This window comes from candidate division KSB1 bacterium (assembly GCA_016214895.1).
Taxonomy (GTDB): domain Bacteria; phylum Electryoneota; class RPQS01; order RPQS01; family RPQS01; genus JACRMR01.
This window is the reverse complement of sequence record JACRMR010000013.1, coordinates 1-57,387: the sequence shown is the minus strand read 5'-3', so window position 1 is coordinate 57,387 and position 57,387 is coordinate 1. Positions and strand designations below refer to the sequence as shown.

The following is a 57,387-nucleotide window of genomic DNA, read 5'->3' as shown; positions in this document are numbered from 1 at the left end:
ATCTGGCGAACGATTTTGGGAATCTGCTCTCACGGATATCCAAGCTCGTGGTCGATCACTTCGACGGACTGATTCCGGTCGGCCCGGCCGTACCCGGAGCACTCGCGAGCCATTCCGCGCGATTGGTCGCTCAGATTCCCGAGCTGCTGGACCAACTCAAGTTCCATACGCTGGTCGAGGAGACGATGCAGCTCGTACGCGCGACGAACCGTTACTTTGAAGGCTCGGCGCCGTGGGCGTTGGCGAAAACCGACAAGATCCGTTGCGGCGAAGTGCTATACGAGTGTGCCGAGGCCTTGCGCATTGCCGCCGTGTTGTTGTCGCCGGTGATGCCCGAGCGCACGAGTGTCGTGTTTGCCCGGTTGGGTGTGCCGGTCGAGCGGTTCACGCTCGCCGAATCGGCGCGCTGGGGCGGTCTGCGTTCCGGTGCCAAACTTGTCCATGGCGAGCCGCTCTTTCCGCGGATCGAAGAGCGGGAGCTGCCGCGGCTGCTGCCCGAGTTCTTCCCCGATGTGTCGCCGTCGGCTGCGGCCGCTGTCGCGCCACCGCAACCGACGGTTGATTTAATCGAGATTGGCGATTTCAGCAAAGTACAATTGCGAGTGGCCCGGGTACTTTCGGCGGAACGCGTCGAGAAGGCCGACAAGCTGTTGAAACTGCAAATTGAGGTTGGCGTTGAACGGCGCCAGATCATCGCGGGCATCGCTCAGTTCTACTCGCCGGAGTCACTGATCGGCAGGTTGATCATCGTCGTGGCCAATCTCAAGCCGGCCCGGCTTCGCGGTGAGGAGTCGCAGGGGATGCTGCTGGCCGCCAAACAGAACGGGGAGTTGAGACTCTTGACCGTGGACGGAACTATCGAGAGTGGAGCGAGTGTTGGATAACCTCTGGATTCGTTGCGAACCGCTCGTGGAAGCGCTCGGCCGATTCAGCGGCCGCCGCGCGCTCATCGTCGAGAGCGAGCGAGATACGCTCGTTCCGATCGTCTCACGTCGGTTCGAGTCCGTGGAATGCGTGCGCGTTCAACCGGTACTCGCACCGCCGCCGCGCCCGGAAAGCGCGGTGCGGAACACGAATGTAACCATCTTGCCGGACACGTCGATTCTGCCCTTCGGCGACAACGAGTTCGATGTCGTGTATGTCGGCCGCGTTTGTTCGCGTGTACCTGATTGGCGCGCATTCCTCAAGGAGTGCACCCGCGTGTTGCACCAGCGCGCGAGTCTTGTCGTACTCGAGAGCAGCGGTCGGGTGCTGAACGAGCAGCAACTCAACCTGCTCGAGTTGGATCGCCTCCTGTTGGATCGCGACATGGCGATCACCGGCCTGACCTTGGTCGTGCCGACCGTCGATGAGATCCGCGCGGAATTGCGGATGCGCGACATCCACCATCTGCGTGTGGTGGACTACGGTCCGCAGGATTTCAGCGGGGACAACGCGGCGAAGTTCGGCTACAAGCGCGAGTGTCTGGACCGGCTCAAGACCGATCTGATCCCATCGCTGGGGCGCGTCGGGGCGCGCCGCGACGAGTTCGAGCATCGCCTAATCGACGTCAAGCGGCGCATCGAGATTGGCGGTGTTGAGCCTCCGAGTTTTGCGCTCTTGTTCGGGATGAAGAAGACCAGTTACGCGACCGCGGCGCCGGAGGGGTCCTTATTCGCCGCGGAGTCCTCCGCGCTGGCCGAAGTTGCGGTTGAGGAAGCGCAGATCGCGCGAACCAAGTTGCCCGAGCTGCCCCGGCCGGATGCACCCGAAATCGAGACCATGGTCACGGCGGACCTGCTCTCGCTGGTGATGTCCGCCGGCGAATCGACGCACCGCTTCAGCAAGCTGGCCCAGCGCGTGGTCAAAGAGTACGGCTCGCGCGCGGTCGCCGAGGAGCGTGACCCGGACCGGCTGAGTGAATCGCTGAAGATCAGCCGGCCGCGCGCCTTGCAGATCGTCGCGGCGTTTGAACTTGGCCGCCGCTTTTTCGCGCGCTCGGGTGAGGACTTTCCGATTCTGCGCGGGCCGGAGGACGTCTTTCGACATACCGCGGACATGATGAATTTGCGACGTGAGCAGTTTCGCGGGCTATATCTGAATTCGCGTCAGCGATTGGTCGCGGACGAAGTCATTTCCATCGGAACCCTGACCAGCGCGATCCTGCATCCGCGCGAAGTGTTTCGCCCGGCCGTCACGCACCGCGCGGTATCCGTTATCGTTGTTCACAACCACCCGAGCGGCGATCCCGAACCGTCGCCCGAGGACGTGGAGATGACCAAGCAACTGGCGGCGGCCGGGCAGATGCTGGGGATTGAGCTGATCGATCACTTGATCGTCGGCGGCGAATCGTGGTTCAGCATGAAAGAGGCCGGACTTTTTTAGCGAATCGACGCCGGAGGCTTGGCAATACACGAACGGCGCATCAGGGTGATGCGCCGCTTTCATTGGGCGACCGCTCGACTATGCCAGCGGAAAGGAAACGGTGAATGTGGACCCGCTGCCGAGGGCGGACTCTACCTGAATCTGTGCCTTGTAGGAATCAGCGATTCCCTTTGAGATGTAGAGTCCAAGGCCGGTTCCCGTACTCTTCCGGGTGAAGAATGGTTCGAAGATGTGCGGGATCACGTCCGGCGCCATTCCCGCACCGTCGTCGCTGATCAGGACTTCGACGGCGGTTTCCGATGCGCGCGACACGATCCGCAGTGCTCCACCGCCGGGCATCGCTTCGATGGCATTCAAAACCAGATTCAGCAGTAGTTGCTGAAGCTCGGCCGCGGCGGCGATGATCGTCGGGAGCTCCGGTTGCAAATCAGTATTGGCCGTAATCCCCGCTTCGTTAAGTTGCGGTCGCAATAACAGCAGGACGTTCTCGATCACGGAGTTCAGCGCAACGCTGGTGCGCGCGACTTCGCCGCCGCGATTCAACTCCAACATTCCCCGCAGGACCTGGCGGATTCGACTGATGGCTTCGCGGATTCGCTCCACTTGTTCGCCGGCCTGCGCCGGGTCCACCAGTTTTTGGAGCGAGTTCAGCTGGGACAAGATCGCCTGCAACGGGTTGTTTATTTCGTGCGCAACACCCGCGGCCAAGCGTCCGGTGGCGGCCAATCGCTCCGAAGTCAAGAGATGCTGAAACAACGCCCGTTCGTGGGTGACATCGCGCAACAGGTACTGGTCGCCGCGCGGGGTGCCGCCCTGCCTGACCGGCAAGCGCGTAAATTCGAAGGCGCGTCGCGCCGCGCCGGCGGTCTTGAGTTCGACCTGCGTCATGATCGCGTCATTCCCCGGGACTTCCAGGTTCCGCAGTGCTTCATCGATCGCACCGCGATCCAGCGCAAGTTCACGCAGGACGGACGGCAAGGGTCTGCCCAGAAAGTTCTCACGGGCAAATCCCAGCACGTCGCTGAACGCCTGATTCAAGTAGATCACGAGGTCGCGCTCGTCCGTAATCAGGATCACGTCCCGGCTGGTATTGATCAGACGCGAGAATTTCTCCTGCGCCAATCTGGCTTCCGCCATTCGCTCGTACAAGCGCTGTTCGACGTCTTCCGTCCGCGCCATCAGCCTGTCACGCGCCTGGGTCGCGTGGAGCTGCAATGAGCAGTGCTGGAGCAAGACCTCCAACAGTCGCACGTCGTCGCTCACGGGTCGCGCTCCGGCCCGTACCGCGATCGTGGTGAGAAACCCTGCGATGGCTCCGTCTTGACCCGGCATCGGTAGAGCCAGTTGATCTGCCTCCGCCCACTCGCCGATCGGGCATTCGTGGGCATCGACTTTCCCGGGGATCAACTGCGCCGCGCCGAGTTCGCTGTCGGCACGCACGAAATCGAACGGACGCAACGCGCGCCCTTCCAGCACGCGAACACGCGTGCGCAAGAACTCCACCGCGTCAGCCGTCGCCGCGTCGAAGCCGGCGTCGCGAATGCGGAACTTGTCGTCAGCGACCAATAGCACCGCGCCGCGAAACATGCCGGATCCGACGATTATCCGACAGACATGATTCACTATCTGATCGGCGGATTCGAGCAACCGCAGGCGCGCACTTCCCGCAAAGAAGTGGTCCAGCAGATCGCGATAGCGCTTGTCGGATGATTCAGCCAAGGTCGCCTTTCACCGGCTAAAATTCGTGATTCGAAATGCGTCGCGGCGAAAACGATATTGCCCCACCCGGCCTCCGCGGATCGTCAACGCCGAGGCACAACACGTCAAACCGCGGGTCACTTCTCGTTAGAAGTCGTCGCTCACATCCGGCGGCAGACCCTCAAACTCATGGAAAACCGGATGCAACGGCGCGGACCACGGCAGGGCATACCCCAACGAATCAAGATATAAAAAAAGACCGGCCAATACAACCGGTCTTTCGCGTTTCGTGCTGTCAGGCGATTCCGCTATGCCGTCGTCAAAACCGAATCCCGGGGCTTTTCAGTCGCTTCGTGAGTCATGTGGACGACCTGCCGGACGAGCTTCTCGATCCCGATTTCAACGTCCGCAATCCGCGCGCTGTACATATAGGCGGGTGTGGAGACGATCAGATTCTCATGATCGGCGACGCAGTCCGTGACCTCGCAGACAACATGCTTGGACCCGAACGCCTCGGCGGCGGCGGACGCACTCGACTGGGCGCCAAGCGTGAGCGACGCATGCACGTTGGTCCCCTTGAGCGCTCGGGCCAGGACGATCGGGGAAATGCAGATCACTCCGACGGGCTTGCGCGCCGCAACCATCGCGCGCATGAACGATTCCACCACCGGCTGAATCGAACAGGCCTCACCCTTGGTTGCAAAGTCACAGTAATTCTTGGCCGCGCCAAATCCGCCGGGGAGAATCACCGCATCGAGTTTGGCGACCCAACTGTTATCCAGCGCGGCGATCTTGCCGCGGGCGATGCGAGCCGCTTCGACCAGTACGCGACGGGACTCCCCCATCGCGTCGCCGCTCACGTGATTCACAACGTGCATCTGCGGCAGATCCGGCGCCAAACATTGATAAGCAACGCCGAGCCGATCCAAGCTGAGCAATGTGAGCACCGACTCGTAGATCTCGGCCCCGTCCAGGTAGCCGCAACCGGCGAGGACTACACCAACGGTCTTCATGATTCGGTCTCCTCAATTAAGTGGCGGGAAACTCGCAAGACCAATTCAAACCCGCAATTTCGGGTTAGACTTTCGTCGCTTGCAAGAGCGAGGTCACGGCATCGGCCGACTTGGCGAACATGGCCTTTTCATCGTCGTTGAAGGGGATCTCAAGGATCTTCTCGACGCCCTGCTTGCCGACGATCACAGGGACACCCATGTAGATGTCGCGATAGCCGTATTCGCCCTGCAGCCATGCAGCGCAGGGCAGCACGCGCTTCTGATCGTGCACGATGCTCTCGACCATTTCGACCGCGGCCGCCGCCGGTGCGTAAAACGCCGAGCCGGTCTTCAAGTACTTCACGATTTCAGCACCGCCGTCACGAGTGCGCTGCACGATCGCATCAATGCGCTCCTTGGGCAGCAGCGCCGTCAGCGGCACTCCGCCGACGGTAGTCAGCCGCGGCAGTGGAACCATCGTGTCGCCATGACCTCCGAGCACAACCGCCGCGACGTCCCGTACGGACACTTCCAGTTCCATCGCAATGAACGTCCGGTAACGAGCCGTGTCGAGAATCCCGGCCATTCCAAACACTTTTTTGTGCGGGAAGCCGGACAGCTTCAAAGCGGCGAAGCACATCGCATCCAGCGGATTCGAGACCATGATGATAAACGCGTTGGGCGAGACCTTGGCCGCCTGCGTAATCGCGTCCTTGATGATCACCACATTCGCGGCCAGCAAGTCATCCCGCGACATTCCGGGCTGACGCGGCTTACCGGCGGTCATGACGATAATATCGGAGTTGGCGGTGTCGGCGTACGCGTTAGTGCCGCGCACAACGGTGTCGTAAGCTCCAACGGGTGCGGCCTGGTACATATCCAGACCCTTGCCCTGCGGAATGCCGTCAAGAATATCGATGACGACGACTTCTCTGCAAATGTTCTTAGCGGCGAGAATGTACGCGCAGGTGGCTCCGACGTTGCCGGCGCCGATGACGGTGATTTTCATGAGAGGAGGTGTTTGGGGAGGGACATAGCTGAAATCGGAATGGTTTTGTCAACAAAAGAAAGCGCGGCGCTGAAGATCAGGCCGCGCAAAATGCTTGAAACGAAGCGCGGCGAGTGACAATCGGCCGCTAAATCAATTCGAGTCCGCTACGCCTCCACGGGCTCGATATGGACGGACTTCCGCAGTGCATTTGTGGAAGTCACGAACTTCACTTTGCCCTCGATCAGGGCAAACAGCGTATGATCGCGCCCGCAACCGACGTTTTCGCCCGGCTTGATTTTGGTCCCGCGCTGGCGCACGAGAATCTCTCCGGCACTGACATGCTGACCGGCAAAACGCTTGACGCCGAGCATCTTGGGCTGACTGTCGCGGCCGTTGCGCGAAGAGCCTTGACCTTTTTTGTGAGCCATGGGAGGGAAGCGGTTGGAATACTTTGAAACTGGAGCAGCGGCGGATTGACCGCTGACAAGACTCAGGCCTCGATCGAGTCGATGTGCAGCGTCGTGAAGTGCTGCTTGTGGCCGCGCTGCTTGTGATAGTCGATTCGCTTCTTCTTCTTGAAGACGACAACTTTGGGATTGCGCCCGTGTCCGACGACGGTGGCATGCACCTTGGCCTTGACGTAGGGAGCTCCGATCTTTGGCACGGCTCCGTCAGAAACCAGCAGCACCTCATCGAAGACCAGCTTCTGGCCTGCTTTGGCTTCTTCGAAATAATCGACCTTCACGGTACTGCCGGGGGCGGCTTTGACCTGACGGCCGGGGGTCACATTAAATACTGCGTACATGGTGGAAATTGGCCTTTCTCGTAAAGCCCTCTAAAATACGGCTTTCTGAGGAAATTGTCAAGCGGGCACGGAGCGGAAGTCATCGGTGACTTCTCGCTTCTGTTTCCAGCTGTAACACTTGAATTCATCTAACCTTAGGCTCGGCTCCGGCTCCAGCTTGATGTAGAGCATCGAATCCCACATGATCTGACGAAGATGAGATTTGTCTCCTTTTGTCACAAAATCAACGATTTCAGGATGTGCCTTCACAGTTAGTCCCATTTCACCGGACCGTGCCCGGAACCTCCGAATCCAGGATTGCAACTGGGTGACGACAGACTCCTTGACAACGACCATCCCGGAGCCTCCGCAGGTCGGGCAAGTCTCGTTGAAGGTATGCAGGAGCGAGTCCTTGGTCCGCTGCCTCGTCATCTCCATGATCCCGAACTGACTGATCGGCGCCAGGTCCCACTTCGCCCGATCATCTTTCAACGCCTGGCGCATGGCCTCGAAGAGCTTCTTGCGATTTCGTTCATCGATCATGTCGATGAAATCGATGATGATGATTCCGCCCAGATCGCGCAGTCTGAGCTGCCGCGCGATTTCCTGCACAGCTCTCAGATTGACGCGCAGATTGTTTTCGTCGTGGTGTTCCTTGCCGACGAAGCGTCCGGAGTTCACGTCGATCGTGACCACGGCTTCCGTTTGCTCGATGATCAAATAACTGCCGCCGCCGAACCACACACGCCGCGACAGGCTCTTATCAATCTCGGACTCAATCTTGAACGCGTCGAAGATCGGCTCTTCGCCGTCGAAATACTGGATCGAATCAAGCTGTTGCGGCGCCACGGAACGCACGTAGGCTCTAATCTCGCGGTAGAGCTTGCGGCTATCGACGATCACGCGCGTCGTCTCGGGTGAAAACAGGTCGCGGATGATGCTGGATGTGATCGGTGCTTCCTTGTGGACGCGAACCGGCGCGGGCGTTGACTCGATCCGTTTCTGGATCATCTGCCAGAGTCGCATCAGCGTACGCAGATCGCGCTTGACTTCGTCATCGCTCTTGCCTTCGCCAACCGTGCGACAGATCAGGCCGAAACCTTCGGGTTGCAGGGATTTGATGATCTGCTTGAGGCGCTTGCGCTCCTTGAAGTCGGGGATTCGTTTTGAGACGCCGACCAGATTATCCCCGGGCACCAGTACCAGGAATCGTCCGGGCAGCGAGACTTGCGACGTCAACCGGGGTCCCTTCTTGCTGATCGGCTCCTTGATGATCTGCACCAGCAATTCCTGTCCGGCCTTCAGTTCGGCGCGGGGCTTGTAGGCCCGCCGGAATCCCTGGCGCTTCTCGGGCAACGAGACATCTTCCATTTCCATGCCTTCCGCCATATCGACGGCGGATTGGAATAGGTCCGAGAAGTGAATAAAGCCGTCGATTTCCCAGCCGATATCGATGAACGCCGCCTGCATGCCGGGCATGACGCGGTGCACGATGCCTTTGTAAATGTCGCCGACGTTGCGTTCGTGCTCCGGACGCTCCACAAAAAGGTTGGCGAGTACGCCATCCTCCGTCAGCGCGAGCCGCGACTCGGTTGTCGTGGAGTTAATGATGAGTTCTTTTTTCAAGGGAAGAAGTGGTAAACGTTGTGACAGTGAGTGGCGCGCATCCGCCCCGCGGCGCACGCTCAGAAACTTGTGAACAATGAAAAATGTACTTTGCCGTTCAGCACGCGGTCGTCCTGACCGACGCCGTAATCGAAGCCCCAGGTGCCCAGCGTCGATTCGAGTCGCAGACCGACTCCGGTCGCCGGCCGAAACAGGGACGACGATGCTGGACCGCTGGCCGTCCGCACTTCGCGGTAGATCGCACCGGCATCCGCGAAGAGATAGAGTCGCGATGCCTCGCCGAGCAAGTACCTCAACTCGGCGGACGCCCAGCCCAGCCGCGAACCCTGAAACTGCTCCTCGCGATAGCCGCGCAGGGTTCGCGCTCCGCCCAGTCGATACATGTCCGAAACCGGGATTTCCGGTTCATCACTCTCCGTCCCGCGCGCGTGCAAGGCGAGACTGGCTACCCAGTAGGGGAGCGGCTCGGCGACGGCTTCGGCATCGGCACTCACGCGCCGCACCCCGAACCGGCCGGCATCCAACGAGTCATTCAGCCGTTCGCGGCGCTTTGTGCCGCTGCCCACGGTCGTCGCGAACCGGAATCCACGCCGTGGATTTGGCGGGAAATCGCGCGTGTCAATCGCCAGCCCGGTTTCGAACACCACGGTACTGCTGTTCGCCAACCCCAGACGGACCGCCGATGCCGAATCCACCAACACAGCCTCGAAGCGAACCGCTCCGGTGACGACGACATTCGATCCCAGCTCGGCGTCCGCCACCACGCCCATCTTGCGCGTGACATAGCTCGTATCATCGATCCGCTGCGAAAAATCGCCCGCCAGACTGAGCGGCGAATTCAACACCCACGGTTCGCGATAGGCGATCTCGACGCTCTGCGTTCGTGAATCGGGCCGCGCCCAGTGCACATGGCCCTTGCGTCCGCTTCCGAGCAGATTGATGAAATCGAGGTTGACAAGTCCGCTGACCGTCCCGTTCTTACCCTGCTCGCCGGGCAGATATCCGGCCACGGCATCAAGTCGTGTGGCGCGTGCCTCTTCGACCGGGAACTGCACACCGCTGCTCCCATCCTCTCGTACGACGATTCGCGGATCTCCGACTGACCGCAGAAAATCCAGTCGTGCCAGTCTTCGCTTTCCCCGCGCGACCGCGGCATCGCTGTAGGGAACCGGTACCCGAAATCTCAGGTACCGCCTCAAGAAGGCCTCGCTGGTCCCGCGCAATCCGCTGAACTCGACGAATTCGATCTCGGTGAACGGTCCGCTGGTGAGCTTCAGATAGAGATCAACGGTGTGATCGGTGGAGTCCGCGTCCACGCGTTCCAATTCGACACGCGCATACGGATAGCCCGCGGAGGTGAACTGGTCGAGGAGCCGATTCAAGTCGGCACGCAGACGACTCCATTGAAACGACGCGCCACGCGTCAGCAACAGGTCGGCATTCGCGTCAGCTACTCGTCCGGAATCGCCCGCCCAATGCAGTTCATCGACAACCGCCGTGGACCCTTCCGTAACAAAGACCGTTAACACCGTGCCGCGCTTGCCGCGCTCGCCGCGGATGCTGTCGGTTCGCGCAAACAGCAGGTCGCGGGCAATCAGCGAATCGACCAGCCGGCTGCCCGCGGCTTCCATCGCAACGGCGTCAAGCTGCTGTCCGCGCTCGACGCCGAGCATTCGCACCAACTCGGCATCGGAAAAGACCCGGTTTCCGGAGCACCGAATTCGCTCGACGGCTGCCGTCTCGGCGCTTGAATCGACGACACATCGCAGGAGGCAAAGCAGAATTATGCTCATTCTCATAGCGACGCCCGCGCCTCCACACGCCCCGTATGGATTACTCTCTCCCCCGCGTCACGCCTTCCGGTGTAGGAGATCGAAGCGGAAAAGTTCTGGCCGAAGGCGTACGTGCCTCTGACCGACCAGCGAAAATTTTCGCCGCGGTTGGCGCCGCGCGCGAGCTCAAACGGAATGCTCTCGCGATTGGCAGTGGCGTGAGACCAGGCGAACTCGGCATCCAGTCTGCCGCGACCGGCCATGGTCAGGGTCGCGCGCGGCTTGACGTCCCGCAAACTGGCCTGCGTCGATGTTTGTTCGTCGCGGATCTCCTGCGCGCCGAAATCCAATCCCAGTTCCCACAACCGCGTCAGGCTGAGCGAGTTGTTCTGAGTCAGTTCGAACCGGGCGATGTCCCGGTCCGGCAGGACTCCATTGTCGTAGCCGATCGTCTCGGTCGAAGTACCGATTTCGGTCTCACCGCGCAGGATCTCCGTGTACAGCATCCGCGTGCGCAGGGCCGCTTCCCGGAGCGACCGGCGTTGACCGCCGTTCAAATACTGATTCTGCAGCGACTCCGCATGCCGGTAGCGCAGGCGAAACGAACGCTTGCGGCTCAAGCGCAGGACGTGTAAGTCCTCGCGCAGCGAGAACGTGCCATAGAGCGTGGAGTCTCCGCGAAAGCGCGTTGGATCCAAGAGCACCATCCGCGCCGACAATGGCAGCCGTGTGCGTTCCTCGATCGTCAGTTCAGTCTCACTCGACAGCGCCCGGATCCAGGCGGCCGCTGCGGGTCCCAGCTCATCGGCGCGAATTGAAGCTTGCGCCGAAAGGTTTAGATCCGTGGCCGGCTGATAGGAACCGGTGTTTCGCGGAACGAGGATGTAGTCACCTTGATCATCGGGAACGTATTTGTCGCCCTCTTTCCGGTAACTTCCTGTTCCGGCGGGAACCTGAATCGCCACCAGAATCTGATCCGCTGACTGAGTTTTCGCCGCCTCGTAGATCAGGTTTCCTTCCACGACCCTGCGCCGCGGCGCGAATACCGTTTCGAGGCGTCCCACGTCTGTCACGATGTCGGCGGAATCCAGACCCGGAAAACTCTTCTCGCGGTGAGTATAACGCAGCGAGCCGCTGCCAAGTTCCGGCGGCTGCCATGACAGCAGGCCGCTCATATCATCGGCCCGGGACGACTTCTCAAACCGGTCCGCCGGTGTCAGCTCCTCGTCGTTCCGACGCGAGAACTGCGCGTCGGCGTTCAGCCGATATCCCAGATCCACTGCCGACCCGATTGCGTAGTCAACAAACCGAAAACCGCTCAAACCGCTGCGACGTTCGTCGCGCTTGCGCTCGCGATCGACGGAAACGCGCGGCGCGAATCTCGATATCGCCCCGTCCATCGCAGCGCGTTGCCGAATCCAATCGCTTTGCCGCGAGTTCGTCGAGTCGTCGGCGCGGATGTCGAGGTGACTCGCCGATGTCCGCCACCCGTTGGCAATCGTCCAGCCGGCGCTCAATTTCCGGCGCGCTGAAGTCTGCACATCCGGGCGAAGCAGATCACCATAGCTGGCGGCGAAACTCACCGCATGGATCGGCATCAACCGGAGTTCCGCCTCGCGGATCAACTCCTGTGTTCCCTGGTTGCGATTGGCGTCCCACTCGCGTTCGAACTCCGTTTCCAGTGCGCGGTTGATCTCGACGAAGTCCTCGTTCCGTCCGCGCATGCGGGTGAGCACGGACAGGCTGCGCGGACGAACTCCCAGAATGGACGGACGTTGCCGGGAATACTCCCCGCTCACCGAGAACGCCGTGCCGCCGTTGTCTTCATCGTCGCTGCTTGAAAACGTATTCAGATCATTGCGGCTTAACGCGCCCTCGAACGACAGGTCGAGGCCCGCCAGGGGTCGGGTGGACACGCGCAGGTCGCCGAAGTCGTATCGACGCGGCAACGGCAGTCGCCGATACGGCCGGTATCGACCGTTGCCGGGTCCGACCCAGTAGAAGTAGGTCAGCCCTCGCGAGTCCGCCGTGGCCTCATAGTCGCCCGCGCCGACGGCGAACTCGTCGAAATAGACTTGCCATTGTCCGGTCAGCGCGCCGGCGGTATCGCGCTCTGAGTAGCGAAAAATGGAATAGGATTCCGCGTTGGCCGCGGTGTCGATGCGCACATAGTCACCGCGACCGGGTCCCAGCGAATCCGCGGCGAACACGACCGCCGCATCCGCGCGATCACCGGCCAGCCGTAGTGCGTCGCGGTCCGCGTCGGTAAACGACGTTCCGACCGGTCGATCGCGGCTGTCGCTTTCGTTGATCAGCGTGATCGCCGTGGTGAGCACTCCGCGCTTGACACTAACCCCTGTACGGTGATTGACGAACGAGCGTTCAAAGTCCTCGTTCGAGTACTCAAAGTCGATTACCATCCGGCTTGCCGACGTAATGACTCGCTTGGCCGTGAACTTGATCTCGCCGCTGCTGTAATCGATGACATAATCGTTGCCTTCGCCGCGTCGCATCGGTTCGCCGTCGAGCCAGACATGCTCAGTTCCGGCCAGGACCAGAATTCCGCTGCTGCCGTTCTTGTCTCGCAAAGGGTACGGACCTTGATTGGCTTCCTGACCCGCGATTGAATTGGAAAAGAACTGTCCTTTGCTTGTCGCCGCGCTTACGGCAACCACTGCCACCGAGTCATGATACGCGGCGCTAAGCCCCGTGAGCTTGCGATGATAGTCGTCGTAGTCGCCGCCGGTCAGATCCAGGTTGAAGTCGCCTACCGTCGCGCTCATGCGCGGGCTCTTGACGGTGACGAAGACTTTCTCCAGTTCGTTCAGGGCTTCGGTGGTGCCATCCGGCTGGATTGGTGTGGACTGGTCTGTAAGCGCCGCGACGACATCGATGTTTTTTCCGACTCGTCCCTGCACCGTGAGATTGAGGGCTGACTCGAGTGCGAGGTCCTGGCCGCTGCCTACCTGCACACTGCGGATCAGCGAACCGGACTTGTTCAGGCGACTCCATCCCGACGTTTCGGAAAGACCCGAACGCGAACCGGGAAGGATCCGCAGGCTATCCGCTACTCCGATGCGGGAATGAGATACGGCGAGTTCGCTGAGGACATGTCGGCTGTAGAGACGATAGAGCGGGATCGAACGATAGATGAAGCGAACGGAAAGGGTGTCGCCTTGGGGTAAGGGGCGGAAGAGCCAGATGCGGTTGCCGGGTTCAATCAGCCGCCAGCGTTCAAACTCGGAAAGCGTCTGGCCGCGGGCCGTGACTTGAATGGAATCGATCTCAATCCATGGCACGCTGAGCGTGAGCAACGTGTCGGTAGCACCCGTGGACACGAATCTCGCCTGTCCGATTCGCGACGGAATCGCGCAGGCGGTCGGCGCGTTCAGTGCAATCAACAGCAGCGCCATCGCACAGCCGATGCCAAGGCTTGATGCCGGGTGTCTCACTCCGGAGGAATCAGGGCGATACGCGAACAACTCTTCCCGTGGTCCGGTCCAGCAGGTACAAGGTCCCGCTCGACGCCATCGCCAAGCTGGTGATTGTGCGAATTTCCTTGCCGATCACTGTCCGCGCATCAAAGAGCGTATCAGCGGGTCGCGCGCTGCTTTGCCACCGGATCACAAACCCGCGGGCGCCGGTCAGTAGTGAACTATCCGCGGCGGCCAGTGTGGTCTCACCGTATTCGGGCGGCAGTTCAATTGACGGCAGAGGATTCAGCATGGCATCGCAACGATACAGCGTATGGCCGCCGCGCTCGATCCAGCACAGGCCGTGTCCGCGAACAAACGCCATCGAGGCAACTTCGCCAACATAACCGCGAGCGCCGTCGAAGCTGGCCCGTGGAAAGAACCCCGGATCGTAGCGCAGCAAAGTCTGACCGTCGCGGTCATAGACGATAAGGTCGCCGTCGGGCGCCAGTGCAATCGCCGCGGGGCTGCGTCGGTCCTGGGTGTCATCGATCAGGACTTCGTACGTTGCCTGCCAGCTCAGCGAGCGGGAGAATCGCTGAATGCGGCGATTTCCATAGTCCAATACCCAGACACTGGTACCCCACTCCGCCGCGACGTCCTCCGGACTTTGGAACTGCCCGTTGCCATTCCCGAACCCACCGGCTTCCGCGATCAGCGTCCCGCTCGTATCTACGGCGACGACACGCTGATTGCCGGCATCGGCGACATAGAGCAAATCGTCCGGACCGATTGACAACGCTCGCGGATCCCGGAGCGTCACCGACTCACTCGGCAGGATGACCTTCCAGTCTCGCGCGTCGGAACTTACGCAGCTCCCCAGCAGCGCCAGCAGGCCGAGCGCGACCCTCAGGCCACGCGCGGCGGTTGAGAGAGGCATTCCTGATACAGTTGAAGATACTGCCTTGCCGACCGATCCCACGAGAAATCCTGACTCATCGCGTTACGCTGGATCCTCCGCCAGCGGTCGGCATCTTGATAGGCGGAAACCGCGCGTTCGACCGCGTGCATCAGCTCGCCGCTCGTATAGTCATAGAAACGGAAACCGGTTCCGTGCAACAAATCCGTGTCGGCGTCGATCACGGTATCGGCAAGTCCCCCGGTGACCCGCACAATCGGAATCGTGCCATAACGCATGCTCATCATTTGATTCAGTCCGCACGGTTCGAATTTGGACGGCATGAGGAACATGTCCGAACCGGCCTCGATCAAGTGCGCCAGATCTTCGTCGTAGGCCAGCTTCACCGCGAATCGGTCGGGATACACGCGCGCCAGTTCGTGGAACATGTGCTCGTAGTACGGGTCGCCGCTGCCGAGGATCACGAACTGCGCCGGCAAGCTCAGAATTTCCGTGATGAGCGGCGCGAGAATCTCGAAACCCTTCTGGCCCACAATCCGTGAAATCACCGCGAATACCGGGACGCCGGCGTTGAATTCAAACCCGGCCTTGGCGCACAATGCGCGCTTGTTCTCCACTTTCCAGGGCAGCGTACCGATGCCAAAGTTGGCGGCGATGCGCGGATCAGTCTCCGGATTCCAGACCTCGGTGTCGATCCCGTTGAGAATTCCTTGCAGCGGTCGCGGCGACCCCCGCAATACGGTTTCCAGTCCGAAGCCGAAATCATAGCTGCTCTGGATCTCGTGCGCGTAAGTGGGACTGACAGTGCTCAGCCCGTCGGCAAATTCGAGCCCGGCTTTCAGGAAATTGACCATCCCGTAGAATTCGATCGGTCCGCCCGGAAAATACAACGCTTCCGCGTCGCCGATGCGAGCGACAGTATCCGCCTTGAACCAACCGTGATAGGCCATGTTATGAACCGTCATCACCGCACGACTCTCCGCGAATTCTCCGCGCCGCCGCCGCTGCGACAGGTAGAGCGGAACCAGACCGGCCTGCCAGTCATTGCACTGCAGGACATCCGGCGTCCAGTGATCGCTCCGACACAGGTCGAATGCACACTTGGCGAGTGCGATAAACCGGTAGTCGTTGTCCACGTAGTCCTGATTACTGAAGGGATCGACGTAAATCCCCGGCCGGTCGTACAGCGCGTCACAGCGCAGGAAGCAGAAATCCGGTTCAGAGTCACGGCGGGGCGCGCGTGCAAATTCGGCGTGCAGCGCCCGGCCGTTAATAGTCAGAGAAGGTTGAGCGCCGTTTGCCGATACCGCCAGTGCGTGTCGCTCCCCGTCCACGCAGCCGTACAAGGGGGACAACACCCGCACGTCGCAGCCCAATCGACTCAGCGCCTTCGGCAGCGCGCCGCTGATATCGGCCAGGCCGCCGGTTTTGCTGAACGGCGTGACCTCCGACGTAACAAACAGGACTCGCGGAAACTCAGATCGCTTGCGATTCGACATTTGCTAACTTGACCAGGTTTCTTCCGTGTCGCTTCACCCAGTAGAGCGCGCGATCGGCGCCGGAGATGAGATCTTCCGGAGCCGCCGCATCGCGGTTGTCGGTGACTCCGCACGACACCGTGATTGCACCCATCGACTCGCCTTCCTCAGTCACCAGCGAACGGGCTTCGATCGCCTTGCGAATTTTGTCGGCCACAATCAATCCGTTCTCCGCAGTGATCTCGGGCAGAATCAGCGCGAACTCCTCGCCGCCGTAGCGGGCCACAAAGTCAATGTCGCGCACGGACGAGCGGATCGTCGCCGCCACCTCGGCCAACACCCGGTCTCCGGCCAGATGGCCATAAGTATCGTTGTAGGTCTTGAAGTCGTCGATATCAATCATGACGAACGTCATCATCTTCTTGTAGCGCTTCGCGCGCTGGAATTCCGTGCGCAGTTGTTCCCGCAAAAAGCGATGATTAAACAACTGCGTCAACCCGTCGATCGTGGCGAGTCGCTGTGTGCGCGAGAACTTGCTGCAGCAGTCGAAGACGGTTGAAAATTCGGCGCGGAACAGTTCCAGCGCATCGAGTTCGACCGGTAAAATGGTAAGCGGCGAGGCATACAGCAGCTTGAGCACACCGAGGCGGCGGTCGTTGCGCACCAGCGGCACCAACACGGCGAACACGTATCCCCGGTCGTGCAGCTCTTTTCCTCGCGTAAACTCCGCCGCGGTCGCACACTCATCGATGAGCGAGATCCGATTGCGGCGATAGAGCGCCAATTTGTGTCGTGGCACGAGCTCGGTTGCCGCCTCCTGCGGCAGATCTTTCGGCTCATGCCAGACCCACTCCCCGTCGCGCTCCGACCAGAAATCGGACGAGAGGTCCGGCTGAATCTCCAGATAGGTCGGGGCGAATAGATGCTGAACCATTTTGCTCAGCGATAGGAACAGCGGCTCGCCTTCGAGGTCCATCACATCGGCGAGTCTGACCGCACGCATCACCCTCGCTTCCAGCTCGGTCAGCGCCGTCCGTTCGGCCGCGTCGATCAGCGCGAGTTGCGCCCAGGCGTTGTCCGCGGCGTCCATCGGCGCCGACTCGACACTCAAGCCAAACCACGCCCGGCAGGAGTCCACCGCATCGCGTTGCGTCGTGAGTGCAATCGAATGTTGCAACGCCGCTTCGCGAAACGGTCCGGGAGACATGATCGCGGGTTCAGCGACGCAAGCGAATTCGTGCGGACCCGGCGCGGCGCTGACGTACCCTTCCAACGGATAGGGCAGCCGTGGCAGCGTCGGATTCGCTGATCGCGAACGGAGGTGGCTGTTCAGAATCTGCCAATCCTCCGTCGGCAATCGAAACCGCCGCCAGGCCTCGCGATGTTGCGAGCTATGAATCAGTGAATAGATGGAGTCCATTCTCGCTCGCCGAATCGTCCTCGTGGTTCGTGTCGCCTAACCATCGCTGCAACCAAATCGCGTTCGTTGCCGCCTGACCATGATAACAATTGTTAAACAGGACAAATGCCCGCTTGACAGAGTCCGGCAGGCCGAGCAACTTCTGCCCAACCGATACCAATTCGTCAACGCTGTAGTTGTAATCATACCGGTCGCCCGCCGTACGGTCGTTCCATGCCCGCGCATTCCGACCGTGCAACCGCACGTACGCATAGTCCCCCGTCACATGCAATGCGGGAGGCATCAGGCTTTCCAATTGCGGCTCGTCGGGGCTGACCCAGCTCACGCCCTCGTCACGCAGCGTGGCTCGAACGCCGTCGCAATCCCAACTGCGATGTCTGAACTCCACGTACAGTGACCGACTCGCGCACAAGTCGCGCACGCGCAGCAAGTAGTCGATGTTGGAATCTGATCGCTGGAATGCAGCGGGAAACTGCGCCAGCAATCCGAGCAATTTCCCGCGCTCCGTGAGCGGTGCGAGTCCGCCCAGCAATGCGCGCATCGATTCCGCGGGCTCGCTTCGGGAGTGCGTCACATCACCATGCACTTTCGCGAAGAGCCGAAACCCCGCCGGCGTCTTGCCCGCGATGCCCGCGTAAGTCGCGCGTCCCGCGATGCGATAGTACGTGCTGTTGATCTCGCCGACGGGAAACCGGGCGGCATAGAATTCGAGCCACTTCGACCGGGGGACCCGCAGCGGATAAAACGTCCCGGCCCAATCGTCGAATTTCCACCCCGACGTTCCGACACTAATATCTTGCCGTCGCATCGCGATCCTCCCACGCCAGTTCACCGCCGATAATAACGGTGAATGCGCGGAAATCGCCGAGATGATAGGACAGTGAATTCAGGTCCGGTGCCCGCCAGAGGCAGATGTCCGCCGCCTTGCCGGCCTCCAGCGACCCCACGTCGCTGTCGGCGCGCAGTGCCGCCGCCGCATCGAGGGTGACCGCCCACAACAACTCCGCCGGGTTCATTTTCGCATAGATCGCGGCGGCCGTCATGCAGAACGGCATCGATTCGGTCATGGCCGAGCCTGGATTCATGTCCGTGGCAATCGCAACCCGCGCACCCTGCTCAATCAACTTTCGCGCCGGCGGGTAGGGCAGCGTTCCCAGAAAGAACACACTCGCGGGCAACATGACCGCGCAGACGTTGGCCTTCGCCAGTGCCGTGATTTCCTGGTCGTTCAGGTACTCCAAGTGGTCCGCACTTCTGGCTCCGAGCTCCGCGGCCAGCAGCGCGCCGCCCGAGTGTCCGAATTGGTTGGCGTGCACCGCAACTTGAAGTCCATGGTCCAGTGCGGCGCGCAGCATCCTGCGCGATTCATCGACGGAGAATGCGCCCTGCTCGCAGAAGACATCGGCCGCCGAAGCGAGCTTCAGCTCGGCCACGCGCGGAATCATCTCGGCAGCAACCTCATCAAGAAAGCGCTCGCGTTGTCCCTCCATCGCTTCCGGAACCGCATGAATCAGAAACGTCTTGTGCATGCGCTGCGGAGTCTGCAGACTGATGAGTTCGAGCGCGCGCAGCAGCTTCGCCTCGCCGTCCCAGTCCAGTCCGTAGCCGGATTTTGCTTCGATGGTCGTTACGCCCGCGGCGAGCGACCGATCGAAACGCGGCAGCGATTCTTTCACAATCTGGTCCACCGCAGCCGCGCGCACTTTTCGCGCGGTTGCCTGAATTCCGCCGCCGGCTACGGCGATTTCCTGATACGACCGTCCCGCATTGCGCATGTGGAACTCGTCGGCGCGATTGCCCGTGAACACGGGGTGGGTGTGGCAGTCGATCAATCCGGGTGTGGCCAGGCATCCGTCAGCGTTGAATCGCGGACAGTCCGCCGGCATGCGCGACTCCAGCTCCCGCTCCGGGCCGATCTCGACTATTCTCCCCTCGCGCACGAGAATCGCGGCATTCCGCCGCTCCAGCACGAACCGCTCAGTCCGTTGACGATCGGCCATGAGCGGTGTTGCCAGCAGGCCGATATTATGTACGAATAAGTCGGGCACGGCTGCTCACCTGCCCGTGAATACGGCTTTGCGTTTCTCCAGGAATGCTGCGGTACCTTCATTCTTGTCTTCGGTCCCACAGCAGTACGCGAACCAGCTTTCCTCAACGCGCAACCCCATGTCCAGTCCCAACTGCAGTCCATTCTCGACGGCGTTCAAGATCGCTGCCGCCGCGCGTCGTGGCTTCGCCGCGAGCTCCTCCGCCAGCTTGCGTACGACGGTCATCAAGTCTGCCTGCGGGACGACCGAATTCACGAGGCCAATGTTCAAGGCCTCAGACGCGGGGATGACGCGGCCGGTCAAGAGCAGTTCAAGAGCCTTCCCCCGGCCAATCAACCGCGGGAGACGCTGAGTGCCGCCGTAACCCGGAATAATCCCCAAGTTGATCTCCGGTTGTCCGAACTTGGCGTTCTCCGCAGCGACGCGCAAATGACAGGCCATCGCTAATTCACAGCCTCCACCGAGCGCATAACCGTTAACAGCAGCAATTACAGGGATTTGGAATTTCTCAATCCGGGAGTATAGCTTGTTGCCACGATCAGCAAACTCCTTACCGGAAATCACATCAAGTTCACGGATTTCCTGAATATCAGCGCCGGATACGAACGATTTCTCACCGGCCCCGGTCATAATGATGGCACCGACAGCGTCGTTGTCGCCCAGTGATTGAAAGCAGTCATGCAGTTCGCGCACGGTCGCAATATTGAGCGCGTTCAGCGTTTTCGGTCGATTCACGGTCACGGTCGCGACCGCGCCGTCGATTTGCAGAATCAGATTTTCGTATGACATGGTCATTTAGAAATTCAGTCCGGGGATTAACACATTCTGAGTTTTTGCGGTTGCCGTCGCCCCGGCATAGCCCGCGTCGTGATGCCGGAAGACGCCCATCGCGGGATCGTTGGTCAGCACGCGTTCCAGCCGGGCCGCGGCCGCATCCGTGCCGTCGGCTACGATCACCTGACCCGCGTGCAGCGATGCGCCGATGCCAACACCTCCGCCGTGATGAAAGCTCACCCACGACGCTCCGCTGGCCGTACTGACCAGCGCATTCAGAATCGGCCAGTCAGCGATGGCATCGGAACCGTCTTTCATCGCTTCGGTTTCGCGATACGGCGAAGCCACCGAGCCGCAATCGAGATGATCGCGACCGATCACGATCGGCGCTTTCAACTTGCCTGTGCGCACCAGCTCATTGATCGCGAGCCCCATTTTCGCGCGCGCACCCTGCCCGAGCCAGCAAATTCGCGCCGGGAGTCCCTGAACGGGAATCCGGGGTGCCGCTTCACGGATCCACCGGGTGAGGCCCGCGTCATCTGGAAACAGGCGCAGCGCTGCTTCGTCAGTGGTACGGATGTCGGCGGCATCTCCCGAAAGTGCCGCCCAGCGGAACGGCCCCTTGCCCTCGCAGAACAGCGGTCGAATGTAGGCCGGAACGAAACCGGGATAGGCGAAGGCGTCGGCATATCCGGCTTGCAACGCCTTGCCGCGCAGGTTATTGCCGTAGTCGAAAGCCACCGCGCCGCGCCGCTGCATCGCGACAATCGCCTCGCAGTGTTCAGCCATCGACTTCATGCTCCGGCGGATGTAATCCCGCGGATCGCTCTTGCGCAATCCCAGTGCAAGCTGATACGAAATGCCGTTCGGAATATACCCATTCAACTCGTCATGCGCCGAAGTCTGGTCGGTCACCAGCTGCGGAAGCTCGTTTCGCTTGAGGAGTTCCGGCAACACATCGGCGCAGTTACCGAGCAGGCCAACGGACAGCGCGCGCCGTTCACGGACGGCAGTGTGCACCCATTCCATCGCTTCATCAAGCGTCGCCGTCCAGCGATCGCAGTAGCCGATTTCGACGCGGCGTTCGATGCGCTGTTGATCGACCTCAACGCACAAGGCCACACCGCCGTTCAGCGTGACCGCGAGGGGCTGTGCACCTCCCATCCCCCCGAGTCCGCCCGTGAGCGTCCAGGTCCCAGCCAACGTCCCGCCGAAATGCTTGCGCGCTGCGGCCGCGAAGGTCTCGTACGTTCCTTGCAGGATGCCCTGGGTGCCGATATAGATCCACGAACCGGCGGTCATTTGGCCGTACATGATCAGCCCTTTTGCCTCCAGCTCGTGGAAATAGTCCCACGTCGCCCACTGCCCCACGAGATTGGAGTTAGCAATCAGAACTCTCGGCGCTTCGGGATGCGTGCGGACCACGCCCACCGGCTTCCCCGATTGCACAAGCAAAGTCTGATCGTTTTCCAGTTTGAGTAAGCAGTTCAGGATCGCCGCGAGGGCTTCACGCGAACGAGCGGCTTTCCCGGTACCGCCATAGACGACGAGGCTCTCCCGGTCCTCGGCCACGGCAGGATCAAGGTTATTGAGCAGCATTCGCAAGGCTGCTTCCTGAGCCCAGCCCTTACAGGAGATCTGTGGCCCAGTTGGTGTCTTCGGGATTTCAATCATGATCGGATCCGATTCTTCGGGCATTCCCCGCAATCGCTACGATGGAGAGGTATTATCATTGAATGCACGGATGGTGGCGAGCCCCCACTTTCCCCCAATCTCAATATACCCACTTCGTCAGGGAAAATCAATTCCGCGGCGCAACAAAAAGGCCATGTCGCACGACATGGCCCTTGTAATAACAGTCAGATACAGACGCGGATTCTATTCGCCCCTGCCGCCGGCCTTGCCACTCTTGGCTGGAGCCTTTGTCGCGCGACGCGTGTGAGCGGCCCCGCCCTTGGCGCCCTTCACGGCTTTCGCCGCCTTGGCATCTCCGGCTCCTTGCCTGGCCTTGCCTGTCTTGGCCTTCGCAGCGGTCTTCTTTGCGCCCTTCGCGGCGTCGGATTCGCTAGCGGTTGACTTTGCGGCTAAGACTCCCTCAAACCCGACCAGTTCAATGATCGCCGTCGGGGCGTTGTCGCCATGTCGATTGCCAAGTTTGATGATCCGCGTGTAGCCGCCATTACGATCGGCGAATGTCAGTGCAATTTCATCGAACAGGCTCTTGATCACGGCCTTGCGCGTGAGGTACATAGCGACGCGGCGGCGAGCGGCCAGATCGGCCTTTTTCGCATGCGTCACCAAGCGCTCGGCAAATGGGCGCAACTCTTTGGCCTTGGTCAGCGTGGTATGAATCCGCTTATGCTGGAACAGCTCCTGCGCCAGATTGCAGAGCAGCGCCTTACGATGCGCGGGGGAGCGGCTGAGGCTGCGGCCTCTATCTTGATGTCTCATGGGAATTCAGTCGGAATTTACTTCTTGTCGTAATCGGTGCTGAGGTAGCGATCGACATCCATGCCGAAATGCAGCCCCTTACCCTTGAGGATTTCGGTCAACTCGACGAGCGACTTGCGGCCGAAGTTCTTGAATTTGAGCATTTCCGGCTCTTCGCGCCGGACCAGGTCGGCGATCGTGCGAATCCGCGCTTCCTTGAGGCAGTTCGCGCTGCGCACGGATAATTCCAGCTCCTCCACCGGCTTCCGCAAGAGTTTGCGGATTTGCAGCGTCTCTTCGTCGATATCCTCTTCCTCTTCCTTCTCCGGCTTGATATCGAAGTTAATAAAGAGCTGGATATGATCGCGCAACGTGCGCGCGGCGAAGGTCAGGGCGTCATCCGGGGTAATCGAACCGTCGGTCCAGATTTCGAGAATCAGCTTCTCATAGTCGGTACGCTGACCGACGCGCGTATTTTCGATGGTGTAGGTAACATTGCGGATCGGCGAGAACACGCTGTCCACCGGGATCGTGCCGATCGGCGCGTCGGCCGGGCGGTTTTCCTCCGCCGGTACATAGCCACGCCCCTTGCGGACCTGAATCTCCATTTTCACTTCAGCGTCGCGGTTCAGCGATGCGATGTGGTGGTCGGGATTCAGAACTTCGAACTCGTTGTTGCCGACCTGAATGTCCCGCGCCGTGAATTCCTTGGGTCCCTTCAGATGCAGGACGATCTTGTCCGGCTTCTTATTCAGTAATTTGAACCGCACCTGCTTCAGGTTCAAGACCATTTCGGTGAGGTCTTCCGAGACCCCGGGGATGGTCGAGAATTCGTGCAGCACGCCGTCGATCTTGATCGAGGCGATCGCGGCGCCCTGCAGCGAGGAGATCAGGACGCGCCGCAAGCTGTTTCCAATGGTCACTCCATAGCCGCGTTCGAGCGGCTGGATGACAAACTTACCATACGTATCCGTATGCGTAGATTCATCGATCTCTACCGCTTCGGGCATCTGGAAATTCGAACCGTTCATGGATCTCCTCGCGGAAGTGAGATTATCGGGAGTAAAGCTCAACAACAAGCTGCTCGTTGACGTCAAGCGGGATCTCATTGCGGTTGGGCCGCGCCGAGTAGATTCCCTCCATTTTCGCCTTATCGAGCTGCAAGTTCGGCATGAGCTTGCCGTCGCGAGACTTTTGCATCGCGTCGTGAATCACATTCAGCTTCTTCGACCGTTCGCGGACGCGAACGTGATCGCTGGGCTGAAGGACGTAGGACGGGATGTCCACGATGCGCCCGTTCACCATGAAATGGCGATGACGGACCAGCTGCCGGGCCTGGCGACGTGAACTGGCGAAGCCGATCCGATAGACGACATTGTCGAGACGGCTCTCGAGCATCGCCATCAGGTTTTCGCCGGTCACGCCCTTTTGGCGCTGCGCTTCCCGGAAGAAGCGATGGAACTGGCGTTCCAGCAGCCCGTAGGACTCGCGAATCTTCTGCTTCTCGCGAAGCTGTACTCCGTACTCGGAGACCTTGCCGCGCCGGGAACGACCGTGCTGTCCCGGGCCATACCCCTTCTTCTCAAAGGTGCATTTCGGACCGGAGCAACGGTCTCCCTTCAGGAAGAGCTTTCTTCCTTCGCGGCGACAGATTCGACAGACAGGATTGTGATTAAGAGCCATGGACCTTTATGATTCAGAAAACAAACTTAGACCGAACCGCGATTGCTCGCAACCCGAGCGGCCAACAAGCGGAATCAGACCCGGCGCCGTTTCGGCGGGCGGCAGCCATTGTGCGGCAGCGGCGTCACGTCGCGAATCGCGGAGATCTGCAGACCGGAGGCCGCCAGTGCGCGGATCGCGCCGTCGCGACCTCCGCCCGGTCCGCGAACTTCCACGGTCACCTTGCGCAGTCCCAGCGTCATCGCGGCTTTGGCGGCATTGTCGGCGGCCAGCTGCGCGGCAAATGGCGTGTTCTTGCGCGAGCCGCGCAAGCCCATTTTGCCGGCCGACGCCCACGAAATCGTGTTGCCGTAGTTGTCGGTAATCGTCACAATCGTGTTGTTGAACGACGACTTGATGTGCGCGACGCCGGACGCTTCGACGCGTTCTTTCTTTTTCTTAACTTCCTTTTTCGCCACTGCTGGTAGTTCTCCGGGTATTCACCCCCGCCTGGAGCGGGAGATTCAACGGGCCGTACGCCGGCGCGAGCCGGTGCCGATCAGCCCTTCTTCTTGACGAGCGTGCCTTTTTTCTTGCCTTTGCGGGTGCGCGCGTTATTCTTGGTATTCTGACCGCGCACGGGCAGACCGCGCCGGTGGCGCATGCCGCGATAGCACCCAATGTCCATCAGGCGCTTGATGTTCAATTGGATTTCCGAGCGCAACGGCCCCTCCACTTTGAGCTCGGCGACCAAGGCGCGAATCGCGTTGAGTTCCTGGTCGTTGAGCTGATGGGTGCGCTTGTTCCAATCGACACCGGCTTGGGTGAGGATTTTCTGAGCCGAAGGCCTGCCGATGCCGTAGACATAGGTCAGTGCAACTTCGATGCGCTTATCTCGCGGGATATCAATTCCGGCAATTCGGGCCATGGTCTGCTATGAATTCAAGGGAATCAGGCGGAGCAAATTCTGAAGGGTGGGGTCAGCCCTGGCGTTGTTTGTGCTTCTTGACGCGCGGGCAGATGACATAGATCCGACCGTGTCGGCGCACGATGCGGCAATGTTCACACATTTTCTTGACGGAGGTACGGACTTTCATGGTCGGTCTGGTTCGATCGGCGCATCCGGCAAGGATCCGGCATGCTTACTTGTAACGGTAGGTGATTCGTCCGCGATTGAGATCATAAGGCGACAGCTCGACAGTCACGCGATCGCCGGGGAGAATCTTGATGAAATGCATGCGCATCTTGCCGGAAATATGGGCCAGTACTTTGTGGCCGTTTTCGAGCACGACGCGGAAGGTCGCATTGGGCAGACACTCCTCGATGACGCCGTCAACCTTAATAGCCAGTTCTTTGGACGTATGCACCCTCCGCTTGGTTCATCACGGTGGACGAACATCGTCCACCGTCTATCCGCACCCCGGTGCGCCCGGCGGGCGGCCGCCGCAGCTGCACAGGCTCAGAGCGTAAGTATTTCAGCAGCCCCGTCGCGAATCACCACGGTGTGTTCGAAGTGCGCGGAAGGTTTGCGGTCGCGCGTGACGATCTGCCAATCGCCGATCATCTCGACCTCGTACGTGCCCATGTTGATCATCGGCTCGATGGCAATCGTCATGTTTCGACGCAGCACCGGACCGCGCTTCGGCGGGCCGTAGTTCGGCACTTGCGGGTCTTCATGCAGGCTCTTGCCGATTCCATGTCCGACAAGATCGCGAACGACGCTGAAACCTTGCGCCTCGACGTAGGACTGCACCGCATGCCCGATATTCGAGAGGTGGCCGCCTTCGCGCGCCTGTTCAATCCCCAATTCCAGAGCCTGTCGCGTAACATCCATCAGCCGCCGGCGTTCCGCGTCAACGTCACCAATGGCATAGGTCCGAGCGGCATCGGCGTAGTATCCGTTAAACATCACGCCGATATCCAACCCCGCAATCGTCCCCGCTTTCAGGGGTTGGCCGTTCGGGATGCCGTGCACGACTTCCGCCTCGATCGACAGGCACACCGAAGCCGGGAACGGAACCCCTTCGGCATTCGGGTAATTCTTGAAAGCGGGAATTGCGCCGCACGACCGGATGAAGTCATCGACGACTCGATCCACGTCAATCGCCGGAGTGCCGGGGACCATCAGCGGTGCCGCGACCTCAAACGCACCGGCGAGGATCCGACCCGCCTGGCGCATCAGGTCGAGCTCGGGGGCCGATTTGACAATGATCATGCGAGATCGGGATCCAGCGCGATGAGGACGCGCGCAAACACCTGGTCTTCGCTCCCGACGCCATCGACGATCCGCAGTTGATTCGACTTCTGGTAGTAATCGATCAGCGGCGCCGTCTTCTCTTCGTACACTCTCAACCGTTGCGCGATGGTGGCCGGCTGGTCGTCGTCGCGCTGAATCACATTCGCCTCGCCCTTGGGGCACTTGTGGTTCGTCTCGACGTCCGGTGTCGTATGGATGCTGAACGTCGCGCCGCACGTCGTACAGACCCGACGCGAACTCAATCGTTCGATAATCGCGTCTCGCGGCACGTCGATGGAAACGGTCCGCGGCGTCGGCAGGCCGACCTCCACCAGCAGCTTATCCAACGCTTGCGCTTGCGGAATGGTCCGGGGAAATCCGTCGAAGATCGCGCCGCGAACGGCGTCATCCTGCTGCAAGCGCTTCCGTACGATATCAATGATCAGATCGTCCGGAACCAGCTCCCCGCGATTCATGATTTCCTTCGCCTTGACCCCTAACTCGCTTCCCGCTTGCACTTCGGCCCGCAGGATATCCCCAGTCGATATTTGCGGCACCCGCAGGTAGTTAACCAGCCGTTGCGCCTGGGTCCCCTTCCCCACTCCGACGGCGCCCAGCATGATGACGGTATATCGGGCCATGGCGACGTTACAGCGGCTTTACATCCGGCGACGACCGCGAATGCGGCCGGACTTCATCAGGCCGTCATAGTGCCGCATCACGAGGTGAGATTCCACCTGCTGGAGCGTATCCAACAGCACACCGACGATAATCAGGATCGTAGTTCCGCCGAAGAACGAAGCGAAATTATACGTGACGTTGAACTGATTAACGATGATCGACGGAACCACCGCGATGGCACCCAGCGCCAACGCACCCGGCAACGTCACCCGCGACAGGATCGAATCGATGAACTCCGACGTCTGCTTTCCCGGACGAATACCCGGAATGAAGCCGCCGTTCTTCTTCATGTTATCGGCCAAATCGACCGGGTTCAGCACGATCGCCGTATAGAAATACGTGAAGAAGACGATCAGCAGGAACTCCATGATGAGGTAAGCCGCACCCTGTCCGCTGAAGGCATTGATCATCGCCTGCTGGAAGCCGCCCTCGGGCAGAAAGCTGGCGACCGAAGACGGGATGAAGAGAATCGACTGTGCGAAGATGATCGGCATCACGCCCGCGGAATTGACGCGCAGCGGAATATGCGTGGATTGACCACCATACGTCTTGCGGCCAACCGTGCGCTTGGCATACTGCACCGGAATTTTGCGCATCCCCTGGGTCAGCCCGACGACCGCCATCGTGATCGCGAACAGCATCACCACGAACAGCACGTCCACCATGATATGCCGTGTTCCGATCGCCACCTGTTGCGCCTCTTCCATGATCGCATACGGCAGACGGTCCACGATACCGAAGAAGATCAGTAATGAAATTCCGTTACCGATTCCGCGCTCGGTGATCTGTTCACCCAGCCACATGATCAGCGTTGTGCCCGCCGCAAGCGTGACCATCGTCAGGAAGCGGAAGCCGAATCCCGGATCAGGGACGACCGGCGCGCCGGAGGTCGCGATCAGCCGCTCCAGAAAGATCGAGACACCGCCGGCCTGCAGCGCCGCGATGATGACGGTACCGTAGCGGGTCAGCTGGGTGATCTTCTTGCGGCCCTCTTCGCCTTCCTTCTGCAACTTCTGGAAATACGGGACAACCGTTCCCATCAGCTGGAAGATGATCGAGGCGGAGATGTACGGCATGATACCGAGAGCAAAAATGGTGGCGCGCTGAAACGCTCCACCGACAAACATGTCGTACAGGCCGAACAACGTGTTTTGATTTTGTTGAAAGAATTCGGCCAGGGCCGAAGCGTCGATTCCGGCGACGGGCACGTGCCCGCCAATTCGGAAGACCAACAGAATCAATAAAGTGAATAGAATCCGATCCCGCAGTTCGGGGATTTTGAAAACGTTTTGAAACCGGTCAAGCATCAGTCAGTGTCCACCCTGCCGCCGGCTCCGGTAATCTTGGCAGCCGCTGAGGCGGAAAGTTTACAGCCCTTGACTTCGTACGGCCGTTTGGCGTCGCCATTGCCGAGGATCTTCACGGCCTGCTCCACGTAGCGGATCAGTCCGGCTTGCTTGAGCGAAGCGGCATCGACGGTCGTTCCGGTCAGCTTGTCGAGATCACGAATATTAACGATCTGCACCGGATCAGCCCACAAGTTCTTGAAGCCGAACTTGGGCAGGCGGCGATAGATCGGCATCTGACCGCCCTCGAAGCCTTTCTTGCGGACGGAACCCGCGCGCGCCAGGTAACCTTTTTCACCGCGTCCGGCGCTGCCGCCGCTCCCCGAGCTTGGGCCACGACCGATCCGCTTTTTCTTGTGCGTCGAACCCGCTGCGGGCTTGAGATTGCTTAAGCTCATGCCTGGCCTCCATCGACGACTTCCCACGTCACGAGATGACGCACCTGATCGATCATTCCGCGCATGGCCGGATTGTCGGGAAACAAGAGCGTTTCGTTCAGGCGGTGGAAACCCATCGCCGTGATCGTCAGCTTGTGCTTCTTGGGTCGCCGGATCGTGCTGCGAATCCAGGTAACTTTGAGCTTCTTATCCATGGTCTGAGATATCGTCGGGAAATGAAATGCTTGAAATTAGGCGTTGAACACTTCGCGCACGGTGATCCCGCGGCGTTCGGCGATCATGCGGACATCATGCAACTTGTCGAGCGCGGCGAACACGGCCTTAACGACGTTATGCGGGTTGTTGGTACCCATGACTTTGGTCAGGACGTCCCGCACGCCCACGCACTCCATGGCCATGCGCACGGAGCCGCCGGCGATCACGCCGGTGCCGGCCGAGGCGGGGCGTAGCAGAATCCGGCCCGCGCCGAACTTGCCGGAGGTGGTATGCGGCAGCGTCGCGCCGAGAATCGGGTAGCGCTTGAGCGAGCGCTTGGCCGCGAGCGTCGCTTTGGAAATCGCATCAACAACTTCGTTGGCCTTGCCCAGTCCGTAACCGGCACGGCCCTTGCCGTCGCCGACGATTACGACTGCATTGAACGAGAAATTGCGTCCACCCTTCACCACCTTGGCGACGCGGTTGAGGCACACGGTCTTCTCGATGAGCGATTCGCCGGAGTATTCTCCGTCGTTGTCTCGATCGCGGCCGCGGCCGCTGCGTTCAGGCTGATCCGTCATTCGTGGAATGGTCATCGGTTAGAATTGCAGGCCGCCCTTGCGCGCTCCGTCGGCCACTGCGCTCACACGGCCATGATACGGAAACCCGTTGCGGTCGAACACGACCTTGGAAATGCTCTGCTCCAGCGCCTTCTTCGCGCAGGCCTCGCCGACGAGCAGGCTGACTTCGTTCGGCTTCTTGCCCTTGGTCTGTTCACGCACGCCGGGAGTCAGCGACGAGACTCCCATTAACGTCTTGCCCGAGCGGTCATCGACCAGTTGGGCGTACACATGATTAAGCGAACGAAACACGACCAGCCGCGGACGCTCGGGCGTCCCCTGCACGATCTTGCGAATGTGCTTCTTGCGACGGGCGCGGGATTTGGCTTTCTTCTGCGTAAGAGTCGACACGGTTCTCAATGCTCCTCGCCACCATTTCCGACGGTGGCTGCTGTTCAGGTCCCGCGCGCTTGGCGCGAGGTTCAGGCAACGGAGGGTGTTGCCAGATGGGTCGCAGTTCGCGCGTGGGGCGCGACTCCGGGATTACTTCTTCGCGGTCTTGCCGGCCTTGCGCTTCACCTGTTCGTCGATGTAGCGAATGCCCTTGCCCTTGTACGGTTCCGGCTTGCGCACATCGCGGATTTCCGCGGCCACATGACCGACCAGTTCGGCATCGGCTCCGCTCACCACGATCGACGTCGGCTTCGGCACTTCGATCTTGACTCCCGGCGGAGTGACGATGAAGACGCCGTGCGTATAACCGACGTTGAGCAGCACACCTTTGCTCTTGATTTCGGCGCGAAATCCGACGCCGTTGATTTCGAGTTCTTTGCGGAAGCCTACCGTCACGCCCTTGACCATATTATTGATCAGCGCGCGCGTCAAGCCGTGCAGCGCGCGATGATTCTTGTTGTCGGTCGGACGCGTGACGGTGATCACGCCATCATCCTGCGCGACGGCCATATCGGGATGCAGACGTCGTTGCAACGTGCCGTTCGGACCCTTCACGGAGATGAAGTTGTCCTGCAGCGTTACCTGAACGCCTTTGGGGACGGAAATCGGGGCGCGGCCAATTCGTGACACTGAAACTATCTCCTGCGTTCTCGCGTGGCGCGATGCTTACCAGATTTCGGCGATCAGCTCGCCGCCCAGACCCAACTTCTTCGCCTGTCCGCCGGTCATCACGCCCCGGCTGGTCGTGACGATCGACATCCCCAAGCCGTTCAGCACGCGCGGAATCTTCGTGTGATCCACATAGCGGCGCAACCCGCACTTGGAAATCCGGCGCAGGCCTTGAATGGCCGAATCGCCGCGTGCGGTGTACTTGAGATAAAGCCGCAGGAATCCCTGCGGACCTTCATCGACATACACGTGATCATAGATGTAGCTCGCCTCGAACAGCACGCGGGCCAGTTCGGCCTTCATGCGCGAGTAGGGCACATCGACATAGGGCTTACGCACGCGCATACCGTTGCGCACACGATTCAGGAAATCAGCAATCGGATCGGTAGTAGGCATATCGCTTCGCTACGGGGATGGAAATTCTGGGGGGTTACCAGGACGCCTTGACGATACCGGGAATCTCGCCCATCAGGGCCAGTTCACGAAAACAAATTCGGCAGAGCGCGAACTTGCGCAGGAAGGCGCGGGGCCGGCCGCACCGGCGGCAACGATGATGCGCGCGAACCTTGAATTTCGGTTCCTTGATCGACTTGGCAATTAAGCAGGCCTTCGCCATATTCGTCTATCGACTCTGTGAATGGTTTGCAGATTAGGCCGCGCTGGCGGCTTTCACTTCGCGCTTGCGCATCGGTAGGCCCAGTTCGCGCAACAATTCGTAGGCTTCCTGATCGGTCTTCGCGGTCGTCACGAAGGTGATATCCATGCCCCGGATCTTATCGACGGCGTCGATATCGATCTCGGGAAAGATGATATGCTCCTTGAGGCCGACGGTATAATTGCCGCGCCCGTCGAAGCCCTTATCCGGCAGCCCGCGGAAATCCCGGATCCGCGGCGTAGCCATCGTGATCAGGCGGTCAACGAACTCCCACATCGTGGCCCGGCGCAGGGTAACATAGACTCCGATCGGCATGCCTTCGCGGAGTTTGAAATTCGAGATCGACTTGCGCGCCTTCGCCACGGCCGGACGCTGTCCCGAAATGGCGGCGATCTCGCGCACGACGCTGTCGATCAAGCGCGGGTTGGCCGCGGCGTCGCCCAACCCCATGTTGATCACGACCTTCGAGAGTCGCGGAATTCGCATGGCGTTGTCGTAGCTGAAGCGCTTGACCAGCGCCGGCACCACCTTGTCGGCATAGTGCTGCTGGAAGCGCGGCACGTAGCCCGCGGGCAGTTTGGGCCGCTCGCCAACAACGAATCCGGCCTTCTTGTCTTCTTTGGTGGCCTTCTTGGCCCCGGCCTGCGGCGGGGCCGCCTTCGCCGGCTTCTGCGGCTTCGCGTCTTTGGCCTTTTCAGCGCTCATCGCGGATCATCTCGTTGGAAGCTTTGGCATAGCGAACTCGCTGACGCTGTTCGCCCGTGCCGACGACTTTGCGACCGATGCGCGTCGGTTTGCCCGACTTCGGATCGATCAACATGATATTGGAAATATGAATCGAACCCTCGCGTGTCAGAATGCCGCCTTGCGGATTCTGCTGTGTGGGCCGTTGATGTTTCTTGACGAAGTTGACGCCCTCGACAATGACGCGCAGCTTGTCCGGGAACACCTTCAGCACTTTGCCTCGCTTGCCGCGGTCGTTTCCCGCGACCACGAGCACGAGGTCGTCCTTTTTGATTTTCAGATGGGTGGACATTATCTCTCTCCGCCGTCGTTAGACGACTTCCGGTGCCAGCGACACGATTTTCATGAACTGCTTCTCGCGTAACTCGCGGGCCACGGGGCCGAAGATACGGGTGCCGCGCGGTTCATTATCCTTGTCGATCAAGACCACGGCGTTTTCATCGAATCGAATGTAGGAACCGTCTTTGCGCCGGACTTCCTTCTTGGTGCGCACGATCACCGCGCGCGACTTCTCGCCTTTCTTGACCGTGCCGCTCGGAATGGCCGTTCGCACCGAGACCATAATAATATCGCCCACCGATGCCGTGCGGCGCAACGTGCCGCCATAGACCCGGAAGCAGCGGACTTTCTTGGCGCCGGTATTGTCGGCGACATTGAGAATCGTAAATTCCTGAATCATGGCCGCTTACTTTCTCTTCTCGACGATTTGCACCAGACGCCAGTTCTTATGCTTGGACATCGGTCGGGTTTCCATGATCCGGACGCGGTCGCCGATCTGACACTCGTTCTGCTCGTCATGCGCCATGAACTTGCGCGTACGCTTCACGTACTTCTGGTAGAGGGGATCCTTCACGCGGCGTTCCACGGCCACGACGATCGTCTTGTCCATCTTATTGGAAACGACCAGCCCGACGCGCGTTTTGCGCAGTCCGCGCCGTTCCTCGGATGCCGCGGCAGTTAACGTGGCGCTCACGCCTTGGCTCCTTTCGGCTTCCGCAGACCCAGTTCGATTTCGTGGGAGACGGTCTTCAGGCGGGCGATGTCGCGACGGATCTGACGCACCCGTGCGGTGTTGGGCAGTTGACCGGAGTCCAACTGGAAGCGCAACGCTTCGAGATTGTCCGCCGATTCGTGCAGGCGGTTGCCGAGTTCGACCTTGCTGAGTTCTTTCAGTTCGGTCATCTTCATCGGACGTGCGGAACCTTTTGCCATGAGATAGATAACAGGTCGACGGGTTAAGTGTGGCTGATTTCGCGCTCGACGAACTTCGTCTTGATCGGCAGCTTCTGCGCCGCCAGGCGCATCGCTTCGCGAGCCGTGGCGACATCCACGCCTTCGATTTCAAACAACACGCGGCCGGGGCGAATCACGGCCGCATAGAATTCCACGGGACCCTTGCCCTTGCCCTGCCGCGTCTCCAGCGGCTTCTTGCTGCACGGCTTATCGGGGAAGATGCGGATCCAGACTTTGCCGCCGCGCTTGATATGGCGCGTCAGGGCGACACGGGCGGCCTCGATCTGCCGCGACGTCATCCAGCACGCGGCCATCGCCTTCAATCCAAATTCGCCGAAAGCAACGGTGCTGCCCGCATAGTCGAATCCCATTCGCCGGCGGCGCTGCTGCTTGCGGAACTTCATTCGTTTCGGTGTCAACATAGCTCGTTATCTCCGACCGCCGGGATTGGGACCACGATCTCCACGCTGGTCCGGGCGATGGTCCGGACGTCGATCCGGACGGTCCCGGTGATCGCGGTGATCCGGACGATCGCTTCGTTCACCATGAGCTTCGCGTTCGCGGCTGCCGCGAATCTGCCCTTGCGCGAGCGCGTCCTTACCGATGACTTCGCCGCGGCAGATCCACACTTTGACGCCAATCGTGCCGTACGCGGTCTTCGCGACGGAAAGTGCGTAGTCGATATCCGCGCGCAGTGTGTGCAGCGGCACTCGCCCTTCACGATAGCCTTCGACTCGCGACATTTCGGCGCCGCCCAGACAGCCCGAGCACATGACCTTGATGCCTTCCGCGCCCATCCGCATCGTGGTCTGGATCGCTTTCTTCATCGCGCGGCGAAATGACACCCGGCCTTCGAGCTGACTGGCGATCATATCGGCCACCAGCTTCGCCTCAAGTTCGGGCCGCTTGATTTCGTAAATATTGACCTGAACGTCCCGGCTGGTGAGCTTCTTCAGCTCCGCCTTGAGTTTGTCCACTTCCGCGCCTTTGCGCCCGATCACGATTCCGGGCCGCGACGTGCGGATGGTCAGCGTCAGCTGCTTCGGCGTGCGCTCGATCTGGATCCCCGCCACGCTGGCCTGCTTCAGGCGCTGCGTCAGGTATTTTCTCAGATAGAGATCTTCGTGCAGCTTATCCGCGAAACTTCGTTCGTCAAACCACGCGCTGTTCCAGGTGCGGATACCACCCAAGCGCATGCCGACAGGTTGAACTTTTTGACCCACAGTGGATTCTCTTATGACTTCTTCGCTGGACTCTTCTTGACCGCCGGTTTGGCGGCGGATTTCTTTTCGGTCGTGGCCTTGACGACCGGCTTCGGCGCCGCTTTGACGCTTGGCTTGGGCGCCGCCTTCGGCTGTGCTTCGGCAACCGCGGCCGCCTCGATGTCATGCGCCGCTTCCGGTGTCGCCACGAACACGGTCAAATGGCTGCTGCGTTTCATGATCGGGGCGGCACGACCCATGGCCCGCGGCATGAACCGCTTCATGGTCGGCCCCTCGTCCACGAAGATCGTCTTGACGAACAGCTGTTCCGGATTCACGTCCCGGCCTTCGTCCGAGTTGACCAGATTGGCCACAGCGGACTGAATCGCCTTCAGCGTCGGCTGGGCGGCGGAGCGGGTGGTGAACTTGAGTAAATTGACGGCCTCGTGCACATTCTTACCGCGGACAAGATCGGCGACGAGCCGCATCTTGCGCGGGGTGACACGGACGTATCGGGTTACGCAGCGCGATTCCATGATTTACTTCTTCGCGACGGTCTTTTCGGCCTTCTTGGCCGTGTGGCCTTTGAAGGTCCGCGTCGGCGCAAACTCGCCGAGCTTGTGACCGACCATGTTTTCGGTGATGTAGATCGGAAGAAACTTCTTGCCGTTGTGCACGGCCAGCGTATGACCGACGAAATCCGGAGAAATCATCGAGCGCCGCGACCAGGTCTTCAGCACTTTCTTCTCGTTCCTCGAGTTCATTTCCTGAATGCGCGACTCGAGCCGCGTTTCAATGTACGGACCTTTTTTAAGCGAACGAGCCACGGCTTACCCTCGCGTCTGCACGTTACGGCGGCGAACAATCAGTTCGCTGGATTTCTTGCGCGGATTGCGCGTCTTATAGCCCTTGGTCGGCTTTCCCCACGGCGTACAGGGGTGACGGCCGCCGGACGAGCGGCCTTCGCCGCCGCCCATCGGATGATCGATTGGATTCTTGGCCACCGCGCGGGTATGCGGTCTGCGACCCAGCCAGCGAGTGCGCCCGGCCTTGCCCGACGTGACCTTTTCGTGATCGAGATTGCCGACCTGACCGACCGTAGCCAAACAGGCCGCCGGGATCTTCCGCATTTCGCCTGACGGCATTTTCAACAGGGCGTACTTGCCGTCGATCGCGGTCAATTGCGCGCCGGCGCCGGCGGAGCGGGCGATCTGACCGCCTTTGCCGACTTTCATTTCGATATTGTGGACGAATGAACCCATCGGAATCTTCTCGAGCGGCAACGCATTCCCCAGCCGCACGTCATTGCCCGTTCGCGATGAGACCACGCGATCACCGGCCTTTAGTCCGACGGGGGCGATAATGTACCGCTTTTCCCCGTCAGCGTAGAATAGCAGCGCGATATTCGCCGTGCGGTTCGGATCGTATTCCAGCCGGGCGACCGTCGCGGGGATGTCCAGCTTGTCGCGGCGGAAGTCGATGGTCCGGTAGCTCCGCTTATGGCCGCCGCCGGTATTGATGTTGGTGGCGCGTCCGCGGTTGTTGCGACCTCCCGACTTGGGCAGCGCGCCCAGCAGGCGGCGTTCCGGACCCTCTTTCGAGATCTCGGTACGCACTAGCACGGTGCGGAAGCGCTGTACGGGTGTCAGAGGTTTGAATTTCTTTACAGGCATAGTCGGGGTCGTTCGGCTCTTGGATCGCGAACTTACTTACACATTCTGCGCGAGTTCAATGCGCTCGCCGGCCTTGAGGGTGATGATCGCCTTCTTCCAGTCGGCGCGCTTGCCGGTAAACCGTCCCAGCCGCTTGACTTTGCCGCGCACGACCATCGTATTCACTTCGGTGACCTTAACCCCGTACTTCAGTTCGACGGCCCGCCGAATCTCGACCTTATTGGCCATCGGATCGACTTCAAACGCGTACTGGTTGCGAGTGTCCTGCAGACCGGCGATCTTTTCGGTCAGCAATGGCTTGCGGAGGACGGAGCGTTTATGCAGCATGGCCGAGCACCTTCAACAGTTTGGGCAGCGCGCTCTTCTGTAAGACGATCGTCGAGCAGTTCATCAGGTCCAGCGTTGACGCTGCTTCAGCCTTTTGCGCATGGGCCCTGGTAACATTGCGCACGCTCTTGGCCAGATTCAAATCGTATTCCGGAGTCAGTACGAGCACGCGTTCGGCGTCGAGTCCCAGCGCTTTGAACAGACCGGTCACGGATTTGGTCCGCGGCGCGCTCATCGTGAAATCTTCCACAATTCGGATCTTGTCGGCCTTTGCCTTATGCACCAGCGCGCTCAGCCGGGCGATCTTCTTCACCTTGTCGCCGACCCCGACATGGTACTTATGGGGTACCGGCCCGAAAATCGTACCGCCGCCAGGCATCAAGGGCGAGCGGCTCGTGCCCTGCCGGGCCACCCCACGGCCTTTCTGCTTGAACGGCTTCCGGCCGCCGCCGCGCACGTACTTGCGGATCTTGGTCTTCGCGGTACCCTGGCGCTGCGCGGCTTGCTCGCTGCGCACGGCCAGCCAGATCGCGTGATCGTTAGGCTCAACCTGCAGCATCGCATCCGGCAGTTCAACACTGTCGGCGGACTTGGAGCCGTCTTGTTTATAAACGGGAAGTTTCATGATGCTACTTACGAACCAGCACTAAGCCCTTGTTCGGTCCGGGAATCGCGCCCTTGACCATGATCAGGTTCGCGTCCACATCGACGCGAACCACTTTAAGATTCTTGACGGTCACGTTGTCGGCTCCCATGCGCCCCGCCATGCGCAACCCTTTCCACACTCGACCGGGGAATGTGTGCGCGCCGATCGCGCCGCCGTGACGGAAGAATTCATGCGTACCGTGACTGTCCACGACCGAGGAGAAATGATGCCGGCGAATGACACCCGCGAAGCCGCGGCCCTTGGAAACGCCGGACACCTTGACCCGGTCGCCGAGCTTGAACACGTCGCACTTCAGGGAGTCACCGATCCGCTTGCCCTCGGCGGGCATGTCGCGGACTTCGCGCTCGACTTTCGGCGCCGTCAGGCCCAGCTTCTTGTAGTGGCCCTTGAGCGGCTTCACCACGAGCTTGTCACGCTTCTGACCGAAGCCGAGACAGACCGCTTCGTAGCCGTGATCGGCCCGCGTACGGATATTGGTGATCTGGTTCGGCCCCAACTCAATGACGGTGACGGGCACTGCCGTGCCCTTCTCGTCGAAGATTTGGGTCATGCCGACCTTTTTCCCGAGCATTCCGATCATGTCTTGATCTCGATATCGACGCCGGCCGGCAATTCAATACGAATCAGCGCATCGATGGTCCGGGGCGTGGAATTGTGGATGTCGATCAGCCGCTTGTGCACCCGCGTCTCGAACTGTTCACGCGACTTCTTATCGACGTGCGGCGAGCGGTTCACGGTGACGACGGAGCGCCGCGTTGGCAACGGAATCGGCCCGGAGATGAGCGCGCCCGTGGTCTTGGCGGTTTGGATGATTTTCTCGGTTGATTTGTCGATCAGGTTATGATCGTAACTCTTCAACCGGATACGAATGTAGCCCTTTTTCAGCGTGTCCATCCGGGGTATTCAGCCGGCTAACGTGGGGGAAATAGTCAAAAAGTCAGCCCGCATCGATTGCCATGCGGCGAATCCGGCGGGCTGTGTGTGGAATCTACTTCTTCTCGAGGATGGCTTCGGCCACCGACTTCGGTACGTCCGCATAATGATCGAACACCATCGAGAAAATGGCTCGACCCTGAGTGTTGGAGCGCAGCGCAGTCGCGTAGCCGAACATTTCGGCGAGCGGAACCATAGCGGTCACAACCTGGCCGTCCGAGCGCGGGTGCATCTCGTTGATGCGGCCGCGCCGCGAATTCAAATCGCCAACCACACTACCCATATAGGTATCGGGAGTCACGACTTCGACCTTCATGATCGGCTCGCGCAACACCGGATCGGCCTTGCGGACCGCTTCCTTCATCGCCATCGATGCCGCAATCTTAAAGGCCATTTCGTTCGAGTCAACTTCGTGATAGGAGCCATCGACCAGCGAGACCTTGATGTCCAGCAGCGGGTAACCCGCCAGCACACCGGTTTTCATCGCCTCGTCGAGACCCTTATTGATCGCCGGGATGTATTCCTTTGGAATCGCGCCACCGACGATTTTATTGTCAAATATCAAGCCGCTGCCGGTTGGGGCGGGTTCAATGTCGATCACCACGTGACCGTACTGACCGCGACCGCCCGACTGCTTGGCGAACTTGTGGTTTTCGTGCGCGGTCTTGCGAATCCCTTCGCGATACGCGACCTGCGGCCGACCCACGACCGCATCGCATTTGAATTCGCGCAACAGCCGGTCCACGATAATCTCCAGGTGCAGCTCGCCCATGCCGGCGATCACCGTCTGCCCGGTTTCGTCGTTGAATCCGACCCGGAAGGTCGGGTCTTCCTCGGCCAACTTGGCCAGCGATTCGGAAATCCGATCCTGATCGCCTTTCGTCTTGGGCTCGATCGCGATCTCAATCACCGGCATTGGGAATTCCATCCGTTCCAGCACGATCTGGTGCGACTCAAAGCACAACGTATCCCCCGTGCGAACGGTCGATAGTCCCACCGCGGCTCCGATATCGCCTGCGATCATTTCCGTAACGTCTTCGCGCTTATTGGCATGCATGTGCAACAGGCGCGACACCCGTTCCTTCTTGCCGGTCTTCATGTTGAGCACCTGACTGCCCGCGTCCAGCTTGCCCGAATACACGCGGATGAAGGTCAGCTTGCCAACATAGGGATCCGTCGCGATCTTGAAGGCCAGGGCCGCGAACGGTGCATTGACATCCGGCTGGCGCTCCTCCTCCTCGTCGGTCTTGGGATTGATTCCGACCACCGATCCCTTGTCCAACGGTGACGGCAGGTAGTCCACCACGCCATCCAGCAACATCTGCACGCCCTTATTCTTGAAGGACGCGCCGCACAGTACCGGGAAAATCTTCAGGTCGCAGGTCGCCTTGCGCAGCGCGGCGCGAATCTCTCCCGGCTCGATCGGCTCACCGTTCAGGAATTTCTCCATCAGGTGATCGTCGTAATCGGAGATCGACTCCAGCATCTTTTCGCGCCAGTGGTGGGCGGTATCGTACATGTCCTTCGGCACGTCGAACGTCTCGAAGTGCATGCCATGGGAATCATCGACCCAGACGATTTCTTTGAAGGTGATCAAGTCAATCACCCCTTGGAACAGGTCGGCGGCCCCCACCGGAATCGCGATCGGCACCGGGTTCGCGTGCAGCCGCGTCCGAATCATCTCGACGGCGCGGAAGAAATCCGCGCCCGAGCGGTCCATCTTGTTGACAAAACAGAGGCGCGGGACCTCGTAGCGGTTGGCCTGGCGCCACACCGTTTCCGACTGCGGCTCCACGCCGCCCACCGCGCAGAACAGCGCCACCGCGCCGTCCAGAACTCGCAACGAGCGCTCGACCTCGACCGTGAAATCCACGTGCCCCGGCGTGTCGATGATGTTCACCCGGTGATCCCGCCACTGGCAGGTCGTCGCCGCGGAGGTGATCGTGATCCCGCGCTCTTTTTCCTGCTCCATCCAGTCCATGGTCGCGGCGCCTTCATGCACTTCGCCGATGCGGTGCAGGCGTCCCGTATAGAACAGGATGCGTTCGGTCGTCGTCGTCTTGCCGGCGTCGATGTGGGCCATGATCCCGATATTGCGGATCATGGACAGCGGCGTCTTCTCGGACGACTCCTTACCGGACTTCTTAGGTTTCTGTGTTGCGCTGGGAACGGTCACGTGAGCTTCAAACGGGGGTTATCGTCGTCTCATCAATTATCGTCAAGCCGGGCTGAATTTTCACAACCCGGCCCGGGTCTTCATCGGTTCTCCCCCCGCTCTGATGGGGGCACCAAAGGGGGGATCGGGGATTCTGCTATAGGATCGCCTACCAGCGGAAATGCGCAAACGCCTTGTTCGCTTCCGCCATCTTGTGCGTATCGTCACGCTTCTTGATCGCGCCGCCTTCGCCCTTCGCCGCGGCCATGAATTCCATCGCCAGCTTCTGCGCCATGGTCTTGTCTCCGCGTTGACGAGCGTAGATCAAGATCCATCGAATGGCCAGGGCGCGCCGACGCATGGTCTTGACTTCCACCGGCACTTGATAGGTCGAACCGCCGACTCGGCGACTCTTGACCTCGACGACCGGTGATGCGTTCTTCATCGCCGAGTCAAACACTTCGAGCGGATTCTGCTTGGCCTTGGCTTCGATGATTTCGAAAGCGCCGTAAACGATACTCTCGGAAATCGAGCGTTTGCCGCGGCGTAACAGGCCGTTGATGAACGCGGTAACCTCGGTCGAATTGTACTTCGGATCCGGCAGGATTTCGCGCTTGACGATGCGTTTTCTTCTGGACATTTCGGATTAAGCGATCAGATCAAAATCGTCGTGGGACGGCGATTTACTTCTTCTTTGGGGCTCCACCCTTGGCGGCCGGAGCAGCCTTCTTCTTGGTCCCGTACTTGGAGCGGCCCTGCCTGCGGCCATCCACCCCTGCCGTATCGAGGATCCCGCGGATGATGTGGTAGCGAACTCCCGGGAGGTCCTTGACACGCCCTCCCCGGATCATCACAATCGAATGTTCCTGCAAGTTGTGGCCTTCGCCCGGAATGTAGGCCGTGACCACAATGCCATTGGTCAGCTTGACACGGGCAACCTTGCGCAGTGCCGAATTCGGCTTCTTGGGGGTCGTCGTATAGACTCGGGTACAAACCCCGCGGCGCTGCGGGCACCGCACGAGCGCGGGGGCCGCAGTCTTATACTTGGCTGGCTCCCGCCGTGAACGTATTAACTGCTGAACAGTTGGCAAACAGAACTCCCTTTTCGGCTTAGACTTTCAAAAATAACGAATGAGTACCGGATTGTCAAGGCCGTCTCACGAATCTCCCCGATTATTATCACCCATCACACGGCGCAGTCGAGTACCGTAAACCTATGTGTTTACGGTACTCACGTGCGAAATCAGGCGAAAGAGCGGGCTTCAGTCCTGCCTCTTTTCCGGAATCATCTCCTCACTGCCGAGCTCTTCAATTCCCCGTTCGACGGTGTCCGCCGAAATCCCTGGCGCGGAAATCCGGAAGTCCTTCGCAAGTTCTTCCTCTTCCTCCGTGGGACGGCGTGACCGCAGCTTGTGATACTGGGCCAGACCTGTCCCGGCGGGAATCAGGTGACCCATAATCACGTTTTCTTTCAATCCGGACAACAGGTCGGTCTTCTTGGAGATCGCGGCGTCCGTCAGTACACGGGTCGTCTCTTGGAAGCTCGCCGCCGAAATAAAGCTCTCGGTGGACAAGCTGGCCTGAGTGATTCCCAGCAGCACCGATGTCGAGGTAGCGGGTTTGGCCGGTCGCCCCTTGGCCTCCATGCCTCCCGCGGTGCGCAGCTTGCGGTTTTCGCGGTTGAAGTCCGTCTTCTCGACGAGATTCCCCATCCGCCACGGGGCATCGCCCAGCTCCTCCACCACAATCTTGTTCAACATCTTCTCGTTGGCTCGGATAAACTTGAGGCCATCGACATGGTCGCCTTCAAGATAATCCGTATCGCCCGGATCCTCGATGCGAACCTTTTGCAGCATCTGGCGAACGATCACCTCGATGTGTTTGTCGTTGATCCGCACGCCCTGCGAGCGATAGACCTCCTGGATTTCCTTGACCAGGTACTCCTGCACCTTCCAGGCACCCTGAATCGCCAGGATATCCTGCGGCACCACCGAACCTTCCGTGATCTTCTCACCGGCGGACACGCGGTCGTGGTCATGCACCAGAATATGCTTGCCGTAAGGCACCGCGTACTTGCGCTCGGTCTGACCATCCAGCGATGTGACCGTTACCATGCGCACGCCGCGCTTGAGGCCGCCGAACCGCACGATCCCGTCGATTTCGGCGACCGTCGCCGGATCCTTGGGCCGCCGCGCTTCGAAAAGTTCCGTCACTCGCGGCAGACCGCCGGTAATGTCGCGGATGCTCTGCGACTTGCGCGGCATCTTCGCCAACGGCTCACCGGTCTTGATCGGGTCACCGTCACTGACCAACAAATGCGAACTGATCGGCAGGATATGATTGGCCAGGCGTTCGCCATTCGGACCGACAATGACCACATGCGGATTGAGCTTGCGATCCTTGGACTCGATGATCACCTTGTGCTTCATTCCGGTCTGCTCGTCCACCATCTGGTGGAACGTCACATCCTCCCGGATGTCCACATAGTGTACCGTGCCGCCCGTCGATGCCAGAATGGAGTCCGAATACGGATCCCATTCGAACAGCAACTCGTTGTCAACGACCGTCTGCGCTTCCTTGACGAATACCTGCGCTCCATAGGGCAGTTTGTAACGGGCCACCTGGCGATTGTTCTCGTCAAGGATCTTCAACAGACCCGAACGGCGGATCGAGATCTTCGCTCCGTCTTCGCGTTCGATGAAGTCCACGTTTTCGAACGTTACCCGGCCGCCGCGCTTGGCCTCGCGCCGCGATTCAGACACATCGCGCGACGCGGCGCCGCCGATATGGAACGTGCGCAGGGTCAGCTGGGTACCGGGCTCGCCCACGGACTGCGCGGCCATGACGCCAACCGCCTCGCCCATGTCCACCATGTTTCCGGTGGCGAGGTTCGTGCCGTAACACATGGCGCAGACACCGCGCACGGATTCACAGGTCAACACCGAACGAATCTTCAGCCGCGTCACTCCGGCCTTGGCAATGATCGCCGCCTCGCGCTCCTTGACGACCGTGTTCGCGTCGAGGATCTTCTCCCCGGTGACCGGATCGAAGATCGGCTCGGACAGCACCCGGCCCATCACACGTTCGTGCAACTGCTCGGTAACTTCTTCGCCTTCCTGCGCTTCTTCAAGGAAGATCCCGCGCAAGGTACCGCAGTCCACGTCTCGGACAATCACGTCTTGCGCCACGTCCACCAGACGTCGCGTCAGGTAGCCCGCATCCGCCGTCTTGAGTGCCGTATCCGCAAGACCTTTGCGCGCGCCGTGCGTCGAGATGAAGTACTCGAGCACGCTCAGTCCTTCTTTGAAGTTCGCGGTAATCGGGCTTTCGATAATCTCGCCCTTTTGTCCCGTCAACGACTTCTGCGGCTTCGCCATCAGCCCGCGCATGCCCGCCAGCTGCCGAATCTGCTCTTTCGAACCGCGGGCGCCCGAGTCGGCCATCATGAAAATCGGGTTGAAGCCCGCTTCCGCGTCCCGCAGCTTCGAGAACATGACCTCGGCCACGTCCGTCGAGGTATGCGTCCAGATATCGATGATCTTGTTGTACCGCTCACCGTCGGTGATGATTCCGTCCTCATACTGATTCTGGACCTCCTCCACCTTCTTGTAGGCGGCCTCGATCAGCTTGTCCTTCGCCGACGGAATCTCGACGTCGGACAGTCCGACGGAAATCCCCGCCATCATCGCCTGCGTGAATCCCAGCTCCTTCAGCCGGTCCAGGAACACTGCCGTCGGTCCGATTCCGGTGTTCAGGATACACTGGTAGATGATTTCTTCGATACGCTTCTTCGCCAGCATCTCGTTGAAATACCGCGACGACTGCACCTGCGGCGGCAGAATGCGATTGAAGATCACGCGGCCCACCGTGGTCTCGACCAGCATGCCGCGGATGCGCACGCGAATTTGCGTATGCAGGCCGATCTTGCCGTCGTTGCGCGCCACGATCAACTCTTCCGGAGACGAGAACGTCTTCCATTCCAGCGGTTCGCCGACCTTGCGCTTGGTCAGATAATACAGACCGAGCACCATGTCCTGCGACGGCACGGTAATCGGGCGTCCATGCGCCGGATGCAGCACGTTGTGATTCGCCATCATCAGCAGCCGCGCTTCCACCTGCGCCTCGTACGAGAGCGGTACGTGCACGGCCATCTGGTCACCGTCGAAGTCGGCGTTGAACGCGGAGCATACCAACGGGTGCAGCCGGATCGCCTTGCCTTCGATGAGCAACGGCTGAAACGCCTGAATTCCCAGTCTGTGCAGCGTCGGCGCGCGATTCAACAGCACCGGATGGTCCTGAATGATCTCTTCGAGAATCGCCCACACTTCATCGGTCTTGCGTTCGACCAACCGCTTGGCCGACTTGACCGTCTTTGTGTGTTCGTACTCAATCAGCTTACGGATGATGAACGGCTTGAACAGCTCGACGGCCATATCTTTCGGCAGACCGCACTGATACAGTCGGAGTTCTGGCCCGACCACGATCACCGAGCGGCCGGAATAGTCCACGCGCTTGCCCAGCAGGTTCTGGCGGAACCGGCCCTGCTTTCCCTTCAGGTTGTCCGAGAGACTCTTCAGCGGACGATTGCCGTCGGACCGCACGGCCACGGACTTGCGGCCGTTATCGAACAGCGAATCCACCGCTTCCTGCAGCATCCGCTTCTCATTGCGCAGAATGACCTCGGGCGCGCGAATCTCAATCAGCCGCTTCAGGCGATTATTGCGAATAATCACCCGGCGATAGAGGTCGTTCAGATCCGACGTCGCAAATCGGCCGCCTTCCAGCGGCACCAGCGGCCGCAGGTCCGGCGGGACCACCGGGACCACCGACATGACCATCCATTCCGGACGATTGAAGTTGCTGGCATCCTGATCTTTGAACGCTTCGATCACGCGCAGCTTCTTGATCGCGTCGTGCTTGCGTTGCGCGCTCGTCTCGGTCTTGATCTGCGCCCGCAACTCGCCGGCGATCGTGTCGATTTCCTCCGTCGCCAGCAGGTCGCGCACCGCTTCGCCGCCCATCTTGGCCACAAAGCGCTCTTCCGCGGGCACGTCTTCCTGCGGCCCGAGTTCGGCGATCACGTCCAGGTATTCAGCCTCGCTCAGTAGATCCTTGCGCCTCAGCGCGCTCCGCCCCGGCTGAATCACCGCGAACGATTCGTAGTAGATGATCCGTTCCAGATCGCGTGTGCTGATGTTCAGCACGTAGCTGATCTTGGACGGCAGGCTGCGGAAATACCAGATGTGCACCACGGGCACCGCGAGACTGATATGTCCCATGCGCTTGCGGCGGACATCCTTTTTTGTCACTTCCACGCCGCAGCGATCGCACACAATGCCCTTGTAGCGGATGCCGCGGTATTTCCCGCAGTGGCACTCCCAATCCTTCACCGGTCCGAAAATCTTTTCGCAGAACAGGCCGTCTTTTTCCGGCTTGTAGCTGCGGTAGTTGATCGTTTCCGGCTTCGTCACCTCGCCGTGCGACCACGACAAAATCGTGTCCGGCGAGGCAAGACTGATGGAGATCTTTGAAAAGTTTCCCTGTTCGACTTCGTCTGTCGCGTAAAGCGGCAACATCTATGTCTCCCTCGAGATGAGTGTCGGTCGATGACGTACCCGCCGGGAAGAGCCCGGCCAGGCGGGGGAGGACGCGCAATGCGCGCCGACTACTCCATCAATTTCACGTCAAGTCCCAGTCCACGCAATTCGTTGATGAACACGTGAAACGATTCGGGGATTCCCGGCGTCGGCAGGTTTTCGCCTTTGACGATCGCTTCGTACGTGCGCGCGCGGCCGTTAACGTCGTCGGACTTCACGGTCAGGATCTCCTGCAAAATGCTGGCGGCGCCGTAGGCTTCCAGCGCCCAGACTTCCATTTCGCCGAACCGCTGTCCGCCGAACTGCGCCTTGCCGCCCAGCGGCTGTTGCGTGATCAAGCTGTACGGTCCAATCGACCGCGCATGGATCTTGTCGTCAACCAAGTGCGAAAGCTTCATCATGTAGATGCAGCCCACCGTCGTTTCCTGCTCGAACCGCACACCCGTGCGCCCGTCAAACAGGTAGCATTTGCCGTTCTTGGGCAGTTCCGCCCGCGCCAGCCAGTCTTCGATGTCGCCCATCTTCGCGCCGTCGAACACCGGCGTCGCGAAATACACTCCGAGCCGGTGCGCCGCCCACCCCAGCGTGGTTTCGAAGATCTGACCGATGTTCATTCGCGACGGCACCGACAGCGGATTCAGAATGATATCCACGGGCGTCCCGTCGGACATGAACGGCATGTCTTCCACGGGCACGATCTTGCCGACCACGCCCTTGTTGCCGTGCCGTCCGGCCATCTTGTCGCCGACCGAAATCTTGCGCTTCTGCGCGACGTACACGCGCACGAGCTGCACGATTCCCGGCGGCAGTTCGTCGCCGACCTGGATCCGGTACTTCTCGTTCTTGAGTTCAGTCTGCAGGATGAACAACCGGTCGCGATACTTGTCGAAGCACTGTTCGATCTGTTCGTTAACCGCTTCGTTCTCCGTCCAGGCGTAGTCCGCGCTAAGCGTCTCGAAATCCAGAGCTTTGATCGCTGCTTCCGTGAAGAAATTGTTCTCGTGGAACAGAATCACGGTTTCGGTGCGCTCGCGCACTTCTTTGGACTTGTGTCCGCGCAGCAGGCCGTACAACTCTTCGGCGGTCTGTCGTTTCAGCGCGTTCAAGCTCTGATTGAACTGCGAATCCAGCTCTTCGAGCGCCTTCTTGTCTTCGCGCCGCGTCTTCGCGTCCTTCTTCTTGCGACTGAACAGCTTCGTGTTGATGACAATGCCGTACATGCCGGTATGCGCCTTCAGGCTCGCATCTTTCACGTCCCCCGCCTTGTCGCCGAAGATCGCCTTCAGGAGTTTGTCTTCCGGCGTCAAATCGGTCTCGCCCTTCGGCGTCACCTTGCCGACCAGAATATCGCCCGGCCGCACCGTGGCACCGATCCGCACAATGCCCATCTCGTCGAGATCCTTCACGGCTTCTTCCGATACGTTCGGGATTTCGCGTGTCAGCTCTTCCTCGCCGCGCTTCGTCTCGCGCACCTGCAATTCAAGTTCTTCGATGTTGATCGACGTGAACACGTCGTCGTAAACGATGCGTTCGGATAGAATGATCGAATCTTCGAAGTTATATCCGTTCCACGGCATGAAGGCCACCAGCGCGTTTCTGCCCAGCGCCAGTTCGCCCTTTTCCGTCGCGCAGCCGTCGGCCAGCACCTGCCCCTTCTTGACCTGCTCGCCTTCGCTCACGGCCGGGCGCTGGTTAATGCAGGTGTCCTGATTCGTGCGCACGAATTTCTTGAGCTTGAAAGTGACGTTATCGGCCTGCGGATTCATCGTCGCCGGCACTTCGCCCATACTGTCCTCCGCGACTTTCGGTCGGCCGCGGAAGATAATGCGATTGGCATCGACGTACTCGATCACGCCGTCATCCGGCGCGAGGATCAAGGTCCGCGAATCCTCCGCCGCCTTCCGCTCCATGCCCGTGCCCACGTAGGGCGCCTGCGGAATCAACAGCGGTACCGCCTGACGTTGCATGTTCGAGCCCATCAGGGCGCGGTTCGCGTCGTCGTGTTCCAGGAACGGAATCAGCGCCGCGGCGATGGAGACGATCTGCGATGGCGCCACGTCCATATACTCGACGCCGGTCGGATTCAGGACCGGAAAGTCAGACCGCTGCCGGCACTTAATCCGGTCCGTCTGGAACTCGCCCCGCGGGTTGATCGGCGTATTCGCCTGCGCAATCGCCACGCGGTCTTCCTGGTCCGCCGAGAGGTAGTCGATCTGCTTCGTGACCTTGCCGTGCTTCACCAGTCGGAACGGCGTCTCGACAAAGCCCATGTCGTTGATCTTCGCGTAGGTGCACAGCGAGGAAATCAGGCCGATGTTCGGACCTTCCGGCGTCTCGATCGGACACAACCGGCCGTAGTGCGTATAATGCACGTCTCGGACTTCGAAACCCGCGCGTTCCCGCGTCAGACCGCCCGGTCCCAGCGCCGAGAGCCGGCGCTTGTGGGTCAGCTCGGTCAGCGGATTGACCTGATCCAGGAACTGCGACAACTGATTCGTACCGAAGAAGGTGTTGATCACGGACGAAATCGTGCGCACATTGATCAAATCCTGCGGCGTCAGCGAATCGCTGTCCCGCAGATTCATGCGCTCCTTGATCGTCCGCGCCATGCGCGACAGCGCCACGCTGAACTGGTTCGCAAGCTGCTCGCCGACGGTTCGCACGCGGCGGTTGCCCAAGTGGTCAATGTCGTCCGGCTGCTGGCGGCCGATCCGCAGCTTGAGCACATGCTTGAGGATCGCGATCATATCCTCTTCGGTCAGCACGGTCGTTTCCGGGGGAACTTCGAGCTGCAGCTTCGTATTGATCCGATAGCGGCCCACGGCCCCGAGATCATAGCGCTTCTCGTCGAAGAACAACCGGTGCAGAAACTTCTTTGCGGTATCGATGTCCGGTGGTTCGCCGCTGCGCAATTCGCGATAAATCACTTCCAGCGCGCGATCGGGCGAGGTGGACTTGTCCTTGTTCAGCGTGTTCATCAGAATATCAAACACGACGTCCCGTTTCCGCGACTTGAGCAATTCGACGGCCTTCACCTTCGCCGCGGTGAGCGCTTTCAGCGCCTCTTCGCTGAACTCCTTATTCGCCTCGACAATCACTTCGCCCGTGGCTTCGTTCAGCACGTCCGCGGCGAAATGCCGGCCGTATTCCTTGCTCAGGTCCTTACGCGACAGGTGAACTTCCTCGACATAGTCGAACAACTTCAAGATGTCGCGATTGGTCTCGTGACCCAGCGCGCGCAGCAGCGTCGTGGCCGGAAACTTCTTCCGCCGGTCGATGTACACGTACAGCACATCATTGATATCCGTCGTGAACTCGATCCACGAACCGCGGAACGGGATGATCCGCGCCGTAAAGATCTTTTTTCCGTTCGGGTGAATATCGTCGGAAAACGACACGCCGGGGCTGCGATGCAGCTGCGAGACGATCACGCGCTCCGCGCCGTTGATAATGAACGTGCCCGAGGTCGTCATCAGCGGCAGGTTGCCCAGATAGACGTCGCTCTCGATCGTATTGTCGAAGCTGCCGACCTCGGCCCCTTCTTCGCGCGACGATAGCCGCAGCTTCGCCTTCAGCGACGCCTGGAAGGTGACGCCGCGTTCGCGGCATTCGTCTTCCTCGTACTTCGGCGGTTCGATATAGTAATCGACGAACTCGAGAATATGCGTTTCCCGGTTGTCGATGATCGGGAAGATGTTCTGAAACACCGCCTGCAAGCCGGAAGTTTTCCGTTTGCCCAGCGGGACGTCCTGCAAAAAATCCTGGAAGCTGCGGAGCTGCACATCCAGCATGTCGGGCAGCTCGAGCACCTCGGGGATCTTCGAAAAGTTAATTCGCTGGATCGTCTTCTTATTATCGCGCACCGGTCATTCTCCCGTGTTGATCGGAAGGAACAGCAGACTGAAACTGGCTCGTGAGAGGGATTTGCGGAGGGACGTCAGGCGGAAATCGCGGTCCCGGAAAACGCAAGATTGCCAAGCCGATTCCGCGGGGCTCGCGGTCCGGCTCGGCAACCCAGTAGATTCACGCCATGAGGAGTCGGAACTTGGTCACCGATCTGGTTACTTGATCTCGACCGTGGCTCCCTGCTCTTCCAGCTTGGCCTTGACTTTTTCGGCCTCGTCCTTGGACACGCCTTCCTTCACCGCTTTCGGCGCGCCGTCCACGAGGTCCTTGGCTTCCTTGAGTCCGAGACTCGTCAGCTCGCGGACGACCTTGATCACCTGAATCTTCTTCTCGCCGGCGGCGGCCAGGATGACGTCGAACTCGGTCTTCTCTTCCACCGGCGCGGCGGCGGCACCCGCGCCACCCATCGCCGGCATCATGCCCATCATCATCGGCGCGGCGGCGGTCACTCCAAACTTCTCCTCGAGAGCTTTCTTCAGCTCAACGAGTTCCATCACGGTCATCTTTTCGATGGCCTCAAGAATCTGATTCACGAGACTGTCTCCGATTATAGTGTTCGTTGAAAATTGTCAGTCGGAATTCGCCTACGCCGCGGACTTCTGCTCGGCGATCTGGTCGATCACCGATACGAAATCGCGCAGTATGGCGGTCAGCACGTTGTGGAAGGCCTGCACCGGTCCGAAGATCGCGCCGATTGTCATCGCAATCGCCTGGTCGCGGCTCGGCAGATCCTTGATCGCGGCGATGTCCTTCGCGCTGATCGGTTTCCCTTCGAAAATGCCGCCCTTCAGGACCAGCTTCTCGTTCTTCTGCGAGAAATCATACAGCACCTTGGCGGGCACAGCCGGATCGGCATATCCGAAACAGATGGCCGTCGGTCCGATGAGATGCGGAATTGCGGAGTCGAACCCCTTCTCCTTCAGCACGCGCCGGGAGAACGTGTTCTTCACGACCAGATACTCAATCTTGTTCTGGTAGCATTGACGACGCAGCTCGGTAATCTCCTCGACCGTGAGCCCTTTGTACTCCGTGAAATAGAGTCCGCGGGCACGATCGACCTTATCCGCGAGCCGGGCCGCGGTATCGACCTTTTTTTGCTTGGGCGGTCTCTTGACGGTGGTTTCCATGCGGTCTTACGGTTGATGGTATATGAAAAAGCGGCCCAAGCCGGAGAGGCGCCGGCGGCCGCGGCTATACTTATTTCGTCGAGGCTTCCACCACGGTGCGCTGCAGCCTGATGCCGGGCCCCATCGTCGAACTCAGGAAGACGCTTTTGACGTATTGTCCCTTGGCCGACGACGGTCTGAGGCGCATCACATTGCGGAAGAACTCCACCAGATTGTCCTGAATCTGCTGCGCGCTGAACTTGATCTTCCCGACGCCGAGATGCAGAATGCCGAACTTGTCCACGCGGAATTCGACCTTGCCGGCCTTGATTTCGCGAATCGCTTGTCCGAGATTCGGAGTCACCGTGCCAGCCTTCGGATTGGGCATCAGGCCGCGCGGGCCGAGAATCTTCCCCAGCTTGCCGATCTCGACCATGGCCTCCGGGGTGGCCACGATCACGTCGGTATCCGTCCACCCGCCGCGAATCTTCTCGATCACGTCCTCAAAGCCGACCACGTCCGCGCCGGCTTCCCGCGCTTCGGCGTCCTTGGTCTTGGTGATCGCGCAGACTCGCACGCTCTTGCCCGTGCCATGCGGCAGCGCCACCGTACCGCGCACAACCTGATCGGCCTTTTTCGGATCGACATTCAAGCGAATCGAAATCTCAACGGTCTCGTCGAATTTCGCGGGCGCCGTCGTTTTCAAGAGCGCCACTCCCTCGTCGAGCGTGTACTCTTTGCGCCGGTCAACAAGCTTTTTGTTGTTGCCGACGCGCTTGGAATCTGGCATTTGGTTTCCTTTTCCGGTCCAACGAGTGATCTCCACTCTCCCGGTCTGTTATCTACTCTCCCGCCCCATCCCTTGGGGGGACAAAGGGCGGCTTCACCCGCTGCGGCAGGTGTCTCCATCTTCTCGCCGCGGCAGGTGTCTTCATCGTCTCGCCGCGGCAGGTGTCTTCACCTGCCCGGAATCCTACTTCTGTACGTTGATCCCCATGCTGCGCGCGGTCCCCTCGACCATGCGCACGGCCATGTCAACGTCATTGGCGTTCAGGTCCTTCATCTTCAGTTCGGCGATTTGACGGACTTGCGCGAAGGAGACCGTTCCGACCTTCGTGCGATTCGGCACGCCCGAGCCTTTTTCCAACCCGGCGGCCTTCTTGAGCAAAATGGCGGCCGGCGGAGTCTTCGTGATAAAGCTGAAGCTCTTGTCCGAATAGACAGTGATGACGACCGGAATGATCATCCCGCGATCTTTCTCGGTGCGTGCATTGAACTGCTTGCAGAACTCCATGATGTTGACCTGCTTCTGGCCCAGTGCGGGACCGACCGGCGGTGCCGGGGTGGCCGCACCCGCATTCAGCTGCAGTCGAATGAAACCGGTAATCTTCTTTGCCATATTTCTGAGCTTCGCTTATCTCTCCGCCTTCGCGGGGGACCAGGGACATAAAATCAAACTACAAGCAACCCGCCACACATCCGATTCCGACGCCGTCATCGCCAGGACGGTCAGCCGCGCCGCCTTAGCTCGTCGCCAGCTCGGTCGAGACCTGCAAGAAGTCAAGTTCAATCGGTGTCGAGCGACCGAAGATCGACACCATCACCTTGACCTTGCGCTTTTCCAGATTGATATCGCGCACCACACCGGTGAAATCTTTGAACGGTCCGTCGATCACTTTGATGGCATCGCCGACCCGGAATGGGACTTCGACAACCTGCCCGCCTTCGGCGCGATCGACATGGCCGAGGATGCGGTCAATTTCATAGCGGCGCAGCGGCTGCGGTTTGTTCTTCGGTCCCACGAAATTGATCACCTGCGGTGTGTTCAACAGCAAGTGTTCCGTGTTCTTGTTCAGCAGCATCTCGATGTACATGTAGCCGGGGTAGATGACGCGCGTCTTGACCTTTTTCTTGCCATCGCGCATCTCCACCACCTCTTCCTTCGGGATCAACACGGTGGTCAACTGCTCTTCGAGGTGCAACCGCTTGACCTCCTCGTCAAGGAACGCTTTGATCTTTTCTTCCTGGCCGGTGAACACATGAATCACGTACCAGTGCAGAGTGAGGGCGGGATCGGCGGCGGTGGAAACCATGAAGGAATTTTAATCTTTGTAGGCGAAATACAATTCGGAGGACCCTTTGCCGCCCAGCGAGCCGCTCAGGAAACTGATGGTCCCGCGTGCGAGAGCCCGGATGAATCCGACCGGCGTGCGCGAATCGCTCAATAGGCTGTGGTACATCGCATCAAACGCCACCGCGCCCATATGCTCGGCGCGGAATCCGCACCCGTCCAGCGTCGTGAGCATGACGTCCGGCTCAAAGTGGTAGAGGTGCCGCGGCGTGTCCCACGCTACCCACTGGTCTCCATACCAGCCCGCGTCCAGCGATCGCGGATTCGGCACGGCGATCGCGAGCCTGCCGCGCTCCGTCAACAATTCCCGCACCCGTCCGAGCGTCGCCTTCAGGTCGGCGACATGCTCCAGCACGTGCCAGAATACGATCAGGTCAAACGGCCCGCGGTCCGCGGGCACGGCGCGAATGTCGCCGTTCCAGACCGTCAGCCCCTGCTTGCGCGCGAACTCGGCGGCCCCCGCATCCGGCTCGACGCCACAGGCTGTATCCCCCCGGCGCCGGAAAATCGCAAGCAGCTCGCCGGTTGCGCAGCCCACGTCAAGCACGCGCAGTGTTCCGGGCAATCCATCGCGAACTCGCCAGACCTTCTTGCGCACGGTAAAGTACCGGACCGATTTGTAGATCAACTTCCCCGGCGAGAAGCCGCGGCGGTCGCTGACAAACGGATCGTAACCCTGCACCGCATAGAACTGGCCGAGCTCGGCGTCTGTCGGTCGCGGGTTGAGATAGAGCAGGCGGCAGTCAGCGCAGCGCACAATTTGATACCGCGCTCCCGGAACCGTGCGGAACCGATCCCCCACCGTACGTTCCCGTTCAAAGACCGGGCTGTCGCAAGCCGGACATCCGATCGTAACGAGCTTCAAAGCCGCGCTCAATTCACTCTGCCCGGTTGCCCCTGCTGGCCAACCTTACAGCAGCTGTTCCAGTCCGTAGGACAGGATCCGGTCCACAAAGAACACAACCACGCCCAGCACCAGCGACAGCACGAGCACGAGTCGCGCGGACTCCATCATCTCGGCCCGCGACGGCCACGAGACTTTGGTCATCTCCTGGCGCACATCTTTGATGTAGGTAAGCAGCTTCTGAAACATGGCGATTAATGTGAGTTTCGCTCCGCCTCGCTCGAATCGTCACTCCTGGCGAAGCTTTAATCATTCCGCCCCCTTGGGCCTGAAGACTGGCGCCTTGGGTCCAGCGCCGACGCTGGCACGGCAGGAGGGATTCGAACCCCCAACAACTGGTTTTGGAGACCAGGACTCTACCGTTGAGCTACTGCCGTAGAGGCCGGACTCCGCCGAATTCGCGGCGAAAACGGCCTTATCTAAATCGCACCACAGGGCTCAGACTTTCGCCTGAACCCTGCTCAGGAAACCCTTTGCTCCGACTCACACCGCCCGCGGCCCTGCCGCGTGGGGCGCATCAGCTGGGGCGGATCGTGTCGCGAGCCCGTTACCTACTCGATGATCTTCGTGACCGCGCCGGCACCGACGGTTCGGCCGCCTTCACGAATCGCGAAGCGCAGGCCTTCGTCCATCGCGATGTCGGTGATCAGCTCGACCAGCATCACCGTGTTATCGCCCGGCATGATCATTTCCTTGCCCTCGGGCAGGTGAATCGAGCCGGTCACGTCGGTCGTGCGGAAGAAGAACTGCGGGCGGTAATTGTTGAAGAACGGCGTATGCCGGCCGCCCTCTTCCTTCGACAGCACGTACACCTGCGCTTCGAATTTCTTGTGCGGCTTCAGCGTGCCCGGCTTCACGACCACCATCCCGCGCGCCAGCGCGTCTTTTTCCACGCCGCGCAGCAGCAGGCCGACGTTGTCGCCCGCTTCGCCCTGATCGAGCAGCTTGCGGAACATCTCGACGCCGGTCACCACGCTCTTGATATGCGCGCCCATGCCGATAATCTCGACTTCTTCCTGAACCTTGATGACGCCGCGTTCGATCCGGCCTGTCCCCACGGTTCCGCGACCCGAAATCGAGAACACGTCTTCGACCGGCATCAGGAACGGCTTGTCCTTCTCACGCTTCGGCTCGGGAATGAAGTTGTCCACCGCCGCCATCAGCTCGTAGATGCACTTGGTCTTGACGGGGTCTTCCATGTTGGACAGCGCGTCCAGCGCGGATCCCTTGATCACCGGCACGTCGTCGCCCGGATAATTATACTTGGTCAGTAGATCGCGGACCTCGATTTCCACGAGTTCGAGCAAATCCGGATCATCGACCTGATCGCACTTGTTGAGGAAGACCACCAGCGACGGCACGTTCACCTGCCGGGCCAGCAACACGTGTTCGCGGGTCTGCGGCATCGGGCCGTCGGCGGCGGACACGACCAGAATGGCGCCGTCCATCTGCGCGGCGCCGGTCACCATGTTCTTGATGTAGTCCGCGTGGCCCGGGCAATCGACGTGCGCATAGTGCCGCTTCTCGGTCTCGTACTCGGCGTGGTGCGCGTTGATCGTGACGCCGCGCTCGCGCTCTTCGGGGGCGTTGTCGATATCTTCGTACTTCTGCGCCTTCGCCAGTCCCGTCTTCGCCAGCACCTGCGTGATTGCCGCCGTCAGGGTCGTCTTGCCGTGGTCAACGTGACCGATGGTGCCAATGTTCACGTGCGGTTTGGTACGCTCGAATTTGGCCTTCGCCATTGTCGGAAATCCTCCTCAGACAGTTCTTATTTGTAACGTGATTTTAAGACCAAATCCAGCATCGGCGTCGCGACTTGCGCGCGATTTCTTCTTCCCGGCCGCTCTCTCAATTGAAGTCGCTAATCCGGAATCGCACTCGGGATTTCGATTTTCAATTTCTGATTTTCAATTTCCGGCCGTGGAGCTCGTGAGCGGGATTGAACCGCTGACCTCGTCCTTACCAAGGACGCGCTCTACCATCTGAGCTACACGAGCGGGACGTCGAAATTGAAAATTGAAAATCCAAAATTGAAGTTCCGACTCCGGCCATTCACTTTCGCGGCGTCTCCGTGGTAACCGCTACTCGGCCAATCGGGCATTTCAATTTTCAATTGTCGATTTTCAATTTCTCTTCGAGCGGGCGACGAGGTTCGAACTCGCGACCCTCAGCTTGGAAGGCTGATGCTCTACCAACTGAGCTACACCCGCACAGCGAAAATGTAGAAATGCGAAAAGCCGGAACAGCAGGTCGGTCGGCGGGAAGATCGTAGCGGTGAAAGCCACGGACGAAGCCCCGCGCCGCGGGAATCCGTCCTTCATCCCTCATCCTTCATCCCTCTCTCTCGGTGGTGGCTGATGGATTCGAACCACCGTAGGCGTCTGCCAGCAGATTTACAGTCTGCCCCCTTTAGCCACTCGGGCAAGCCACCGAATTTCTGCCGCCCACGCGTCCGTCCCCCGGGCGCCCGGAATCGGAGAGGCATTTCTGCCGTCGCTTGGCCCGACGGTCCCGCACGTCTCGTGCAAGTCGCGGTAGAGCTGGCGACAGGACTTGAACCCGCAACCGGTTGATTACAAATCAACTGCTCTACCAGTTGAGCTACGCCAGCCGGAGAAACAGCCCTCCAAAAAAGGCAGACTGCAAGGTACGAACTTTATTGAGACCTGTCAAGGGTTTAAGTGCCCTTTCAAACCCAGCCATTCACACTTTTGTAGTATAACAATAAAATTCTGTGAATTGATGCCTCTCCCATGGCCTCCCCTCCCCTCGCTAATCCGAGCGTCAGCACTCCCTGCGGCGGCACGTCTCTTGAGACTTGACGTGCCCCGCTCTTCTTCGCCCCGCCGGTATCGGCGAGTCGGCCCTCCCCCCACATCCTGTGGGGGGCCGGGGGGGTGCGCGTCTTCGCGCATCGGGAGCTCCCTGCCGGAATCGGTGAGTCGGCTCTCCCCCCACATCCCGTGGGGGGCCGGGGGGTGCGCGTCTTCGCGCATCGGGAACTCCTCGCCGAGCAGGGACTGTGTCCCTGCCGGAATCTCGCTCCGGTCGTCAACCAGACCAGATTCCGCCACACGGCAGCTGCGTCAATTCCTGCACATCATGGGCCGTATCTCCCGTAGGGGCGGGTCCACGACCCGACCTCTGAACCGCACCGCATGTCGGGAAGCGAGCCGTCAGCAAGTCCTCCCGAGCGGGGCACATGCCGACACATAACGCCGCGTGGAAAAAAGCCCCTCTCAGCG

The 57,387-nt window shown here is 60.1% G+C and carries 61 protein-coding genes and 5 tRNA genes (1 of these 66 only partly in view); 2 read left to right on the top strand and 64 right to left on the bottom strand.

The features are described from left to right. Positions 1-884, top strand: the 3' end of a protein-coding gene (gene metG / locus HZB60_08780; GenBank protein MBI5059854.1) for a methionine--tRNA ligase. It extends 1,039 nt beyond the left edge of the window; 884 of the gene's 1,923 nt are visible here — the last part of the coding sequence; its start codon lies beyond the left edge, outside the window; it ends in the stop codon at positions 882-884. Then, entirely contained in the window at positions 865-2,364 is a 1,500-nt protein-coding gene (radC, locus tag HZB60_08775; GenBank protein ID MBI5059853.1) for a DNA repair protein RadC, read from the top strand. Before metG ends, radC begins: the two co-directional genes overlap by 20 nt. Positions 2,365-2,442: 78 nt before the next feature. On the opposite strand, the gene HZB60_08770 is transcribed toward radC, so the two are convergent. From HZB60_08770 to HZB60_08455, 64 genes are all read right to left on the bottom strand, one after another. Beyond that, the gene (locus HZB60_08770) at positions 2,443-4,083 is read right to left on the bottom strand and encodes a PAS domain S-box protein (protein MBI5059852.1); all 1,641 of its coding nucleotides are present in this window, start codon (positions 4,081-4,083) and stop codon (positions 2,443-2,445) included. 287 nt (positions 4,084-4,370) lie between these two features. Beyond that, positions 4,371-5,075, bottom strand: a complete 705-nt coding sequence (gene elbB / locus HZB60_08765) for an isoprenoid biosynthesis glyoxalase ElbB (protein MBI5059851.1) — start codon at positions 5,073-5,075, stop codon at positions 4,371-4,373. A 64-nt stretch (positions 5,076-5,139) separates the two neighbouring features. Beyond that, positions 5,140-6,063, bottom strand: coding sequence for a malate dehydrogenase (gene mdh / locus HZB60_08760; GenBank protein MBI5059850.1), 924 nt, complete (start codon positions 6,061-6,063; stop codon positions 5,140-5,142). A gap of 146 nt (positions 6,064-6,209) precedes the next feature. Then, on the bottom strand, positions 6,210-6,473 hold the full coding sequence (gene rpmA / locus HZB60_08755) for a 50S ribosomal protein L27 (protein ID MBI5059849.1): 264 nt from the start codon (positions 6,471-6,473) through the stop codon (positions 6,210-6,212). 62 nt (positions 6,474-6,535) lie between these two features. Continuing rightward, on the bottom strand, positions 6,536-6,850 hold the full coding sequence (rplU, locus tag HZB60_08750; protein MBI5059848.1) for a 50S ribosomal protein L21: 315 nt from the start codon (positions 6,848-6,850) through the stop codon (positions 6,536-6,538). A gap of 57 nt (positions 6,851-6,907) precedes the next feature. Then, positions 6,908-8,455 (bottom strand): Rne/Rng family ribonuclease, encoded by a 1,548-nt coding sequence (locus HZB60_08745; GenBank protein MBI5059847.1) that lies wholly within the window; start codon positions 8,453-8,455, stop codon positions 6,908-6,910. Positions 8,456-8,514: 59 nt separating this feature from the next. After that, on the bottom strand, positions 8,515-10,248 hold the full coding sequence (locus HZB60_08740) for a BamA/TamA family outer membrane protein (protein ID MBI5059846.1): 1,734 nt from the start codon (positions 10,246-10,248) through the stop codon (positions 8,515-8,517). A 2-nt stretch (positions 10,249-10,250) separates the two neighbouring features. Beyond that, on the bottom strand, positions 10,251-13,679 hold the full coding sequence (locus HZB60_08735) for a hypothetical protein (protein MBI5059845.1): 3,429 nt from the start codon (positions 13,677-13,679) through the stop codon (positions 10,251-10,253). A gap of 10 nt (positions 13,680-13,689) precedes the next feature. Continuing rightward, complete coding sequence (locus tag HZB60_08730; protein MBI5059844.1) at positions 13,690-14,580, bottom strand: hypothetical protein; 891 nt, start codon at positions 14,578-14,580, stop codon at positions 13,690-13,692. Then, the gene (glgA, locus tag HZB60_08725) at positions 14,550-16,058 is read right to left on the bottom strand and encodes a glycogen synthase GlgA (protein MBI5059843.1); all 1,509 of its coding nucleotides are present in this window, start codon (positions 16,056-16,058) and stop codon (positions 14,550-14,552) included. Before glgA ends, HZB60_08730 begins: the two co-directional genes overlap by 31 nt. Continuing rightward, positions 16,036-17,457 (bottom strand): GGDEF domain-containing protein, encoded by a 1,422-nt coding sequence (locus HZB60_08720; GenBank protein ID MBI5059842.1) that lies wholly within the window; start codon positions 17,455-17,457, stop codon positions 16,036-16,038. The genes glgA and HZB60_08720 overlap by 23 nt, the downstream gene beginning before the upstream one ends. Then, positions 17,429-18,265, bottom strand: a complete 837-nt coding sequence (locus HZB60_08715) for a DUF72 domain-containing protein (protein ID MBI5059841.1) — start codon at positions 18,263-18,265, stop codon at positions 17,429-17,431. Before HZB60_08715 ends, HZB60_08720 begins: the two co-directional genes overlap by 29 nt. Next, positions 18,246-19,505 (bottom strand): imidazolonepropionase, encoded by a 1,260-nt coding sequence (locus HZB60_08710; protein MBI5059840.1) that lies wholly within the window; start codon positions 19,503-19,505, stop codon positions 18,246-18,248. Before HZB60_08710 ends, HZB60_08715 begins: the two co-directional genes overlap by 20 nt. 6 nt (positions 19,506-19,511) lie before the next feature. Next, positions 19,512-20,294, bottom strand: a complete 783-nt coding sequence (locus HZB60_08705) for an enoyl-CoA hydratase/isomerase family protein (protein MBI5059839.1) — start codon at positions 20,292-20,294, stop codon at positions 19,512-19,514. Between the two features lie 6 nt (positions 20,295-20,300). Further along, positions 20,301-21,953: a urocanate hydratase gene (hutU, locus tag HZB60_08700; GenBank protein ID MBI5059838.1), complete on the bottom strand. Its 1,653-nt coding sequence runs from the start codon at positions 21,951-21,953 to the stop codon at positions 20,301-20,303. 204 nt (positions 21,954-22,157) lie between these two features. Further along, entirely contained in the window at positions 22,158-22,730 is a 573-nt protein-coding gene (gene rplQ, locus HZB60_08695; GenBank protein MBI5059837.1) for a 50S ribosomal protein L17, read from the bottom strand. 17 nt (positions 22,731-22,747) lie between these two features. After that, positions 22,748-23,740: a DNA-directed RNA polymerase subunit alpha gene (locus tag HZB60_08690; GenBank protein MBI5059836.1), complete on the bottom strand. Its 993-nt coding sequence runs from the start codon at positions 23,738-23,740 to the stop codon at positions 22,748-22,750. A gap of 22 nt (positions 23,741-23,762) precedes the next feature. Further along, a complete protein-coding gene (rpsD, locus tag HZB60_08685; GenBank protein ID MBI5059835.1) occupies positions 23,763-24,392 on the bottom strand; it encodes a 30S ribosomal protein S4 in 630 nt (209 codons plus the stop codon). A 74-nt stretch (positions 24,393-24,466) separates the two neighbouring features. Beyond that, on the bottom strand, positions 24,467-24,850 hold the full coding sequence (gene rpsK, locus HZB60_08680; protein ID MBI5059834.1) for a 30S ribosomal protein S11: 384 nt from the start codon (positions 24,848-24,850) through the stop codon (positions 24,467-24,469). Between the two features lie 80 nt (positions 24,851-24,930). Then, complete coding sequence (gene rpsM, locus HZB60_08675; GenBank protein ID MBI5059833.1) at positions 24,931-25,299, bottom strand: 30S ribosomal protein S13; 369 nt, start codon at positions 25,297-25,299, stop codon at positions 24,931-24,933. Between the two features lie 52 nt (positions 25,300-25,351). After that, entirely contained in the window at positions 25,352-25,468 is a 117-nt protein-coding gene (gene rpmJ, locus HZB60_08670; GenBank protein ID MBI5059832.1) for a 50S ribosomal protein L36, read from the bottom strand. 45 nt (positions 25,469-25,513) lie between these two features. Further along, on the bottom strand, positions 25,514-25,738 hold the full coding sequence (gene infA / locus HZB60_08665) for a translation initiation factor IF-1 (protein MBI5059831.1): 225 nt from the start codon (positions 25,736-25,738) through the stop codon (positions 25,514-25,516). A 92-nt stretch (positions 25,739-25,830) separates the two neighbouring features. After that, entirely contained in the window at positions 25,831-26,586 is a 756-nt protein-coding gene (gene map, locus HZB60_08660) for a type I methionyl aminopeptidase (protein ID MBI5059830.1), read from the bottom strand. After that, positions 26,583-27,248, bottom strand: coding sequence for an adenylate kinase (locus HZB60_08655; GenBank protein ID MBI5059829.1), 666 nt, complete (start codon positions 27,246-27,248; stop codon positions 26,583-26,585). Before HZB60_08655 ends, map begins: the two co-directional genes overlap by 4 nt. 18 nt (positions 27,249-27,266) lie before the next feature. Further along, entirely contained in the window at positions 27,267-28,595 is a 1,329-nt protein-coding gene (gene secY / locus HZB60_08650) for a preprotein translocase subunit SecY (GenBank protein ID MBI5059828.1), read from the bottom strand. Next, positions 28,595-29,032, bottom strand: coding sequence for a 50S ribosomal protein L15 (gene rplO / locus HZB60_08645; GenBank protein MBI5059827.1), 438 nt, complete (start codon positions 29,030-29,032; stop codon positions 28,595-28,597). Before rplO ends, secY begins: the two co-directional genes overlap by 1 nt. Next, on the bottom strand, positions 29,029-29,226 hold the full coding sequence (gene rpmD, locus HZB60_08640; GenBank protein MBI5059826.1) for a 50S ribosomal protein L30: 198 nt from the start codon (positions 29,224-29,226) through the stop codon (positions 29,029-29,031). Before rpmD ends, rplO begins: the two co-directional genes overlap by 4 nt. A 36-nt stretch (positions 29,227-29,262) precedes the next feature. Continuing rightward, positions 29,263-29,808 (bottom strand): 30S ribosomal protein S5, encoded by a 546-nt coding sequence (gene rpsE / locus HZB60_08635; GenBank protein MBI5059825.1) that lies wholly within the window; start codon positions 29,806-29,808, stop codon positions 29,263-29,265. An 18-nt stretch (positions 29,809-29,826) separates the two neighbouring features. Beyond that, entirely contained in the window at positions 29,827-30,198 is a 372-nt protein-coding gene (locus HZB60_08630) for a 50S ribosomal protein L18 (protein ID MBI5059824.1), read from the bottom strand. A 132-nt stretch (positions 30,199-30,330) separates the two neighbouring features. Continuing rightward, the gene (rplF, locus tag HZB60_08625; GenBank protein ID MBI5059823.1) at positions 30,331-30,870 is read right to left on the bottom strand and encodes a 50S ribosomal protein L6; all 540 of its coding nucleotides are present in this window, start codon (positions 30,868-30,870) and stop codon (positions 30,331-30,333) included. 36 nt (positions 30,871-30,906) lie between these two features. Beyond that, positions 30,907-31,305: a 30S ribosomal protein S8 gene (gene rpsH / locus HZB60_08620; protein MBI5059822.1), complete on the bottom strand. Its 399-nt coding sequence runs from the start codon at positions 31,303-31,305 to the stop codon at positions 30,907-30,909. 34 nt (positions 31,306-31,339) lie between these two features. Beyond that, positions 31,340-31,525, bottom strand: coding sequence for a type Z 30S ribosomal protein S14 (locus HZB60_08615; GenBank protein ID MBI5059821.1), 186 nt, complete (start codon positions 31,523-31,525; stop codon positions 31,340-31,342). 33 nt (positions 31,526-31,558) lie between these two features. Continuing rightward, positions 31,559-32,125: a 50S ribosomal protein L5 gene (gene rplE / locus HZB60_08610; protein MBI5059820.1), complete on the bottom strand. Its 567-nt coding sequence runs from the start codon at positions 32,123-32,125 to the stop codon at positions 31,559-31,561. Between the two features lie 133 nt (positions 32,126-32,258). Further along, positions 32,259-32,588 (bottom strand): 50S ribosomal protein L24, encoded by a 330-nt coding sequence (gene rplX, locus HZB60_08605; protein MBI5059819.1) that lies wholly within the window; start codon positions 32,586-32,588, stop codon positions 32,259-32,261. 30 nt (positions 32,589-32,618) lie between these two features. Then, on the bottom strand, positions 32,619-32,987 hold the full coding sequence (rplN, locus tag HZB60_08600; GenBank protein MBI5059818.1) for a 50S ribosomal protein L14: 369 nt from the start codon (positions 32,985-32,987) through the stop codon (positions 32,619-32,621). 6 nt (positions 32,988-32,993) lie between these two features. Then, the gene (gene rpsQ / locus HZB60_08595; GenBank protein MBI5059817.1) at positions 32,994-33,197 is read right to left on the bottom strand and encodes a 30S ribosomal protein S17; all 204 of its coding nucleotides are present in this window, start codon (positions 33,195-33,197) and stop codon (positions 32,994-32,996) included. A gap of 80 nt (positions 33,198-33,277) precedes the next feature. Further along, positions 33,278-33,496 (bottom strand): 50S ribosomal protein L29, encoded by a 219-nt coding sequence (rpmC, locus tag HZB60_08590; GenBank protein MBI5059816.1) that lies wholly within the window; start codon positions 33,494-33,496, stop codon positions 33,278-33,280. Positions 33,497-33,543: 47 nt separating this feature from the next. Continuing rightward, positions 33,544-33,963 (bottom strand): 50S ribosomal protein L16, encoded by a 420-nt coding sequence (gene rplP / locus HZB60_08585; protein ID MBI5059815.1) that lies wholly within the window; start codon positions 33,961-33,963, stop codon positions 33,544-33,546. Positions 33,964-33,969: 6 nt separating this feature from the next. Continuing rightward, positions 33,970-34,764 carry a 30S ribosomal protein S3 gene (rpsC, locus tag HZB60_08580; GenBank protein MBI5059814.1) on the bottom strand — a complete coding sequence of 265 codons (795 nt, stop codon included), beginning with the start codon at positions 34,762-34,764 and terminating at the stop codon, positions 33,970-33,972. A gap of 11 nt (positions 34,765-34,775) precedes the next feature. After that, positions 34,776-35,279: a 50S ribosomal protein L22 gene (gene rplV, locus HZB60_08575; protein MBI5059813.1), complete on the bottom strand. Its 504-nt coding sequence runs from the start codon at positions 35,277-35,279 to the stop codon at positions 34,776-34,778. A 3-nt stretch (positions 35,280-35,282) separates the two neighbouring features. Then, positions 35,283-35,570 (bottom strand): 30S ribosomal protein S19, encoded by a 288-nt coding sequence (rpsS, locus tag HZB60_08570; GenBank protein MBI5059812.1) that lies wholly within the window; start codon positions 35,568-35,570, stop codon positions 35,283-35,285. A 3-nt stretch (positions 35,571-35,573) separates the two neighbouring features. Continuing rightward, positions 35,574-36,416, bottom strand: a complete 843-nt coding sequence (rplB, locus tag HZB60_08565) for a 50S ribosomal protein L2 (protein ID MBI5059811.1) — start codon at positions 36,414-36,416, stop codon at positions 35,574-35,576. A gap of 36 nt (positions 36,417-36,452) precedes the next feature. Next, positions 36,453-36,743 carry a 50S ribosomal protein L23 gene (gene rplW, locus HZB60_08560; GenBank protein ID MBI5059810.1) on the bottom strand — a complete coding sequence of 97 codons (291 nt, stop codon included), beginning with the start codon at positions 36,741-36,743 and terminating at the stop codon, positions 36,453-36,455. Continuing rightward, complete coding sequence (gene rplD, locus HZB60_08555) at positions 36,733-37,368, bottom strand: 50S ribosomal protein L4 (GenBank protein MBI5059809.1); 636 nt, start codon at positions 37,366-37,368, stop codon at positions 36,733-36,735. Before rplD ends, rplW begins: the two co-directional genes overlap by 11 nt. A gap of 4 nt (positions 37,369-37,372) precedes the next feature. Continuing rightward, a complete protein-coding gene (gene rplC, locus HZB60_08550) occupies positions 37,373-37,990 on the bottom strand; it encodes a 50S ribosomal protein L3 (protein MBI5059808.1) in 618 nt (205 codons plus the stop codon). Next, the gene (rpsJ, locus tag HZB60_08545) at positions 37,987-38,295 is read right to left on the bottom strand and encodes a 30S ribosomal protein S10 (protein ID MBI5059807.1); all 309 of its coding nucleotides are present in this window, start codon (positions 38,293-38,295) and stop codon (positions 37,987-37,989) included. The genes rplC and rpsJ overlap by 4 nt, the downstream gene beginning before the upstream one ends. Before the next feature lie 103 nt (positions 38,296-38,398). Beyond that, positions 38,399-40,447 carry an elongation factor G gene (gene fusA / locus HZB60_08540; protein MBI5059806.1) on the bottom strand — a complete coding sequence of 683 codons (2,049 nt, stop codon included), beginning with the start codon at positions 40,445-40,447 and terminating at the stop codon, positions 38,399-38,401. A 220-nt stretch (positions 40,448-40,667) separates the two neighbouring features. Next, positions 40,668-41,138: a 30S ribosomal protein S7 gene (rpsG, locus tag HZB60_08535; protein MBI5059805.1), complete on the bottom strand. Its 471-nt coding sequence runs from the start codon at positions 41,136-41,138 to the stop codon at positions 40,668-40,670. Between the two features lie 43 nt (positions 41,139-41,181). Next, complete coding sequence (locus HZB60_08530) at positions 41,182-41,589, bottom strand: 30S ribosomal protein S12 (protein ID MBI5059804.1); 408 nt, start codon at positions 41,587-41,589, stop codon at positions 41,182-41,184. A 171-nt stretch (positions 41,590-41,760) separates the two neighbouring features. Beyond that, entirely contained in the window at positions 41,761-46,074 is a 4,314-nt protein-coding gene (rpoC, locus tag HZB60_08525; GenBank protein MBI5059803.1) for a DNA-directed RNA polymerase subunit beta', read from the bottom strand. A gap of 89 nt (positions 46,075-46,163) precedes the next feature. After that, positions 46,164-49,958 (bottom strand): DNA-directed RNA polymerase subunit beta, encoded by a 3,795-nt coding sequence (gene rpoB / locus HZB60_08520; GenBank protein MBI5059802.1) that lies wholly within the window; start codon positions 49,956-49,958, stop codon positions 46,164-46,166. Positions 49,959-50,156: 198 nt separating this feature from the next. Then, positions 50,157-50,534, bottom strand: coding sequence for a 50S ribosomal protein L7/L12 (gene rplL / locus HZB60_08515; GenBank protein MBI5059801.1), 378 nt, complete (start codon positions 50,532-50,534; stop codon positions 50,157-50,159). Positions 50,535-50,585: 51 nt separating this feature from the next. Next, positions 50,586-51,128 (bottom strand): 50S ribosomal protein L10, encoded by a 543-nt coding sequence (locus HZB60_08510; GenBank protein MBI5059800.1) that lies wholly within the window; start codon positions 51,126-51,128, stop codon positions 50,586-50,588. 70 nt (positions 51,129-51,198) lie between these two features. Further along, positions 51,199-51,897, bottom strand: coding sequence for a 50S ribosomal protein L1 (locus tag HZB60_08505; protein ID MBI5059799.1), 699 nt, complete (start codon positions 51,895-51,897; stop codon positions 51,199-51,201). Between the two features lie 183 nt (positions 51,898-52,080). Then, a complete protein-coding gene (gene rplK, locus HZB60_08500; protein MBI5059798.1) occupies positions 52,081-52,506 on the bottom strand; it encodes a 50S ribosomal protein L11 in 426 nt (141 codons plus the stop codon). A 124-nt stretch (positions 52,507-52,630) separates the two neighbouring features. Beyond that, complete coding sequence (nusG, locus tag HZB60_08495) at positions 52,631-53,200, bottom strand: transcription termination/antitermination factor NusG (protein ID MBI5059797.1); 570 nt, start codon at positions 53,198-53,200, stop codon at positions 52,631-52,633. A gap of 9 nt (positions 53,201-53,209) precedes the next feature. Beyond that, positions 53,210-54,103, bottom strand: coding sequence for a class I SAM-dependent methyltransferase (locus HZB60_08490; GenBank protein ID MBI5059796.1), 894 nt, complete (start codon positions 54,101-54,103; stop codon positions 53,210-53,212). A 45-nt stretch (positions 54,104-54,148) separates the two neighbouring features. Beyond that, positions 54,149-54,331, bottom strand: coding sequence for a preprotein translocase subunit SecE (gene secE / locus HZB60_08485; GenBank protein MBI5059795.1), 183 nt, complete (start codon positions 54,329-54,331; stop codon positions 54,149-54,151). A gap of 113 nt (positions 54,332-54,444) precedes the next feature. Further along, positions 54,445-54,519 (bottom strand) — tRNA-Trp (locus HZB60_08480). Positions 54,520-54,693: 174 nt separating this feature from the next. Next, complete coding sequence (gene tuf, locus HZB60_08475; protein ID MBI5059794.1) at positions 54,694-55,884, bottom strand: elongation factor Tu; 1,191 nt, start codon at positions 55,882-55,884, stop codon at positions 54,694-54,696. Between the two features lie 179 nt (positions 55,885-56,063). Further along, positions 56,064-56,139 (bottom strand) — tRNA-Thr (locus HZB60_08470). Between the two features lie 140 nt (positions 56,140-56,279). Next, positions 56,280-56,352 (bottom strand) — tRNA-Gly (locus tag HZB60_08465). A 138-nt stretch (positions 56,353-56,490) separates the two neighbouring features. Then, a tRNA-Tyr gene (locus HZB60_08460) sits at positions 56,491-56,573 on the bottom strand. A gap of 107 nt (positions 56,574-56,680) precedes the next feature. Beyond that, positions 56,681-56,753 (bottom strand) — tRNA-Thr (locus tag HZB60_08455). Between the last annotated feature and the right edge of the window lie 634 nt (positions 56,754-57,387).

What these genes read in the sequence shown, in the direction of transcription:
- rplK (MBI5059798.1), bottom strand. Translation starts at nt 52,506, where the DNA reads ATGGCAAAGAAGATTACCGGTTTCATTCGACTGCAGCTGAATGCGGGT.
- rplP (MBI5059815.1), bottom strand. Translation starts at nt 33,963, where the DNA reads ATGTTGACACCGAAACGAATGAAGTTCCGCAAGCAGCAGCGCCGCCGG.
- mdh (MBI5059850.1), bottom strand. Translation starts at nt 6,063, where the DNA reads ATGAAAATCACCGTCATCGGCGCCGGCAACGTCGGAGCCACCTGCGCG.
- rpsQ (MBI5059817.1), bottom strand. Translation starts at nt 33,197, where the DNA reads ATGGACAAGACGATCGTCGTGGCCGTGGAACGCCGCGTGAAGGATCCC.
- rpmJ (MBI5059832.1), bottom strand. Translation starts at nt 25,468, where the DNA reads ATGAAAGTCCGTACCTCCGTCAAGAAAATGTGTGAACATTGCCGCATC.
- HZB60_08740 (MBI5059846.1), bottom strand. Translation starts at nt 10,248, where the DNA reads ATGAGCATAATTCTGCTTTGCCTCCTGCGATGTGTCGTCGATTCAAGC.
- rpmA (MBI5059849.1), bottom strand. Translation starts at nt 6,473, where the DNA reads ATGGCTCACAAAAAAGGTCAAGGCTCTTCGCGCAACGGCCGCGACAGT.
- HZB60_08715 (MBI5059841.1), bottom strand. Translation starts at nt 18,265, where the DNA reads ATGCGACGGCAAGATATTAGTGTCGGAACGTCGGGGTGGAAATTCGAC.
- HZB60_08510 (MBI5059800.1), bottom strand. Translation starts at nt 51,128, where the DNA reads ATGGAAACCACCGTCAAGAGACCGCCCAAGCAAAAAAAGGTCGATACC.
- map (MBI5059830.1), bottom strand. Translation starts at nt 26,586, where the DNA reads ATGATCATTGTCAAATCGGCCCCCGAGCTCGACCTGATGCGCCAGGCG.
- rplO (MBI5059827.1), bottom strand. Translation starts at nt 29,032, where the DNA reads ATGAGCTTAAGCAATCTCAAGCCCGCAGCGGGTTCGACGCACAAGAAA.
- fusA (MBI5059806.1), bottom strand. Translation starts at nt 40,447, where the DNA reads ATGATCCGCAATATCGGGATCATGGCCCACATCGACGCCGGCAAGACG.
- HZB60_08690 (MBI5059836.1), bottom strand. Translation starts at nt 23,740, where the DNA reads ATGAACGGTTCGAATTTCCAGATGCCCGAAGCGGTAGAGATCGATGAA.
- rplW (MBI5059810.1), bottom strand. Translation starts at nt 36,743, where the DNA reads ATGCTGCATAAACGCTCCGTCCTCCGCAAGCCATTGCTGACCGAAAAG.
- HZB60_08505 (MBI5059799.1), bottom strand. Translation starts at nt 51,897, where the DNA reads ATGCCAGATTCCAAGCGCGTCGGCAACAACAAAAAGCTTGTTGACCGG.
- rpsM (MBI5059833.1), bottom strand. Translation starts at nt 25,299, where the DNA reads ATGGCCCGAATTGCCGGAATTGATATCCCGCGAGATAAGCGCATCGAA.
- HZB60_08705 (MBI5059839.1), bottom strand. Translation starts at nt 20,294, where the DNA reads ATGTCATACGAAAATCTGATTCTGCAAATCGACGGCGCGGTCGCGACC.
- secE (MBI5059795.1), bottom strand. Translation starts at nt 54,331, where the DNA reads ATGTTTCAGAAGCTGCTTACCTACATCAAAGATGTGCGCCAGGAGATG.
- HZB60_08655 (MBI5059829.1), bottom strand. Translation starts at nt 27,248, where the DNA reads ATGGCCCGATATACCGTCATCATGCTGGGCGCCGTCGGAGTGGGGAAG.
- HZB60_08730 (MBI5059844.1), bottom strand. Translation starts at nt 14,580, where the DNA reads ATGCCTCTCTCAACCGCCGCGCGTGGCCTGAGGGTCGCGCTCGGCCTG.
- rplN (MBI5059818.1), bottom strand. Translation starts at nt 32,987, where the DNA reads ATGATTCAGGAATTTACGATTCTCAATGTCGCCGACAATACCGGCGCC.
- secY (MBI5059828.1), bottom strand. Translation starts at nt 28,595, where the DNA reads ATGCTTGACCGGTTTCAAAACGTTTTCAAAATCCCCGAACTGCGGGAT.
- rpsG (MBI5059805.1), bottom strand. Translation starts at nt 41,138, where the DNA reads ATGTCCAGAAGAAAACGCATCGTCAAGCGCGAAATCCTGCCGGATCCG.
- rplQ (MBI5059837.1), bottom strand. Translation starts at nt 22,730, where the DNA reads ATGAGACATCAAGATAGAGGCCGCAGCCTCAGCCGCTCCCCCGCGCAT.
- rpmD (MBI5059826.1), bottom strand. Translation starts at nt 29,226, where the DNA reads ATGGATAAGAAGCTCAAAGTTACCTGGATTCGCAGCACGATCCGGCGA.
- nusG (MBI5059797.1), bottom strand. Translation starts at nt 53,200, where the DNA reads ATGGTTTCCACCGCCGCCGATCCCGCCCTCACTCTGCACTGGTACGTG.
- rpsE (MBI5059825.1), bottom strand. Translation starts at nt 29,808, where the DNA reads ATGACGGATCAGCCTGAACGCAGCGGCCGCGGCCGCGATCGAGACAAC.
- rplD (MBI5059809.1), bottom strand. Translation starts at nt 37,368, where the DNA reads ATGAAACTTCCCGTTTATAAACAAGACGGCTCCAAGTCCGCCGACAGT.
- HZB60_08615 (MBI5059821.1), bottom strand. Translation starts at nt 31,525, where the DNA reads ATGGCGAAGGCCTGCTTAATTGCCAAGTCGATCAAGGAACCGAAATTC.
- rpmC (MBI5059816.1), bottom strand. Translation starts at nt 33,496, where the DNA reads ATGAAGATGACCGAACTGAAAGAACTCAGCAAGGTCGAACTCGGCAAC.
- hutU (MBI5059838.1), bottom strand. Translation starts at nt 21,953, where the DNA reads ATGATTGAAATCCCGAAGACACCAACTGGGCCACAGATCTCCTGTAAG.
- rplB (MBI5059811.1), bottom strand. Translation starts at nt 36,416, where the DNA reads ATGCCTGTAAAGAAATTCAAACCTCTGACACCCGTACAGCGCTTCCGC.
- tuf (MBI5059794.1), bottom strand. Translation starts at nt 55,884, where the DNA reads ATGGCGAAGGCCAAATTCGAGCGTACCAAACCGCACGTGAACATTGGC.
- rpsD (MBI5059835.1), bottom strand. Translation starts at nt 24,392, where the DNA reads ATGGCTCTTAATCACAATCCTGTCTGTCGAATCTGTCGCCGCGAAGGA.
- rplU (MBI5059848.1), bottom strand. Translation starts at nt 6,850, where the DNA reads ATGTACGCAGTATTTAATGTGACCCCCGGCCGTCAGGTCAAAGCCGCC.
- rpsH (MBI5059822.1), bottom strand. Translation starts at nt 31,305, where the DNA reads ATGCCTACTACCGATCCGATTGCTGATTTCCTGAATCGTGTGCGCAAC.
- elbB (MBI5059851.1), bottom strand. Translation starts at nt 5,075, where the DNA reads ATGAAGACCGTTGGTGTAGTCCTCGCCGGTTGCGGCTACCTGGACGGG.
- rpoC (MBI5059803.1), bottom strand. Translation starts at nt 46,074, where the DNA reads ATGTTGCCGCTTTACGCGACAGACGAAGTCGAACAGGGAAACTTTTCA.
- glgA (MBI5059843.1), bottom strand. Translation starts at nt 16,058, where the DNA reads ATGTCGAATCGCAAGCGATCTGAGTTTCCGCGAGTCCTGTTTGTTACG.
- rplV (MBI5059813.1), bottom strand. Translation starts at nt 35,279, where the DNA reads ATGGAATCGCGCTGCGTAACCCGATACGTCCGTGTCACCCCGCGCAAG.
- HZB60_08720 (MBI5059842.1), bottom strand. Translation starts at nt 17,457, where the DNA reads ATGGACTCCATCTATTCACTGATTCATAGCTCGCAACATCGCGAGGCC.
- rplC (MBI5059808.1), bottom strand. Translation starts at nt 37,990, where the DNA reads ATGATCGGAATGCTCGGGAAAAAGGTCGGCATGACCCAAATCTTCGAC.